At 60.7% G+C, this 57378-nt stretch carries 52 protein-coding genes and 1 tRNA gene (1 of these 53 only partly in view); 31 read left to right on the top strand and 22 right to left on the bottom strand.

Annotated features, from left to right (window positions below; genetic code table 11):
- Positions 1 to 4188, top strand: the 3' portion of a protein-coding gene (locus JMN22_RS23405; RefSeq protein WP_198797909.1) for an Ig-like domain-containing protein. Its footprint begins 258 nt before the window's first position; 4188 of the gene's 4446 nt are visible here — the last part of the coding sequence; its start codon lies off the left edge, out of view; the stop codon is at positions 4186 to 4188.
- Between the two features lie 9 nt (positions 4189 to 4197).
- On the opposite strand, the gene JMN22_RS23400 is transcribed toward JMN22_RS23405, so the two are convergent.
- The 6 genes from JMN22_RS23400 to JMN22_RS23375 form a co-directional block, all read right to left on the bottom strand.
- Positions 4198 to 5529 (bottom strand): DUF58 domain-containing protein, encoded by a 1332-nt coding sequence (locus JMN22_RS23400; protein WP_198797908.1) that lies wholly within the window; start codon positions 5527 to 5529, stop codon positions 4198 to 4200.
- 184 nt (positions 5530 to 5713) lie between these two features.
- A complete protein-coding gene (locus JMN22_RS23395) occupies positions 5714 to 6718 on the bottom strand; it encodes an AAA family ATPase (RefSeq protein ID WP_198797907.1) in 1005 nt (334 codons plus the stop codon).
- A complete protein-coding gene (locus JMN22_RS23390) occupies positions 6715 to 7878 on the bottom strand; it encodes a DUF4350 domain-containing protein (RefSeq protein ID WP_198797906.1) in 1164 nt (387 codons plus the stop codon). The genes JMN22_RS23395 and JMN22_RS23390 overlap by 4 nt, the downstream gene beginning before the upstream one ends.
- Positions 7875 to 9407 carry a DUF4129 domain-containing protein gene (locus JMN22_RS23385; RefSeq protein WP_198797905.1) on the bottom strand — a complete coding sequence of 511 codons (1533 nt, stop codon included), beginning with the start codon at positions 9405 to 9407 and terminating at the stop codon, positions 7875 to 7877. Before JMN22_RS23385 ends, JMN22_RS23390 begins: the two co-directional genes overlap by 4 nt.
- Positions 9394 to 10368, bottom strand: coding sequence for a stage II sporulation protein M (locus JMN22_RS23380; protein ID WP_198797904.1), 975 nt, complete (start codon positions 10366 to 10368; stop codon positions 9394 to 9396). Before JMN22_RS23380 ends, JMN22_RS23385 begins: the two co-directional genes overlap by 14 nt.
- Positions 10365 to 11090 carry an RDD family protein gene (locus JMN22_RS23375; RefSeq protein ID WP_030140828.1) on the bottom strand — a complete coding sequence of 242 codons (726 nt, stop codon included), beginning with the start codon at positions 11088 to 11090 and terminating at the stop codon, positions 10365 to 10367. The genes JMN22_RS23380 and JMN22_RS23375 overlap by 4 nt, the downstream gene beginning before the upstream one ends.
- A 184-nt stretch (positions 11091 to 11274) precedes the next feature.
- Here JMN22_RS23375 and sbcB point away from each other — a divergent pair, with 184 nt between their 5' ends.
- Complete coding sequence (gene sbcB, locus JMN22_RS23370) at positions 11275 to 12702, top strand: exodeoxyribonuclease I (RefSeq protein ID WP_198797903.1); 1428 nt, start codon at positions 11275 to 11277, stop codon at positions 12700 to 12702.
- A gap of 119 nt (positions 12703 to 12821) precedes the next feature.
- On the opposite strand, the gene mvaT is transcribed toward sbcB, so the two are convergent.
- Positions 12822 to 13199 (bottom strand): histone-like nucleoid-structuring protein MvaT, encoded by a 378-nt coding sequence (mvaT, locus tag JMN22_RS23365; RefSeq protein WP_030140826.1) that lies wholly within the window; start codon positions 13197 to 13199, stop codon positions 12822 to 12824.
- A gap of 305 nt (positions 13200 to 13504) precedes the next feature.
- On the opposite strand from mvaT, the gene purU reads away from it, so the two are divergent.
- Positions 13505 to 14353, top strand: coding sequence for a formyltetrahydrofolate deformylase (gene purU / locus JMN22_RS23360; protein ID WP_030140825.1), 849 nt, complete (start codon positions 13505 to 13507; stop codon positions 14351 to 14353).
- A gap of 71 nt (positions 14354 to 14424) precedes the next feature.
- Positions 14425 to 14604 carry a hypothetical protein gene (locus JMN22_RS23355; protein WP_198797902.1) on the top strand — a complete coding sequence of 60 codons (180 nt, stop codon included), beginning with the start codon at positions 14425 to 14427 and terminating at the stop codon, positions 14602 to 14604.
- Positions 14605 to 14608: 4 nt separating this feature from the next.
- Here JMN22_RS23355 and JMN22_RS23350 read toward each other — a convergent pair whose 3' ends face one another.
- Genes JMN22_RS23350 through JMN22_RS23340 form a run of 3 tightly spaced genes read right to left on the bottom strand, consistent with a single transcriptional unit; the run spans position 14609 to position 17506 of the window.
- Positions 14609 to 15604, bottom strand: coding sequence for a lysylphosphatidylglycerol synthase transmembrane domain-containing protein (locus JMN22_RS23350; RefSeq protein ID WP_030140823.1), 996 nt, complete (start codon positions 15602 to 15604; stop codon positions 14609 to 14611).
- On the bottom strand, positions 15601 to 16374 hold the full coding sequence (locus JMN22_RS23345) for a DUF2334 domain-containing protein (protein ID WP_437127702.1): 774 nt from the start codon (positions 16372 to 16374) through the stop codon (positions 15601 to 15603). Before JMN22_RS23345 ends, JMN22_RS23350 begins: the two co-directional genes overlap by 4 nt.
- Before the next feature lie 10 nt (positions 16375 to 16384).
- A complete protein-coding gene (locus JMN22_RS23340) occupies positions 16385 to 17506 on the bottom strand; it encodes a glycosyltransferase family 4 protein (protein WP_030140821.1) in 1122 nt (373 codons plus the stop codon).
- Positions 17507 to 17816: 310 nt separating this feature from the next.
- Here JMN22_RS23340 and JMN22_RS23335 point away from each other — a divergent pair, with 310 nt between their 5' ends.
- A complete protein-coding gene (locus tag JMN22_RS23335; protein ID WP_198797901.1) occupies positions 17817 to 19304 on the top strand; it encodes a helicase HerA-like domain-containing protein in 1488 nt (495 codons plus the stop codon).
- A 139-nt stretch (positions 19305 to 19443) separates the two neighbouring features.
- Here the strand turns inward: JMN22_RS23335 and JMN22_RS23330 are convergent, their stop codons facing one another.
- A complete protein-coding gene (locus tag JMN22_RS23330; RefSeq protein WP_198797900.1) occupies positions 19444 to 19899 on the bottom strand; it encodes a DUF721 domain-containing protein in 456 nt (151 codons plus the stop codon).
- A 308-nt stretch (positions 19900 to 20207) separates the two neighbouring features.
- Here JMN22_RS23330 and secA point away from each other — a divergent pair, with 308 nt between their 5' ends.
- From secA to JMN22_RS23315, 3 genes are all read left to right on the top strand, one after another.
- Complete coding sequence (gene secA, locus JMN22_RS23325; protein WP_030140818.1) at positions 20208 to 22949, top strand: preprotein translocase subunit SecA; 2742 nt, start codon at positions 20208 to 20210, stop codon at positions 22947 to 22949.
- 121 nt (positions 22950 to 23070) lie between these two features.
- On the top strand, positions 23071 to 24288 hold the full coding sequence (argJ, locus tag JMN22_RS23320) for a bifunctional glutamate N-acetyltransferase/amino-acid acetyltransferase ArgJ (RefSeq protein ID WP_030140817.1): 1218 nt from the start codon (positions 23071 to 23073) through the stop codon (positions 24286 to 24288).
- A gap of 148 nt (positions 24289 to 24436) precedes the next feature.
- Positions 24437 to 25381 carry a Nudix family hydrolase gene (locus JMN22_RS23315; protein WP_198797899.1) on the top strand — a complete coding sequence of 315 codons (945 nt, stop codon included), beginning with the start codon at positions 24437 to 24439 and terminating at the stop codon, positions 25379 to 25381.
- Between the two features lie 117 nt (positions 25382 to 25498).
- Here JMN22_RS23315 and JMN22_RS23310 read toward each other — a convergent pair whose 3' ends face one another.
- The 3 genes from JMN22_RS23310 to JMN22_RS23300 are packed head-to-tail and all read right to left on the bottom strand — an operon-like array spanning position 25499 to position 29083.
- Positions 25499 to 26080, bottom strand: a complete 582-nt coding sequence (locus tag JMN22_RS23310) for a cob(I)yrinic acid a,c-diamide adenosyltransferase (protein ID WP_198797898.1) — start codon at positions 26078 to 26080, stop codon at positions 25499 to 25501.
- A 2-nt stretch (positions 26081 to 26082) separates the two neighbouring features.
- Complete coding sequence (locus tag JMN22_RS23305) at positions 26083 to 28119, bottom strand: sensor histidine kinase (RefSeq protein WP_030140814.1); 2037 nt, start codon at positions 28117 to 28119, stop codon at positions 26083 to 26085.
- Between the two features lie 46 nt (positions 28120 to 28165).
- Positions 28166 to 29083, bottom strand: a complete 918-nt coding sequence (locus JMN22_RS23300; RefSeq protein ID WP_030140813.1) for a putative 2-dehydropantoate 2-reductase — start codon at positions 29081 to 29083, stop codon at positions 28166 to 28168.
- Positions 29084 to 29225: 142 nt separating this feature from the next.
- Here JMN22_RS23300 and JMN22_RS23295 point away from each other — a divergent pair, with 142 nt between their 5' ends.
- Positions 29226 to 29711: a YajQ family cyclic di-GMP-binding protein gene (locus JMN22_RS23295; RefSeq protein WP_030140812.1), complete on the top strand. Its 486-nt coding sequence runs from the start codon at positions 29226 to 29228 to the stop codon at positions 29709 to 29711.
- Between the two features lie 129 nt (positions 29712 to 29840).
- A complete protein-coding gene (locus JMN22_RS23290; RefSeq protein WP_030140811.1) occupies positions 29841 to 30683 on the top strand; it encodes a mechanosensitive ion channel family protein in 843 nt (280 codons plus the stop codon).
- A gap of 165 nt (positions 30684 to 30848) precedes the next feature.
- Here the strand turns inward: JMN22_RS23290 and JMN22_RS23285 are convergent, their stop codons facing one another.
- Positions 30849 to 32102, bottom strand: coding sequence for an OprD family porin (locus JMN22_RS23285; RefSeq protein WP_198797897.1), 1254 nt, complete (start codon positions 32100 to 32102; stop codon positions 30849 to 30851).
- A gap of 819 nt (positions 32103 to 32921) precedes the next feature.
- Between JMN22_RS23285 and JMN22_RS23280 the strand changes: the two genes are divergently transcribed.
- Together JMN22_RS23280 and JMN22_RS23275 are read left to right on the top strand one after the other, a co-directional pair.
- Positions 32922 to 33347: an HIT domain-containing protein gene (locus JMN22_RS23280; RefSeq protein WP_198797896.1), complete on the top strand. Its 426-nt coding sequence runs from the start codon at positions 32922 to 32924 to the stop codon at positions 33345 to 33347.
- A gap of 3 nt (positions 33348 to 33350) precedes the next feature.
- Positions 33351 to 33557, top strand: coding sequence for a SlyX family protein (locus JMN22_RS23275; RefSeq protein WP_030140808.1), 207 nt, complete (start codon positions 33351 to 33353; stop codon positions 33555 to 33557).
- A 70-nt stretch (positions 33558 to 33627) separates the two neighbouring features.
- On the opposite strand, the gene JMN22_RS26685 is transcribed toward JMN22_RS23275, so the two are convergent.
- Complete coding sequence (locus JMN22_RS26685; protein ID WP_030140807.1) at positions 33628 to 34233, bottom strand: cold-shock protein; 606 nt, start codon at positions 34231 to 34233, stop codon at positions 33628 to 33630.
- A 394-nt stretch (positions 34234 to 34627) separates the two neighbouring features.
- Between JMN22_RS26685 and JMN22_RS23265 the strand changes: the two genes are divergently transcribed.
- From JMN22_RS23265 to JMN22_RS23180, 18 genes are all read left to right on the top strand, one after another.
- A complete protein-coding gene (locus JMN22_RS23265; RefSeq protein ID WP_030140806.1) occupies positions 34628 to 35101 on the top strand; it encodes a Dps family protein in 474 nt (157 codons plus the stop codon).
- Between the two features lie 206 nt (positions 35102 to 35307).
- Positions 35308 to 35649 carry a ribbon-helix-helix domain-containing protein gene (locus tag JMN22_RS23260; protein ID WP_030140805.1) on the top strand — a complete coding sequence of 114 codons (342 nt, stop codon included), beginning with the start codon at positions 35308 to 35310 and terminating at the stop codon, positions 35647 to 35649.
- A gap of 208 nt (positions 35650 to 35857) precedes the next feature.
- Positions 35858 to 36079, top strand: a complete 222-nt coding sequence (locus JMN22_RS23255; RefSeq protein ID WP_003178589.1) for an FmdB family zinc ribbon protein — start codon at positions 35858 to 35860, stop codon at positions 36077 to 36079.
- A 75-nt stretch (positions 36080 to 36154) separates the two neighbouring features.
- On the top strand, positions 36155 to 37930 hold the full coding sequence (gene aspS, locus JMN22_RS23250) for an aspartate--tRNA ligase (protein WP_198797895.1): 1776 nt from the start codon (positions 36155 to 36157) through the stop codon (positions 37928 to 37930).
- Positions 37931 to 38049: 119 nt separating this feature from the next.
- Positions 38050 to 38796 (top strand): YebC/PmpR family DNA-binding transcriptional regulator, encoded by a 747-nt coding sequence (locus JMN22_RS23245; RefSeq protein ID WP_030140803.1) that lies wholly within the window; start codon positions 38050 to 38052, stop codon positions 38794 to 38796.
- A gap of 162 nt (positions 38797 to 38958) precedes the next feature.
- On the top strand, positions 38959 to 39483 hold the full coding sequence (gene ruvC / locus JMN22_RS23240; RefSeq protein WP_030140802.1) for a crossover junction endodeoxyribonuclease RuvC: 525 nt from the start codon (positions 38959 to 38961) through the stop codon (positions 39481 to 39483).
- Positions 39484 to 39596: 113 nt separating this feature from the next.
- Positions 39597 to 40205, top strand: coding sequence for a Holliday junction branch migration protein RuvA (ruvA, locus tag JMN22_RS23235; protein ID WP_030140801.1), 609 nt, complete (start codon positions 39597 to 39599; stop codon positions 40203 to 40205).
- Positions 40206 to 41267: a Holliday junction branch migration DNA helicase RuvB gene (gene ruvB / locus JMN22_RS23230; protein ID WP_030140800.1), complete on the top strand. Its 1062-nt coding sequence runs from the start codon at positions 40206 to 40208 to the stop codon at positions 41265 to 41267.
- Positions 41268 to 41394: 127 nt separating this feature from the next.
- The gene (gene ybgC / locus JMN22_RS23225; protein ID WP_030140799.1) at positions 41395 to 41862 is read left to right on the top strand and encodes a tol-pal system-associated acyl-CoA thioesterase; all 468 of its coding nucleotides are present in this window, start codon (positions 41395 to 41397) and stop codon (positions 41860 to 41862) included.
- The gene (gene tolQ / locus JMN22_RS23220) at positions 41852 to 42547 is read left to right on the top strand and encodes a protein TolQ (protein ID WP_030140798.1); all 696 of its coding nucleotides are present in this window, start codon (positions 41852 to 41854) and stop codon (positions 42545 to 42547) included. Before ybgC ends, tolQ begins: the two co-directional genes overlap by 11 nt.
- 23 nt (positions 42548 to 42570) lie before the next feature.
- Entirely contained in the window at positions 42571 to 43023 is a 453-nt protein-coding gene (tolR, locus tag JMN22_RS23215) for a protein TolR (protein WP_161796096.1), read from the top strand.
- Entirely contained in the window at positions 43023 to 44102 is a 1080-nt protein-coding gene (gene tolA / locus JMN22_RS23210; RefSeq protein ID WP_030140797.1) for a cell envelope integrity protein TolA, read from the top strand. Before tolR ends, tolA begins: the two co-directional genes overlap by 1 nt.
- 53 nt (positions 44103 to 44155) lie before the next feature.
- Positions 44156 to 45400, top strand: a complete 1245-nt coding sequence (gene tolB, locus JMN22_RS23205; protein WP_407682692.1) for a Tol-Pal system beta propeller repeat protein TolB — start codon at positions 44156 to 44158, stop codon at positions 45398 to 45400.
- A gap of 52 nt (positions 45401 to 45452) precedes the next feature.
- The gene (pal, locus tag JMN22_RS23200) at positions 45453 to 45950 is read left to right on the top strand and encodes a peptidoglycan-associated lipoprotein Pal (protein ID WP_030140795.1); all 498 of its coding nucleotides are present in this window, start codon (positions 45453 to 45455) and stop codon (positions 45948 to 45950) included.
- 6 nt (positions 45951 to 45956) lie between these two features.
- The gene (ybgF, locus tag JMN22_RS23195) at positions 45957 to 46790 is read left to right on the top strand and encodes a tol-pal system protein YbgF (RefSeq protein ID WP_030140794.1); all 834 of its coding nucleotides are present in this window, start codon (positions 45957 to 45959) and stop codon (positions 46788 to 46790) included.
- 167 nt (positions 46791 to 46957) lie between these two features.
- A complete protein-coding gene (queE, locus tag JMN22_RS23190; RefSeq protein WP_030140793.1) occupies positions 46958 to 47605 on the top strand; it encodes a 7-carboxy-7-deazaguanine synthase QueE in 648 nt (215 codons plus the stop codon).
- 1 nt (position 47606) lies between these two features.
- A complete protein-coding gene (gene queC, locus JMN22_RS23185) occupies positions 47607 to 48299 on the top strand; it encodes a 7-cyano-7-deazaguanine synthase QueC (RefSeq protein WP_030140792.1) in 693 nt (230 codons plus the stop codon).
- A gap of 63 nt (positions 48300 to 48362) precedes the next feature.
- Positions 48363 to 48438 (top strand) — tRNA-Lys (locus tag JMN22_RS23180).
- Positions 48439 to 48626: 188 nt separating this feature from the next.
- Here the strand turns inward: JMN22_RS23180 and JMN22_RS23175 are convergent.
- The 6 genes from JMN22_RS23175 to JMN22_RS23150 all read right to left on the bottom strand — a co-directional run bounded on the left by JMN22_RS23175 (position 48627) and on the right by JMN22_RS23150 (position 55687).
- Complete coding sequence (locus tag JMN22_RS23175) at positions 48627 to 50060, bottom strand: hypothetical protein (protein ID WP_198797893.1); 1434 nt, start codon at positions 50058 to 50060, stop codon at positions 48627 to 48629.
- Between the two features lie 91 nt (positions 50061 to 50151).
- Positions 50152 to 51339: a cyanate transporter gene (locus JMN22_RS23170; RefSeq protein WP_198797892.1), complete on the bottom strand. Its 1188-nt coding sequence runs from the start codon at positions 51337 to 51339 to the stop codon at positions 50152 to 50154.
- 280 nt (positions 51340 to 51619) lie between these two features.
- Positions 51620 to 52531 carry a copper homeostasis membrane protein CopD gene (gene copD / locus JMN22_RS23165; protein WP_198797891.1) on the bottom strand — a complete coding sequence of 304 codons (912 nt, stop codon included), beginning with the start codon at positions 52529 to 52531 and terminating at the stop codon, positions 51620 to 51622.
- 3 nt (positions 52532 to 52534) lie between these two features.
- A complete protein-coding gene (gene copC / locus JMN22_RS23160) occupies positions 52535 to 52921 on the bottom strand; it encodes a copper homeostasis periplasmic binding protein CopC (RefSeq protein WP_198797890.1) in 387 nt (128 codons plus the stop codon).
- A 59-nt stretch (positions 52922 to 52980) separates the two neighbouring features.
- Complete coding sequence (locus JMN22_RS23155; protein ID WP_198797889.1) at positions 52981 to 53883, bottom strand: copper resistance protein B; 903 nt, start codon at positions 53881 to 53883, stop codon at positions 52981 to 52983.
- A gap of 10 nt (positions 53884 to 53893) precedes the next feature.
- Positions 53894 to 55687 carry a copper resistance system multicopper oxidase gene (locus tag JMN22_RS23150; protein WP_198797888.1) on the bottom strand — a complete coding sequence of 598 codons (1794 nt, stop codon included), beginning with the start codon at positions 55685 to 55687 and terminating at the stop codon, positions 53894 to 53896.
- 494 nt (positions 55688 to 56181) lie between these two features.
- Between JMN22_RS23150 and nadA the strand changes: the two genes are divergently transcribed.
- Positions 56182 to 57240, top strand: a complete 1059-nt coding sequence (gene nadA / locus JMN22_RS23145; RefSeq protein ID WP_030140785.1) for a quinolinate synthase NadA — start codon at positions 56182 to 56184, stop codon at positions 57238 to 57240.
- The last annotated feature ends 138 nt before the right edge of the window (positions 57241 to 57378 follow it).

The following is a 57378-nucleotide window of genomic DNA, read 5'->3' as shown; positions in this document are numbered from 1 at the left end:
TTGCTGGAAGTCGAAGGACAAGCAGGAAAACAGCCGATTGAGTTGTTGCCAACCAAATTGCGCGGTACGCCGGAAGAACAGGCAAGGCTGAAGAAAGAGGGGCCATTGGAGTTCAACCCGACGGAGTGTGAAATCCCGCTGGAGCTACTCTTTACTGATAGGGACACGCTGAAGGTCACCGTACTCAGCCCTCAAAACGACCCTGGAGACGAGTTTTCCAAGCTTCGTATCACGCGCATCAGGCTTCAGTTGCACTTGGAGCCTGCCGCGATGGAAGGGCTCCTGCTCGACGAACAATCCATCGGGCCAACGGACCCTTTATATGTATGCCTTGGGACAGAGGGTGCCTTGGCGCATCGACTCGAGTTCGTGGCTGAGCCCGACAGTGTCTGGCTGGGCACAAAGGCGGCGTTGACCATTGTCGATAATCCGACGGAGGCGATTGTCACGACGCCGGATTGGGGCGTGGATCAACCAGTGGAATCACCTTGGTTACTCGAATGCCCGTGGATCGGCGATGAGGATTATGTGTTCTCGATGAAGTTGGTTAACCAGTACACCGCAGAACCCTATCCCATGCAGGTTTCGCTCGGGCATCATCGGCTCAACTTTCTCCAGGTGCATGAAGCGGCCTATTACCCGGTGCTGGAGTACGAACAGAGTGTGCGCGTGGGGGTTCAGGTCGCCTCGTATTACACCAACCAGCCTATGAGCGGGCGTACGGTTACGTGGACGGTCACGGATGGGCGGGTAAAAAAGGTGGCCACTACCGACGTCCAGGGTTGGGCTTATCTCGACTATGAGCCGTCCCTGGCCGGTCAGTTCCAGATAGAGGCGTCAGTCGAAAGCCTCTATTACGCGGCAGGTGTCGTGTCGCAAATCCTGGAGGTCCGGGTTCTTGAAACAGACCCCTGGAAAGACGTGATGGCGGTCGTCGAGGGGGCGCAGGCACGGTGGGAGGAGAAAACCGGATATCCCAATCGAGGTTCGGATTACGCCGTGGAGCTGGGGCTGCCATCGGACAGTCCGCTGCTGGAGACGGAACTGTCATTGCATTGGAGCGGTGATTCTCCGGAACAACTGGGGGTGACGGTTGCCCCGGCGCTTGACTTCGGGGTCCCGGTGACCGGCACCGGGCTCACCTGGACCCTGACAAGTGCGGACGATCTGGACGGCCGGTTCGACCTGGACCTGGTCTGCTCGAAGCTGTTGCGCCCTTCGCCGAAAAAAGCCATGTCACTGGCTCGCAACCTGGTCAGGATCGGCGACGTGCGAGGGGCCAACAAGTTTCCGATCGTGGACGAAAACGAAAGCGTGTTGCTAAGGGTGCAGGTGGTGCACGTCGTCACCGCCGGTGATGGGGACCCGGTCGTCAATGCGTTGGTGGAATGGCGGTCTGAGGAAGGACTGATCTTTGCCGGTCCCACGGGGAATGATGGGTGGGCGAGCGTGCTTTATCAGCCGAGCAGTGACGGGGACAAAACCATTACTGTCAGCGTCAAGGCCCATGCCGATGCCATCGCGGTGGAACACGTATTCAACGTGAAGGCCATTGCGACCAGCCCCTGGAAGAACGAAGTCAAGATCTTCCTGAATGGGGTGGAAGTCCAACGCAATACCCTAGGTTTGCTTTGCCGGCGTGGTCAAACCCATCCGCTGAAAGTCGTGCCGAATGACGGCAGCAGTTGGATTGGTAAAAATATCAGCTTGCATTGGCGCGGGGCCGCGCCGGATATCGGGTTGGTGCCGAGTGATCTTGGCATTGCCAAGCCGCTGCTGGGAGGTGGTGCGGAGTGGAGCTTGGCGTCCGCTTCAAGCAGTATCAGCAGCCTGTTCGAGCTGGAGCTACGTCTTGAAAGTCTCTCCATCGCCAGGGAATTGTCTGGACGATTGGTGTCGGAGGACCTGGCGGAAGAAGTCAATCTGAGGCTTGATCAGGTCGTCGCGGAGCTGGATGAGCAGTCGCTGTTTCCCTGCTTGGGCGCACGGCACCGTTTCAGTGTCTTGCCCAACGCATTGAGTCCGTTGGTGGGGCTGGAGTCGAGGCTGGTTTGGTCCGGAGCGCCTGCCGCAGACTTGGATGCAACCGTTGAACCCGCCTTGGCCGTTGCGCAACCCGTCACTGACGGCGGTGTGATCTGGATGCTCGACTTTACCGCCAGCGAGCAATCGGGACAGTTTGCCTTGGCGTGGACGATGCCACAGTTGGACTTCGTCTCGACCGCCAAACCGATGAAACTGGCGCACAACAAAGTCCGGATTGAAGACTGGCGTGATACACCAATCGATCCTGTGGTTGGCCAGGATTCTGCGTGGCTATGGGTGCAGGTTTTTTCTCATTTCACCGACCTCGCTGTCGATCAGGTGCCTGTGAATTGGACGGCAGGGGGAGGTGCGGAAGAGGAAATCACCGATGCCACGGGCTGGTGTGGATTTGCGCTGGCACCGTCCAACAGTGATGCGCTTGAAGTGACGGCATCGGTCCTCAGCCCTTATGACGGCTTCGAGGATAAGCGTGCCCTGCAGGTCACCCCACTGGCTGATGATCCCTGGTCGGGACTGACCGTTCAATTTGACGAGCAGCCGCCGCAGCGTTGGGGCGAAAAGACGTATTTTCCCCGTCGCAATGGCACCCACCACTTGAAGTTGCAAGCCCCGGAAACAAGCCCCTTGCTCGATCATGAGGTGACACTGGGGCTGACCGGTACCGGGCCCGTTGCGTTGGGCCTGGGCTTTTCGCCGCCCGCGCTTGGCGTGCCGAAAAAACTGACTCGGGAGGGTTTGAGTTACACCTTTAAGGTGAACGACATCAAAGACGGCAGTTTTGCCTTGCGTTTATCGGCAACGAGACTGGCGAACCTCTCCCCGGCCAATGCGATGTCCGTTGGAGAGGGCGCACAGGTGCTGAACCTTGTCTTGAGCAGCAGTACCCACCGGATCCTGGATTGGGGAAGTGAGCTTTACACCGAGGTCAAATTGCTTTCGGCAATCACTGGTAAGCCAATGCAAGGGTGGACCGTGACTTGGCGCAGCCCTGATCTTGGCGAAGTGACCTCGGTGACCAACTATTACGGGGTGGCGAGCGTGCGCTTTGTTCCTGCCACGCCGGGCGAGGCTCGACTGACAGCGACGGTGGGCGAAAAGGAATATTCAAAAACAGTGGAGTTGTCGTACGCCTTGAACGAGCCGCGGGAAATCGCGTCACTCACCAGCCCCAAGCCAAGTGGTCATCTGGGGGAGCAGGTTTCAGCGGTCGTTACCGTTGTGTCGGCGTTGACTGGCGAGCCTTTGCAGGGCGTCGAGGTGATGTGGGATTACCCCACCCTCACGCTTGCTCCGACGAGTACGGATGGTGAAGGGCTGGCACGTGTGGAGTTCAGGTTGCCTGGGGTGAGACGAGGGCTTTTGGGGGCTACCGTGCGGGGTGGGTATGCTGGATGGGAGGTCAAACTTCTGGAGTTTGAACTGCTGCCTAATGAGTTGACTTGGCAACAGGACTTCAAACCTAACTTCACAGGTAGTCCCGCAGGGTGGTCCGACGTTAGGTTGAGGGTCTTCGCAGGAAAGGTTTACACGTTGAAGCTGGATTACAGAGACAGCTGGTTGATCGGTGACCCAGATGCCCAGCTTCTTCTTGAATATAAGCCGGGCGAAGAGGCGCAGGGGGTGGTCGTCGACCCGCCGCTGGGCCAGCTTGTTGCGATGGAGGAAGGGACTACTTCCTTGAGTTGGACGCTGACGACCGACCCCGACTACACGCCAGACCATGCTTTTGCGTTGCAGTTCGACATGCCTTTGATCAGCGAAATGCCAAAGTCGCCACCTTTGCCTGGGATTATCCGGGATGAAAATAGCTGGCTGGAGGAATTCACGTTCTACTTGAATGGCGAGGAGTTTGAGCTGGCTTATAGGGACCTGCACCTGGTGGATGGAACCGATTATACCTGGGAGTTGAGAGTCAAGGAGGGCAGCAGCCTGATCGGCACGACCACTGTTGCTTTGGGGGCGTCGTTAGGAAATCCTAATGTGGAATTCGCTCCGCCATTGTTCCAACCACAACCGGTGACGATGACGACCCCCTTGATTTGGTCCATATCGACCAAGGAATCGAATTACGGAACATTCATGGTGGAGTTACGCTGCCCAGATCTGCCCGTGCGGGAGATTTCTACAGAGGTGAAACCCTAGGCCTCACCCCTACAAATCCCCCGCCTTCTTCCACCCCAGATACAACGTCACCAGCTCGGCCCCCAACTCCCCGGGTCGAGCTTGCAGCAGCGTTATCCCATGGGCGCTCAGTCGCTCATGCAACGCGGCCCGTGCATTCAAGTATTCCACCGTCCCGCAATAGGCCAATGCTTCGGGCAGGGCTTGCACTGGCGTCTGGCGCAAGCGGTCGAGGGCTTCTTCGCGCAGGCTCGCCACCAGCACCCGATGCCGCTGGCCCAGGCGTTTGACGGCGACCAGCAGTTCTTCATCGTCCTCATCCCGCAGGTTGGTCACCAGCACCACCAGGGCGCGGCGTTTTTGCCGGGCCAGCAGTTGCGTGACGGCGGCGGGGTAGTCGGCGGGGTGTTGGCTGCTGTCGAGGTCGTAGACGGTGTTGAGCAATACGTTGAGTTGGCCGGTGCCTTTGACCGGCGCGAGGTAGCGCGGCTGTTCGCTGGCGAAGGTGCTCAGGCCCACGGCATCGCCCTGGCGCAGCGCGGTGTAGCTGAGCAGCAGGCAGGCGTTGAGGGCGTGGTCGAAATGCGCCAGCTCCTCATCCTGGCTGCGCATGCGTCGACCGCAGTCGAGCATGAAGATGATCTGCTGGTCGCGTTCGTCTTCGTACTCGCGGGCGATGGGCATGCGATGGCGGGCGGTGGCTTTCCAGTCGATCTGGCGCAGGCTGTCGCCTTCGCGGAATTCGCGCAGTTGATGAAATTCCTGGCCTTGGCCGCGCCGTTGCCGCTGACGAATGCCGAGCTGGCTGAGCCAGTTGTCCACGGCCAGCAGCTGACCATCGTAGAGCCGGGCGAAGTCCGGGTAGACGCGGGTGTCGTCGGCGGCGGGAAGCAGGCGCTTGGCGGTCCACAGCCCCATTGGGCTCGGGAGGTTGATTTCGCAGTGTTCGAAGCTGAAGTGGCCGCGCTTCAGGGGGCGGACGCGGTAGCCGAGTTGGGTGAGCTGGCCGGGTTGTAGTTCCGCCGCAAGAGGGAGGTGTTCGAAGTCCAGGCCATCGGGTACATGGTCGAAGAGCTGGATCTTCAATGGCTGGGCCAGGTCGTGGCTTATTTCCAGGCGTACTTCGCTCCAGCGACCGAGTGCCAGGCTGCCGGGCAGTTGTCGTTGGACGCGGGGCGAGGGCAGGCGGCGGACGCGCACGGCGTCGAGTATCGACAGGGCCAGCAGCGCCAGCAGCAAGCCCCAGTGGATCGACAGCAGCGTCGAGGGCACGGCGATGCCCAGCGCTCGCAGGGCTCCCAGGGTGATGCCGACGGCCAGCAGGATCGCGAGCCAGATCAACAGCAGGCGAGAAGGCTTCATGGCTGCAACTCAATGGTAGGGTGACAACCCAGTGTGGCGAGGGGATTTATCCCCGCTGGCCGCGCAGCGGCCCCTTGCGGTGTGTCAGGCAAAACCAGGGGGCTGCTGCGCAGCCCAGCGGGGCGGTGCGACGTTTCGCTAAATCCCCTCGCCACGATGAGCACCAGCATCAGGGATTTTTTGCTCACAACCGTGGCGCCGACACTTGATCGAGCAACTGCCCCAGCACCTGATCCACCGAAAGCCCTTCGATATCCAGCTCCGGCGCCAGCCGTACGCGATGGCGCAGCACCGCCAAGGCGCAGCCCTTGATGTCGTCCGGCACCACGAACTCGCCGCCGCGCAACAACGCCCGGGCGCGGGCGCAACGGACCAGCGCGATCGAGGCGCGGGGCCCGGCGCCGATCGTCAGGCCTGGCCAGGTGCGGGTGGCGCGGGCCAGGCGCACGGCATAATCGAGCACCTGGTCGTCCATCGGCAGGTCGCTGGCGATGCGTTGCAGCGCTTGCACGTCCTTGGCCTGCAACACGGTGCGCAACGGTTGCACATCGAGCATGTCGGCGCGGGTCGAGCGGCTGACCTGGCGCACCATATTCAGTTCTTGATCGGCGTCGGGGTAGTCCATGCGCACCTTGAGCATGAAACGGTCGAGCTCGGCCTCCGGCAGCGGGTAGGTGCCTTCCTGTTCGATCGGGTTCTGGGTGGCGAGCACCATGAACGGCTGGGAGATCGGCAACGCGCGACCCTCGAGGGTGACCTGGCGCTCCTGCATGGCTTCGAGCAGCGCCGCCTGGGTCTTGGCCGGCGCGCGGTTGATCTCATCGGCCAGCAACAGGTTGGTGAACACCGGGCCCTTGCGCAGCTTGAACTGCTCGGTCTGCAAGTCGTACACCGCGTGGCCGGTGACGTCGCTGGGCATCAGGTCGGGCGTGAACTGGATGCGCGCAAACTCCCCGCCAAAACAGCGGGCCAGGGCGCGCACCAGCAGCGTCTTGCCCAGCCCCGGCACGCCTTCGAGCAGGACATGACCGCCGGCGATCAGCGCCGTGAGCACATCGTCGATCACCGCGACCTGGCCGACCACGGCCTTGTGCAGTTCGGTGCGAATCGCCTGGGCCAGTTGACTGGCGCGCTGGCGTTGCTGGGCGGCGTGGGCCTGGCTGTCTGAGGGTTCGTTCTGTTCAGTCATAAGGCATTCCTGAGGGTTTGCAAAAGGGCGACCTGGCGGCAGAACTCGGCGCTGGACAGGCGTTGTTTCGGTCGAGGGCTGAGGGCCTGGCTGATGGCGCGTGTAGGCTGCCGGGTCAGGCGGGCAAGCACTTGCCATTGTTCGGCGACGACCAGTTGTTCGAAACCGGGATGAAGCTGACGGGCCCGGCGCAGTACGTCTTGCTGCAGGCTGTGTAGCAGGTGTTGCTGGCCGTTGTGGCGCAGTTGAAAAGCGGCGCTGGCTTGCAGGTGCTCCTGCAGTTGGCGCCGGGCCTTGGGCGCGGGTTGTTGCAGCGGACCATGGCGTACCGCCGAGCGCCAGAGCCAAAGGGCGATCAAGGCCAGCAGGGCCACCAATGCCTGGGGGAAGTAGCGCAGCAGCAGGGTCAGCAGGTTGTCATGGTCGGTGTTGAACAGCAGCGTCACGTCCGTGTCGGCGCTCAGGTACCAGAGCAGCCAGGCATTGTCATACTGGTCGATGTGATCGTTTTTCCACAGCTCGGCATCGGTGAGCACGGTGATCGTGCCCTGGCCGTAGTTCAGTTGCATCAGGTGGGTCGCTGCCTCGCTGTTGGCCCACGCCTGGGCGAGGTTCAGCGGGTCTTCGAGGTGGAAATCCGTGTCGAAGCCGAGGTAGGCCGGCGCGTCTTCATCTTCGAGGTACAGTTTGGTCAACTCGGGGTAAGGATCCTTGATCAGCTCCGGCTCCGGTGCCTTGAGGTCCTTGCTCAGCAGTTGGCGCAGCCGCACGCGGTCCAGCAGCAGGTCACCGCTGCTGTTTGTGCTGTCGTCCCACAAGGCTTCGGCGACAAACAGCAGTCGGCCGCCGGCGCGGGTCCAGTTCATCACTTGGTCGACGCTCCGTGGCGTCATGTTGCTTCGCTCACCCAACAGCAACAGGGTACGTTGGCGCGGCTCCAGCGTCGGCAGGACGTCCAGGCTGTTGGCGTGCTCGACCTTGATACCTTGCTGGCGCAAATAATGTTCGGCGGCCAGGTAAGGATTGGCCTGTGCTTCAGGGGCCGGGCCGTGCTCGATGACCTCTTGATACGGCACGGCTTTCATGTACAGGAAGATCGCCAACACGCCACCCAGTGCAGCAACCACGGCGCCGACCAGCCATCCCGCGCGCCGGTTCATTGGGAAGCTCCCGGACCGAACAAGCCGCGCCAGCCGTCGCACAGTTCCTGTTGCAGATGGGCCGGTGGTGGACGGTGTCCGTAGGCAATGTTCTGCCAGTGCAGGGTCAGGTTTTTGCTGAAGGCCAACAGCTGTTCCTGCTGGAGTTGCTCTACACGGTGCAGCACCTGGCCTTCGGTGTCGGACGGTTTCAATGGGATGCCGAACCCATGGTGCAAGCGGCTGAGCAGGGCCCGATAGAGCAGGCCCAACGCCTCGCGGGGAGCGCTGGACCACAATTGTTCGGCGCTGGACGCGACATCGTCCGGCAGGCTTTCTTCGCGGATATCCAGGCCGAACATCCGTGCTGGCGTCGGCCGCTCCATCACCTGGCCCTTCGCCGGCCGGCGGTTCACCAGGGCGTTGAGCCTTTCCCGATAACGCCAGGCCAGCCAGGCGACCGCACCCACCAGGGCGGCCCAGAGCAATACCTGGATCAGCGCAGCGATGGTTTCGAAGCGTTTGGCACCCCAGTTGAACATCGATTTGAGCCAACCCGGGGCTTCGTCGGTCTCGGCCGGCTCCGGGGCTTCTTCGCCAAAGCGATAGCGCGTCACGGTTTCCGGGTTCTTGAAGGGCGGGGCGTCGAGGATGGCCTTGATGCTTTCGCGAGAGGCTTGGCTGGTGACGGGTTGGTTGAGCAGGCGAGGGCTGTCCGGTGCAGTGCCATCTTCGGCGGCCCAGGCGGGTGGCACCAGCGGCAGCAGCATCACCGCCGCCAGCAGCAGGGGGGCGACCGCACTCAGGCGCTGGCGCAGGCGGCGGAACACCAGTTCGATGTCCCAGGCTTCGAGAATCGTGCGTCGATTCAAGTAGAGGCTGAAGCCGCAGGCGACGTAGATCGGCTCCCAGATAATCAACAACAGCGGATAGAGGAAATTGAGCAGGTGTTCGAGCCACAGCCAGTCGTGCTCGGCGACGGCGACCAGGGTTTGCCAATCCCATTCCAGTTCGACTTGTTGCGGCACGAATAGATAGAACAGGGCCATCAGGCCAAACCACAAGGCCGTTTCCAGATGCACGCCAATGATGGTCAACCACTGCGCCGCGCCGCCGTTGCGTTGCAGCAATACGCGCAAGCGTTGTTCCCGTGCTTCCCCGGCGAGCCCTTCGAGTTGCACGACGGGCATCAGGAAGCTTCGGCTCAGGCTCAGCCGGCGCCAGGTCAGGCTCGCCAGCAGCTGCGGCTTGAGCAGCGCCGGCCATTGGCGCAAGGCCTGTTTCAAGGTGGGGGTCTCGCCAAACAACGCCTTGGACACGATGTACAGGGGCAGGCGGTCAAACGCTGGTTTCAGCCACCAGAACAGAAACACTACCAGGGACGGTGAATCCCACAGCAGCAGGCTCAGCAACGCATACACCGGCAGTGTGACGATGGCCCAACTGGTCATCATCAGCCGTCGATGCTGCTGTGCCATCAGGACACCGAGGTCCATGGCTTCCCACGTGGTGCGCGGTCGGATGGTTACGGTGACGTCACTCAGGCGCATGCTGGCCTCGCCCGGCAAACAGCAGGTAGCCCAGCACCAACAGCCACAACAGCGTACCGACGGTGTACTTGGTGGCGGTGGTCACTGCGCTGGAGGACCAATAGGCTTCGATGAACGCGGCGATGAGCAGGAAGAGGATCACGCCGCCGATCATCAGCACGCTTTTGCCGGCGGCGAGTCGCAAGGCTTCGCCCCGGGTGAGGCGTCCCGGCGCGATGAGTGACCAGCCCAGTTGCAGGCCTGCGGCGCCGGCCAGGGTAATGGCGGTGAGTTCGAAGGCGCCGTGGCCGATCACGAATGACCAGAACGTCCCGCCCGAGCCGATCTGGGTCAGGTGCCCGGCCACCGCGCCAATGGTCAGGCCGTTGAAGAACAGGAAGAACGCGCTGCCCAGGCCAAACAGCAAGCCGCTGGCGAAGGTCTGAAAAGCGATGCCGATGTTGTGCATGATGTAATAGCCGAACATGACCCAGTCTTCGCTGGCGGCCCGCTCGATCGAACGCCCCAGATGCCCGGCCGCCGGGTCGTACATGCTACGGATCTGGCTGATCTCCTCGACGCCCAGCAGGCTGTAGACCAGCTCCGGAAACAGGTAGACCAACAGTCCGATGGCGGCCAGGCTGCCCAGGAACATCAGGCCGGCCGCGAGTACGAATCGCCATTGTTCGCGGACCAGGCGCGGGAAGCCTGCAAGGATGAACGCCGACAAGCTCGCCGTTGGCCGACTGCGGTCGCGGTAGAGCTGTTGGTGGCTGCGCAGCGCCAGTTGTTGCAAGGTGTCCACCAGCAAGCTGCTGTAGCCTCGCGCCTGGGCCAGCGCCAGATGATGGCAAAGCCGTCGATAGACGTGGGGGAAATCGCTGCTCTGGGCAACGTTGCTGTTGCGCTCCAACTGGTCGAGCAGGCGGGACAGGTGTTCCCATTCCCCATGGTGGCGACTTTCGAAAAGGCTTTGCTTCATGTCGGCCCCAGCAGGCCGCGGGCGATGCCATTCAGTTCAGCCACGGCGCCGGTGGGGTGCACCTTCAGCGGGACGGCCAGGATCGTTGCCAGTTCAGTGACCCGTGCTTCGGAAAGTTCGCCCTGGCGTTCGGCAAAACCCAGCACGGCGCGCTGTTCGGCCAGGCCCAGGGCAAAAGGCGAACGCAACGCCCGGGCCGATGGCAATTCGGGGCGCTTGACCGGTTGCTCGCGATAGACCACCAACGTGCCGGCCGCCAGGTCGCCGAGGCGTTTGAAGGTTGGATGTTGCAGGCAACTGATCGCGCCAAAGGCGTAGCCAAAGGGCAGCATGTCGACGAAACGCAGCAGGTTGCGGATCAACGAGGCGGACCAGCCGATCGGCCTGCCGTCGTCCTGCACCACGCGCAATCCCATCATTTGCTTGCCCGGCGAGCGGCCCTGGTTGAACAGTTCGAACAGCACCATGTACCACCAGCTGATGACGAACAGCAGGATCGATCCCAGGCCGATGCCCAGTTCGCCGAAAAACGCCAGGACGAAAAACAGCAACCCCAGCACCAGCCCGCGTATGCCCAGGTCGATGGCGAAGGCCAGCGCACGGGGCATCAGCCCCGCCGGGCGCAGTGGCAGGTCGATGCCTTCGGGCGTTTCGACCTGGTAGCGCGTGTCCAGTGGTGGCGGCAGCGGCGCGTTCCTTTGCAGTGCTGGTGTCTCGAGCATGGGCAACCTGTGATGGGCCGTTCGAACGTTCGATCTCGGCCCAGATGCTAGCAGTCTTCGTGCGGGCGCACGATACAACTGTTTGTGTCATTTCATGCGCTGCAACAGGATCGCTGGCGGAAACGGTGGCGGCTGTCGGGTTCGAACGCCTAGACTTCGCCAGTCTTCAGCTCAGGAACCTACCGTGACTTCCATCTTCTGGTACGACTACGAGACCACCGGCATCAATCCGCGGTGCGACCGCCCCTTGCAAGTGGCGGGGATCCGTACCGATTTCGAGCTCAACGAAATCGACGCGCCGGTGAACCTCTACTGCCGGCCGAGCGATGACATCCTGCCGCATCCGGCCGCCTGTGCGATCACCGGTATCACGCCGGCGCAACTGGCGGAAAAAGGCTTGAGCGAAGCCGATTTCATGACCCGAGTCCACGCGCAGTTGGCAGCGCCCGGGACCTGTGGCGCGGGCTACAACACCTTGCGCTTCGATGATGAAATGACCCGCTACAGCCTGTATCGGAATTTTTTCGACCCCTATGCCCGGGAATGGCAAGGCGGCAACAGCCGCTGGGACTTGATCGACCTGGTGCGCGCCGCCTATGCCTTGCGCCCCGAGGGCATTGTCTGGCCACAAGAGGATGGCCGCGTCACCCTCAAGCTCGAACGCCTGACCGCGGCCAACGGCATCGACCATGGCCAGGCCCATGATGCGTTGTCGGATGTACGCGCGACGATTGCCCTGGCCCGGTTGATCCGCGAGAAACAACCCCGGCTCTATGACTGGTTGTTCCAGTTGCGCAGCAAACAGAAGGTGCTGGACCAGATACGCCTGTTGCAGCCGATGGTGCACATCTCCGGGCGTTTCTCGGCGGCGCGAAACTACATCGGCGTGGTGCTGCCGCTGGCCTGGCATCCGAAGAACCGCAACGCCCTGATCGTCTGCGACTTGCACTTGGATCCCCAGGGTTTGCTGGATCATGATGCGCAGATCCTGCGTCAACGGTTGTACACCCGCCGCGAAGAGCTGCTCGACGGTGAGCTGCCGGTGCCCCTCAAACTTATTCACATCAACAAGTGCCCGGTGGTTGCACCGCTGGCTGTCTTGCGCGCCGAGGACCAACTACGGCTGCAGCTGGACATGGCGGGCGTTCAGGAGCGGGCGCTGCGGCTAACTGACGCACAACACGTCTGGCAGGGCAAACTCCAGGCTATTTATGGGCCGGAAGATTTCACCGCCAGCGAAGATCCCGAGCAGCAGTTATATTCGGGATTTCTGGGGGATCGAGATCGTCGTTTATGTGAGCAAGTTCGCATGGCGGATCCGGCTCAATTGGCGCAGGGGCATTGGCCTTTTGACGATGAACGACTGTCGGAATTATTGTTTCGATATCGTGCGCGCAACTTCCCGGACACCTTGGATCCAGAAGAACAGGCGCGCTGGAAACTATTTTGCCAGCAACGCCTGTCTTCCCCGGAGTGGGGCGCACCCAATACGTTGAACAGTTTCGATGAGGCAATGGCAGAGTGGATGGGGCTTTCTACATCATTGCAGCAAGAGGTGCTGATCCAGTGGCAAGGCTACAGCCAACAATTACGTAAGCGTTTCAGTCTTTGAATTGCCACGCTGCGATTCACGCCCTAGGGGGTTAAACGAAGGCATAAAAAAACGCCAGCAAATGGCTGGCGTTTTTTGCTTTGCAGCTCCGCGTAAAGCGCGGCGCCGGCTGGCGAGGCTTAGCCCAGCAGGGTTGCCCAGCCTTCTACCACGTCACCGCCCCACTTGGCTTTCCACTCTTTCAGAGTCTTGTGGTTGCCACCTTTGGTTTCGATGACTTCGCCGTTGTGCGGGTTTTTGTACTGCTTAACTTTGCGAGCGCGTTTGGTGCCAGTAGTTTTTGCAGCGCCACGAGGGGCTTTGGCCGATTTGGCTTCTGGGTCCAGGAGGGCAATGATATCGCGCAGGGACTTGGAGTATTCGCCCATCAGAGTGCGCAGTTTGCCTTCGAATTCCAGTTCTTTTTGCAGTTTGTCGTCTTCGGACAGGTTTTTCAGGCGAGCTTGCAGTTCTTTGATGGCTTCTTCTGTAGCGCGGTATTCGTTGATCAGGGACATGGGGACTACCTTATGTAGGACGCGGGTGACAAGGACACAGTGGAGCAATAGTAATCAGACAGTTTCATCAAGTAAACATTTAACCCGTGTTTATTTAGTTAAATAGTGCAGTGTCACAAAATGGTCGGTGCAATAAGTAACGTGATGTGCGCTCACATCTGTTCACACATATAGCGATGCCACCGCAGGCCAGGCCATTCCCAGCCTCGGCTGACCGCGGAGAGGGCGCTGGTGTCATCAGTACTGCAGTTTTGCCGCACAGTGGCTAGAATGGCCGCCTTTGCGAAAGTTCTGGAGTTTCCCTAATGCGCACTTTTCGGCTGGTGATCGCTTGCCCGGACCGCGTCGGTATCGTTGCTAAAGTCAGTAACTTTCTGGCGTCCCATAACGGTTGGATCACTGAAGCAAGCCATCATTCGGACAATCAGAGTGGCTGGTTCTTCATGCGCCACGAGATCCGCGCCGACTCGCTGCCCTTCGGCATCGAAGCCTTTCGCGAGGCGTTCGCCCCCATTGCCGAAGAGTTCTCGATGGACTGGCGCATCACCGATACCGAACAGAAGAAACGCGTGGTGCTGATGGCCAGTCGTGAGTCTCACTGCCTGGCTGACTTGCTGCACCGCTGGCACAGCGATGAGCTCGATTGCGACATCGCCTGCGTGATTTCCAACCATGACGACTTGCGCAGCATGGTGGAGTGGCATGGCATCCCGTACTACCACGTGCCGGTCAATCCGCAGGACAAGCAACCGGCGTTCGCCGAAGTCTCGCGCCTGGTCAAGCAGCATGATGCAGAAGTGGTGGTGCTGGCCCGCTACATGCAAATCCTGCCGCCGTCCCTGTGCAGCGAATACGCGCACAAAGTCATCAACATCCACCACAGTTTCCTGCCATCGTTCGTGGGTGCGAAGCCGTATCACCAGGCTTCGATGCGCGGCGTGAAGCTGATCGGCGCGACATGCCACTACGTGACCGAGGAGCTGGACGCCGGCCCGATCATCGAGCAGGACGTGGTACGCGTCAGCCACAGCGACAGCATCGAAGACATGGTGCGATTCGGTCGCGATGTGGAGAAGATGGTGCTGGCACGCGGCTTGCGTTATCACCTTGAAGACCGCGTGTTGGTGCACGGCAACAAGACCGTCGTGTTCTGATTCAACGCCAAACCCCGTGGCGAGGGAGCAAGCTCCCTCGCCACGATTAGCCTTGAGGAGCAAGTTAAGTCATGACCGATCTCTTGGACAAAGCCACCGCCAAAGCTCCGCCCACCGTGGGCGAGGGCTGCCTGAGCCGGTACGATCCCGAAGCGTTGAGCCCTGAAGATGGCACCGAGTTTCCGGATGCCGCAAAGCTCTGGGAAGACTTGCACCCGCAACCCCAGGACGACTCCGAACCCAAGCGGTGAACGGTCACGCCTGCCGCAGCCTGATCAGCTTCTTGATCAACGGTCGCCCGACCATCATGAAGAACACCGGCCCTCCGGCCAGTAGATAGAAGTAATACGTCACCGCCCGCCAGATCAGAATCGCCGCCGCCGCAGTGGATTTACCCACCATGGGCGCGAGCAACGCCGCTGAGGTCAACTCCGCCGCACCGGCGCCGCCCGGTAGCAGGCTGAACTGTCCTGCGCTCAGGGACAGCATCTGGATCAGGAAACTCCAGGCCCATTGCAAATCCGCCCCCAGCCCTTTCAACGCCAGATAGAGCACGCTGTAGCGCAGCGCCCAATGCAGGCAGGTCAGGCCGAACACCTGGAACAACGTCTGCCGAGGCAGCTTCAGCGTGTCGGTGAAAGCCGCCAGGAAATGCAGGATCTTGCGTCCCCAGCGCCGGCGCGTGCTGGAGCCTACGCGCAGGTGGCGCAGCAACCGCGCGCCCAACAGAATCAGCCGACGATGGTAGCGCGCCACGAGCCCGCAGCAGAGCAGGCCACCGAACAATGACACGGCGCTCAGCGCCAGCATCCATTCCAGGCGTTGGCTGAGATTCTGGAACAGCGCGTAGAACAGGATGCCCAACAGGGCGCAAAGGAAAAACAGCAAGTCGCTCAACTGATCCATGGCAAACACGGCGCTGCCATGGGCCGGGCGCACACCGTTGCGCGCCAGCAAGGCCATCAGGGTCAACGGTCCACCGCTGCCGCCGGGCGTGGCGCACATGGCGAACTCGGTGGACATCACCACGCCCATGCTTTTCAGCCCTCCGATGCGTTCGCGATGTTCCCCCAGCAGCAAGCGCAGGCGCACTGAATTCAAGCCCCAGCAGAGTACGATCATGCCGAGCATGACCAGCAGCAGGGACAAGGGAAAACGCTGCACCCGCGCCCACATCTCCCCGCCGCCCACCAGCATCGGCACCAGCAATGCGATGAGCAGGGCGGCGACCAGCCAGACCAGGCGCTTCATGCGGCGTGACTGACCCGCAGGCCCTGGGTTGCCAGCCAGCCGGCCTTGGTCATGGGCATGCGGCCATCCTCGAGCAGGCGTGCCAAAGTGCGTAGCCAATAATCCCGGGAGAAGTCGTGGCGCATGTCCACCGGGTGCAGGCCCAGGCGGATCACCGGTGCCTGGCGCCAGCGCTGTTCCCGTTGGTCGCAGATGATTTTCGACAGTCCCCGACGCCAGGGGCTGCGAGCGCTCCACACCAGCCCCGGGGCATCGATAGGAGTGAAGTCCGGCAAGCGATAGAGGTGCTGGGTATCGCTGGTGTAACGCAAGGGCAACTGGCGCAAAGCCCGGCGAGTGCCTTCGCTCATCAACCAGGCTGGGGCGACGAAACCCTCCAGCGGCCATTGGTAACGCTGGAAAAGCTCGATGCCCGCATGCAGGCGGGCGAGGGCGGCCTCCTCGGACAGATCATAGAATTCGCCTTCGTGGGTGTAGACCCGGCGCATGAACCAATCCTTGGGGTGAAGGGTGGGCGGCCCATCATCGCAATGGTAATAACCGTGCAGGACCAGTTCGTCACCGCGCTCGACCCGGCCGTCGAGCAGGCGCCGGAAACCGGGGTGATCGTCCAGCGCATTGGTGTGGTGAAAGTCCGGCACCACCAGCCAGGTCATCGGGACCTGGCCAAGGGCGTCGACGGCCTCGACGAACGGCTGGTAATCGGGCCAGGTCTGCGGCGCGACGTCGTGAAGCACCAGCAACACGCTGGGGGAGGGATTCATCGTCATCGGTTGCGCCTCAGCCATTGGCCAGCATGGGCATCTCTGCGCCAAGCACGCTGTAGTAATGGCCCAACAGGCTGTTGACCACCGAATCCCAAGCGTAATGCCGTTCCACGTGCCGGCGCGCCCGGGTGCCGCGCTGCTGGCAGCCTTCGGCGAACAGTTGCCGCACCGCGTTCGCCATCGCCTGGGGATTGTTCGGCGCGCACAAAAGGCCACAGTCTTCGTGGACGAGCTCGCTGAACGCGCCCGCGGCGACCGCCACCACCGGGATGCCGCTGGCCATGGCTTCAAGGATCACCAGGCCGAACGTCTCCTGGTCGCCGGCATGCAAGAGGGCGTCGGCGCTTGCCATCAGCCGGGCGACTTGCGGCGCGGGGCAGAACTCATCGATCACGGTGACGTTGTCCGGCACCACGGCTGGCATGGAGGAACCCACCAGCAGCAGGTGGTAGCGCTCGCCCAGGCGCTTCATGCACTTGAGCAGCACCGGCAGGTTTTTTTCCTTGGAGCCGCGCCCGGCGAAAATTAGCAGGCGGGCATCTTCGGCGATGCCCAGCTCGGCGCGCAGCTCGGGGTCGCGAGCGGCGGGGTTGAAGGTCTGCAGGTCTACGCCCAAGGGCTGCACGTAGACATTTTTGACCCCCAGCCCGGTCAGCTTGTCGGCCATGACCTGGCTCGGCGCCAGGACTCGGTCGAAGTTGCCGTACAACTTGCTGACGTAGGCTTCGATGTTGGGCGTGAACCAGTTGCCCATGCGGTTGCTCACCAGCAATGGCAGGTCGGAGTGATAAAAACCGATGACGGGCACATCAAGCTGGCGACGGGCATCGAGGGCCGCCCAGGCGGTGAGATAAGGGTCGCCGACTTCAATCAGGTCCGGCTGCAGATCGCGCAGGACATTGCGCCAGGGCGCCAGGCGAAGCGGGAAGCGATAGCCCTTGCCAAAGGGGAGCGGAGGGGCCGGAACCTTGTAGATCCCGTCCTGCTCACTCAGGTGAGCGCCGGGAATCAAGAGGCTGTGGCGGATACCGGGCCGATTGCCCAGGCGCCGGTGCTTGGCATCCAGATAAGTGCGCACGCCTCCACTGGCGGGGGCGTAGAACATGGTTATGTCCGCTATATGCACGATGAACATCCCTCCGGTCTGTGTTCTCCTGTGTTGACCTTTAGTAAGAATAGATGTTCGGTTGGGGTTGCGGTGGCGTAGTCGTGATGCAGATTCCTGTGGCGAGGGAGCTTGCTCCCGCTGGGCTGCGCAGCGGCCCCAAAATCTTGGGAGCGCTTCGCTCTGGAGCGCCAGCCCGGTCCAGCGGGAGCAAGCTCCCTCGCCACATGAGAGCGGTCAAGTGCGGTTTTTATTTCCAGCGCCAGGGTCTTAATACGCTGGGCATGCTTTTATATAAGCGCGCAAAATGGCGTCATATCGCAAACCCACAGGTGACCAAATGCCTGATTCATCGCAACTCATTATCGGGGCCGACCTGGCCGGCCAACCTGTCGCCCAGGCCATGCGCCTGGCGAACCGTCATGGTCTGGTGGCGGGCGCCACCGGCACAGGCAAGACCGTTACCCTGCAACGCCTGGCCGAAATGTTCAGCGATGCCGGCGTGGCGGTGTTCGCGGCGGACATCAAGGGCGACCTGTGCGGTCTCGGCGCAGCCGGTGCCCCCCAGGGCAAGATCGCCGAGCGCATCGCCGGCATGCCCTGGCTCGGCCACAAGCCCCAGGCTTATCCAGTGACCTTGTGGGACATCCACGGTAAATCCGGTCATCCGTTGCGCACGACCTTGAGCGAAATGGGCCCGTTGTTGCTCGGCAGCCTGCTGGAACTCACCGACAGCCAGCAATCGGCGTTATACGCCGCGTTCAAGGTCGCTGATCGCGAGGGCCTGTTGTTGCTGGATCTCAAGGATCTGAAAGCACTGCTCAATCACCTCAAGGACAATCCCGAGTTGCTCGGCGACGACGCGGCCTTGATGACCACCGGTTCCAGCCAGGCGCTGATGCGGCGCTTGTCGACGCTGGAGCAGCAGGGCGCCGACGCCTTGTTTGGTGAGCCGGCGTTGCAGCTCGAAGACATTCTTCACCCGGCCAGCGATGGTCGTGGTCGCATCCATTTGCTGGACGCCAGCCGCCTGGTCCATGAGGCGCCGAAGGTCTACGCGACGTTCCTGCTCTGGCTGCTGGCCGAGCTGTTCGAGCAACTTCCCGAGCGCGGCGATGCGGACAAGCCTTTGCTCGCGCTGTTCTTCGACGAGGCTCATCTGTTGTTTGCCGGTACGCCAAAGGCATTGCAGGATCGCCTGGAGCAAGTGGTGCGGTTGATCCGCTCCAAGGGCGTCGGGGTGTATTTCGTCACCCAGTCGCCAGGCGACCTGCCGGACGATGTGCTGGCGCAGTTGGGGTTGCGCATCCAGCACGGTTTGCGGGCCTTTACGGCCAAGGAGCAGAAATCCTTGCGGGCGGTGGCGGAGGGGTTCCGACCGAACCCGCAATTCGATGCTTTGGCGGTGCTGACCGAGCTGGGCATCGGTGAAGCCCTGGTTGGCACCTTGCAGGAAAAAGGCACGCCGGAAATGGTCCAGCGCGTGCTGGTGGCGCCGCCGCAGTCGCGTATCGGGCCGCTGAGCGAGGCTGAGCGGGCCGGGTTGATTGCCAGCTCCCCGTTGCAGGGGCGCTATGACAAGCCTATCGATCGCGAGTCGGCTTATGAAGTGTTGATGGGCCGCAAGGGACTGGAACCCCAGGCCGAAGCGGCGCCGGGCAAGCCGGCGGCGGACGAGCCGAGCTTCACCGAACAGGCTGGGGAATTCCTCGGCACCGCGGCGGGCCAGGCCTTGAAATCAGCGATGCGCCAGGCGGCCAATCAATTGGGCCGGCAGTTGGTGCGTGGGTTGATGGGATCGTTGCTGGGGGGTAGCAAGCGGCGGTAGGTCAAAGACCGAGTCGCCCCCTTCGCGAGCAAGCTCGCTCCCACAGGAGATCTTCAGCGGACACAGATTTTGTATCCACCACGAATCCACTGTGGGAGCGAGCTTGCTCGCGATAGCCAGTTAACAGGCGACGAGAATTTCAGCCCTTGGGCCGCGCATGCGACGCCAATCGTTCCAGCGCCGCCTTGAGGTTGGGGTCGCTGATGCCTTCGGCGGTGGCCTGGATGGTCGCGGCCGCGTCGGTCGACAGGTCGAGGGTATGTCCCTTGGCGCCGGCCTGTACGGTCGGCGGCTGGACCTTGAACAGGATGCGCGTCAGGTTGGCGAATTCTTCGAAAGCCTGCAGTTGACGCAGCAAGCGTTTTTGCTGGTAGCGCAAGCGCGTGGCCCAATGGCCGTCGGTGACGATCAGCAGCAAGCTGCCTTCGCGCCAGGACGCCACATGGCAATGCTCGCGCGCGGCGGGTTGCAACTGGCTGTCCAGCAGGCGTTGCAGATGACCCAGGCGCCTGGCGTGGCCGAAGATGGCTTTCAGCGGCTTGGCTTCGCGCAGCAGAACGGCGGGTGCCTTGGCTGGAAGAGGGCGGAAGGCCATGAACTGATACCGCAAATGACAGGAGCGCCATGGTAGCAGAAAGCGCCGGATGCGCCTCGATCCGCTCGTCCTGCGACCTTTTATCCATACAATCAATAGGTAACTTCTGCACCTTGTGGCTTGAAGTTCGCGCAAAAGCCCTTATTTTAGGGAGGCCCCGTCACAGCGCTGTGCCAGCATCGTGGAATAACGCCACTTTCCTCACCATCGTTTCCGGGTAGAATGCTCGTTCGCATGCGGCCATGAGGGCTGCACGGGCGACTCACGGGGCCGCCCTCCATCCCTTTAGTGTGGAAGATCCTGCCGATATGTTTGCGCCTTTGTTAAAGAAACTTTTTGGAAGCAAGAACGAGCGTGAAGTCAAGCGCATGCTCAAGACGGTACAGATCGTCAATGCCTTCGAAGAGCAAATGGTGGCCCTTTCGGACGATCAGTTACGCGCCAAGACCGCCGAATTCAAGGACCGCATCGCCAAGGGTGAAACCCTTGACCAGATCCTGCCCGAAGCCTTTGCGGTCTGCCGCGAAGCCGGCAAGCGGGTGATGGGCATGCGCCACTTCGACGTCCAGTTGATCGGCGGCATGACCCTGCACGAAGGCAAGATCGCCGAAATGCGTACCGGTGAGGGCAAGACCCTCGTGGCCACCCTGGCGGTGTATCTCAACGCATTGTCCGGCAAGGGCGTGCACGTGGTGACGGTCAACGACTACCTGGCCCGCCGCGACGCCAACTGGATGCGCCCGCTCTACGAATTCCTCGGCCTGACGGTCGGCGTGGTCACGCCGTTCCAGCCGCCGGAAGAGAAGCGCTTCGCCTACGCTTCCGACATCACCTACGGCACCAACAACGAATTCGGTTTCGACTACCTGCGCGACAACATGGCGTTCAGCATGGAAGAAAAATTCCAGCGTGAACTCAACTTTGCCGTGATCGACGAAGTCGACTCCATCCTCATCGACGAAGCCCGTACCCCGCTGATCATTTCCGGTCAGGCCGAGGACAGCTCCAAGCTGTACATCGAGATCAACAAGTTGATCCCGCAGCTCAAGCTGCACGTCGAGGAAGTCGAAGGCGAAGTGACCCAGGCCGGCCACTACACCGTCGACGAGAAGACCCGCCAGGTCGAGCTCAATGAATCCGGTCACCAGTTCATCGAAGAGATGCTGACCCGCGTCGGCCTGCTGGCTGAAGGCGAAAGCTTGTACTCGGCCCATAACCTGGGCTTGCTGACCCACGTCTATGCCGGCCTGCGTGCCCACAAGCTGTTCCATCGCAACGTCGAATACATCGTGCAGGACGGCCAGGTCGTGCTGGTGGACGAGCACACCGGCCGTACCATGCCGGGCCGCCGCCTGTCCGAAGGCCTGCACCAGGCCATCGAAGCCAAGGAAGGCCTAAACATCCAGGCCGAGAGCCAGACCCTGGCCTCGACCACCTTCCAGAACTACTTCCGCCTGTACAACAAGCTGTCCGGCATGACCGGTACCGCTGACACCGAAGCGTTCGAATTCCACCAGATCTATGGCCTGCAAGTGGTGGTAATTCCGCCGAACAAGCCGCTGGCGCGCAAAGACTACAACGACCTGGTGTTCCTGACCGCCGAAGAGAAATACGCGGCGATCATCAACGACATCAAGGAAGGCATGGCCCAGGGCCGTCCGATCCTGGTGGGTACCGCCACCATCGAGACCTCCGAGCACATGTCCAACCTGCTCACCCAGGAAGGCATCGAGCACAAGGTCCTGAACGCCAAGTTCCACGAGAAGGAAGCCGAGATCATCGCCCAGGCCGGTCGCCCGGGTGCGTTGACCATCGCCACCAACATGGCCGGCCGTGGTACCGACATCCTGCTGGGCGGCAACTGGGAAGTGGAAGTCGCCTCCCTGGAAAACCCGACCCCCGAGCAGATCGCGCAGATCAAGGCCGACTGGCAGAAACGTCACCAGCAAGTGCTTGAGTCCGGCGGTTTGCAGGTGATCGCTTCCGAGCGTCACGAATCCCGTCGTATCGACAACCAGCTGCGTGGCCGTGCCGGCCGCCAGGGTGACGCCGGCTCCAGCCGCTTCTACCTGTCGCTGGAAGACAGCCTGATGCGCATCTTCGCCTCTGACCGGGTGAAGAACTTCATGAAGGCCCTGGGCATGCAGCCGGGCGAGGCGATCGAGCACCGCATGGTGACCAACGCCATCGAAAAGGCCCAGCGCAAGGTCGAAGGCCGCAACTTCGATATCCGCAAGCAGTTGCTGGAGTTCGACGACGTCAACAACGAGCAGCGTAAAGTGATTTATCACATGCGCAACAGCCTGTTGGCCGCCGACGACATTGGCGAAACCATCGCCGATTTCCGCCGCGAAGTGCTCGACGCCACCGTCAGCGCCCACATTCCGCCGCAGTCGTTGCCGGAACAGTGGGATATCGCGGGCCTGGAAGCTTCCCTGCGCAGCGATTTCGGCGTGTCCTTGCCGATCCAGCAGTGGCTCGACGAAGACGACCACCTGTACGAAGAAACCCTGCGGGAAAAACTGCTGGCCGAGCTGATCGCCGCGTACAACGAGAAAGAAGACCAGGCCGGTGCCGAAGCGCTGCGCTCCTTCGAGAAGCAGATCGTATTGCGTGTGCTGGACGACCTGTGGAAAGACCATCTGTCGACCATGGATCACCTGCGCCACGGCATCCACCTGCGCGGCTACGCCCAGAAGAACCCGAAGCAGGAGTACAAGCGCGAGTCCTTCACGCTGTTCTCCGAGCTGCTGGATTCGATCAAGCGCGACTCGATCCGTGTCCTGTCCCACGTCCAGGTGCGCCGCGAAGACCCGGCCGAGGAAGAAGCTCGCCTGCGTCAGGAAGCCGAGGCGCTGGCCGCGCGCATGCAATTCGAACACGCCGAAGCGCCAGGGCTGGAAGTGGCCCAGGCGATGGAAGAGGGCGTCGATGTGGATGTCGCCCTGGCCACCGCGCCGGTGCGCAACGAGCAGAAGCTGGGCCGTAACGAACTGTGCTACTGCGGTTCGGGCAAGAAATACAAGCATTGCCACGGGCAGATCCAATAAACCCGTTTCAACGCTGAGCGACCCGCGCCGCGACAAGAGTCTCTTGTCGCGGCGTTTTGCCATTTGATCCGTCGTCTTGATAAGGGCGATGACGAACACATTTTATTTAAGGAGCGCATTCATGGCTGTTGGTCTTGGTCCGTTGCCAACGTTGCACCCGGTTGCCGGTTTTGAACTCGGTATTGCCTCGGCCGGCATCAAGCGCCCCGGGCGCAAGGATGTCGTGGTCATGCGTTGCGCCGAAGGCTCGACGGTGGCGGGCGTGTTTACGCTCAACGCGTTTTGCGCCGCGCCGGTGATCCTGGCCAAGCAACGCGTGCAGGGGCCGGTGCGTTACCTGCTGACCAACACCGGTAACGCCAACGCCGGCACCGGCGCGCCAGGCCTGGCCGCCGCCGAGCGTACCTGCGCCAAGCTGGCCGAACTGACGGGCGTCGATGCCAACCAGGTGCTGCCTTACTCCACCGGTGTGATCGGCGAGCCGCTGCCGGTCGAGAAGATCGAAGGCGCGTTGCAAGCCGCCCTTGATGACCTGTCGGAAAACAACTGGGCCGCCGCCGCCACCGGCATCATGACCACCGACACCTTGCCCAAGGGCGCGAGCCGCCAGTTCCAGCATGACGGCGTGACCATCACCGTCACGGGCATCAGCAAAGGTGCCGGGATGATCCGGCCGAACATGGCGACCATGCTTGGCTACATCGCCACCGACGCCAAGGTATCGCGCCAAGTGCTGCAGGACCTGATGCTCGACGGCGCCAACAAGTCGTTCAACCGCATCACCATCGACGGCGACACCTCTACCAACGACTGCTGCATGCTGATCGCCACCGGCAAGGCCAACCTGCCGGAAATCACCGAAGCCAGCGGCCCGCTGTTTGCGGCCCTGAAGCAGGCCGTATTCGAAGTGTGCATGGAAGTGGCCCAGGCCATCGTCCGTGACGGTGAAGGCGCGACCAAGTTCGTGACCGTGCAGGTCAACGGCGGTGGCAATCACCAGGAATGCCTGGACGTCGGCTACACCGTGGCGCACTCGCCGCTGATCAAGACCGCGTTGTTCGCTTCCGACCCGAACTGGGGCCGGATCCTCGCCGCTGTCGGCCGTGCCGGCGTGCCGGACCTGGACGTGAGCAAGATCGACGTGTTCCTCGGCGAAGTCTGCATCGCCAGCCAGGGCGCCCGCGCCGCGACCTACACCGAAGCCCAGGGTGCGGCAGTGATGCAGCAGGAAGAGATCACCATCCGCATCGAGCTGGGCCGGGGTGATTGCAGCGAAACCATCTGGACGACCGACCTGTCCCACGAGTACGTCAAGATCAACGCTGAATATCGGACTTGAGACCGAGTCGCTCCTATCGCGAGCAAGCTCGCTCCCCCAGTGGAACTGCGTTGTGAACACGTTTGATGTCGCTCAACAAATCCCTGGGGGAGCGAGCCTGCTCGCGATGGTGCCGGTACCGACTCCATGAACGCTGAGGAATAGCGCGGTGAAACGAATTCATGTGGCGGCGGCGGTCATTCGTGACGCCGCTGGTAAAATCCTGATTGCCCGTCGGGCCGACACCCAGCATCAAGGTGGCCTGTGGGAGTTTCCCGGCGGCAAGGTCGAGGCCGATGAGTCCGTCGAAACCGCCTTGGCCCGGGAGCTGAACGAGGAACTGGGTATCGTCGTCGAAGCCGCCCGGCCCTTGATCAAGGTGCGCCACGATTACCCGGACAAACAGGTCTTGCTGGATGTTTGGGAGGTGTCCGCCTTCAGTGGCGAGCCCCATGGCGCCGAAGGTCAACCGCTGGCGTGGGTGACGGCCCGTGAGTTGACGAGTTACGAATTTCCGGCGGCCAACCAGCCGATCGTCGCGGCGGCCCGTTTGCCGGGCGAATATTTGATTACGCCCGAAGGCCTCGAGACGCCGGCCTTGCTGCGCGGCATGCAGAAGGCAATTGCCGGCGGGATAAAGTTGGTCCAGCTCCGAGCGCCCAACGGCTACGACCCGCAATACCGCGACCTGGCGGTGGACGCGGTAGGGTTGTGTGCCGGCAAGGCGCAGTTGATGCTCAAGGGACCGTTCGAATGGCTGGGGGATTTTCCCTCCGCCGGCTGGCACATCACTGCCGCGCAACTGCGCAAGCATGCGGCGGCCGGTCGCCCGTTCGGCAAGGACCGCTGGCTCGCGGCCTCGTGCCATAACGCCGAGGAACTGTCCCTGGCGCAGCAGATGGACGTGGATTTCGTCACGCTTTCGCCTGTGCAACCGACCCAGACCCATCCCGATGCCAAGCCGTTGGGGTGGGATGAGGCGGCGCGGTTGATCGAAGGTTTCGACAGACCGGTTTATCTGTTGGGTGGGGTGGGTCCCGGAGAGCGGCAAAAAGCCTGGGAAGCTGGTGCGCAGGGTGTGGCGGGGATTCGGGCGTTCTGGCCTGAGGTTTGATTTTGTGGTGCAACCGCTGACGCCATCGCGAGCAAGCTCGCTCCCACAGGGGTTTTGTGAACGCCGAAAATCCCGTGTGGGAGCGAGCTTGCTCGCGATGGCGGCCTCAAGAACGATTCAGCCCTCAGGCTTTGCCGCCGCCTCCCACAGCACCTCCGCCACCCCCTGCCGCCGGGCGATGATCCGTGCGGCCACGAACAACAGGTCCGACAACCGATTGATATAGGCCAGCCCCGGCCCGGCCAACGGCTCCACCGCGTTCAATTGCTGGCAACGGCGCTCGGCACCACGGGCCAGCGCTCGGCAGACGTGCGCTTGCGCGATCAAGGAAGAGCCACCGGGCAGGATGAAGTTCTCCAGCGGTCCCAGCTCCTCGTTCCACAGGTCGATCGCCGCTTCCAACCGCTCGATTTCCGCCACGTTCAAGGCTTGGTAAGCCGGCATCGCCAGTTCACCACCCAAGTCGAACAGCCGGTGCTGACAAGGCGCCAACACCGCGATGACCTCCTGCAGCGCGGGATGCCGGGTTGTTTCTTCGGCTAGACCAGCCAGCAATAACCCTAGCTGGCTGTTCAGCGTATCCACTTCGCCAATCGCCTCGACCCGCGGGTGATCCTTTGCCACGCGGCGGCCATCGCCCAGGCCCGTTTCACCTTTGTCACCGGTGCGGGTGTAAATCTTCGACAGGCGAAAACCCATGTTCAGCGCTCCACTGGCTTGTTTTCCTGGGCCACCATCGAAGTGCCCGCCAGGGGCAGGCGCAGGGTGAAGCATGTGCCCTGGCCTGGCGCGGATTGCACTTCCATCTGACCCTTGTGATTGTTGGTAATGATGAAATACGAGACCGACAGCCCGAGGCCCGTGCCCTGGCCGATTTCCTTGGTGGTGAAGAACGGCTCGAAGGTGCGTTTGCGCACGTTCTCGCTCATGCCGATGCCGTTGTCCTCGACCTGGATTTCCGCCCATGGCGGATTCAGGCGAGTACGCAGGATGATTCGGCCGGGCTCGCTATCGTCCTGGCGTTGATGAATGGCCTGGGCAGCATTTTTCAGCAGGTTGAGCAGCACCTGTTCCAACTCGTTGGCCGTACCGGGCACCGGCCCCAGGTTCGGGTCGAACTGGCGGGTGATCGCCTGGCCCTTGAAGTCGAAGCCGATCGCCAGGTCGAAGTCGTTACCGGCAATTTCGACGGCCTGGTCGATCAGCGCCGGCAGGTCGCAAGGCGCCATTTGCCGCGTGCTGCGCCGGCTGAAACTGAGCATGTGAGTGACGATTTTCGCCGCCCGGGCGCCGGCCTGCTGGATGCCGTCGAGCAATTGCGGGATCTCGCGGCTTGCCAGGTAACGGTTGACCACTGGCAAGTCGATACCCAATAGCTCGGCCTGTTCCAGATTCTTCGGCAGTTCCGCCGACAGGCGTCGGCGGATGTTCTGCACGTTGTGCAGGATCGCGCCGAGCGGATTATTGATCTCATGGGCCATGCCTGCCGCGAGGCCACCGACCGAGAGCATTTTCTCCGACTGCACCATCATTTCCTCCAGCGACAGGCGCTGGGTGATGTCGTCGATGCGGATCACCACGCCCCGCCCGGCGCCGCCCATCAGTGGATAGAAAGTCAGGGCGTAGTGCCGGGCTTCGTCGTCCTTGGTCCAGGTGACACGCTCGATTTTCGCCACCGTATGCTGTTCGACCGTTTGCTTGAGTTGGGGCAGGTACGGCTTCAGGGGTTCGAAAGCGAGGAATATCGGCTGGTTCAGCGCTTCGTCCAGTCGTGTGCCGGAGAGCGCGCTGGCTTCCTGGTTCCATTGGGTGACGTAGAGCTGCTCATCGAGGGCAATCAGCGCCGATGGCATGGAGTCGATGATGCTGTTGAGGTAGTTCTGGAAGCCGGTGAGTTTTTTCTCGATCTTGCTGCGCACCTGGACTTCCAGCTCCAGCTTGCGGTTGGTGTGGCGGGTTTCTTCCGCCAGGCCCTGGGCTTGGTCATAGGCCGCCTGGGAGTCGTCCCGCGCACGCTTGAGTTGCTGCTCGCGCGCTTCGATCCGCGACAGCATGGTATTGAACGCCTCGGCCAGGCTGCCGATCTCATCATGATTGCCACGGGCGGCGCGCAAGGCGTAATTCTCCTCGCGGGTGACCTGGCGCGACAGCTCTTCGAGTTGGTGGATCGGTTGCGTGATCAGGCGTTTGATCTGCTGGGCAATGACCAGCCACAGCAGCACGCTGAAAATCAGGATGCCGAGGCTGGCGGTCAGGGTGCCGGTGTAGAACGCCGTGGGCAATTCACTGCTGGCCACCAGCAACAGATGGCCGGGCGCAGTGCCGGGACGGGGCAGGGTGATGATCTGGTTGCTGCGAAACTCACCGGCCTGCCAGGCATGTATGTTGCGGTAATGGTCCGGCAGCTTGAGCTTTTCGCCCTGTTGCAACTGTGCCAGGCGTTCGCCTTGGCCGTCGTACAGCGCTGCCGCCCTTAGCGGTGCGTAGCTGTTGAGTTCGTCGAGCAGGCGCTGGGCGCTTTGGGGTGATTGCAGCGCGTCGGCGATCAGGCTCGGGTTGGCCACCAGTCGGCCGATGGTCTGCAACGCCTGGGGCGCCATGCTTTCCTGGGAAATGTAATAGGCCGCGCTGATGAAGGTCAGGTTGGCCACCAGCAGGACGGTGGTCAACAGCACCAACAGGGCCGCCAGCAGTTTCTGGCCGACCGGGAGATTTTCAAGACGCTGGCGCAATGGCATCGGACTCGTCGCTAACAAGGAACACGAGGGCCAGCGTAGCCGCTGCTCAGTCGCTGGGCAATCCGAGGTTGTCCAGGTGGGTAATCAGTCGTTGGCGCATTTGTTCAAGGTGCGGCACCGCCACGCCATGCCGCTCGGCGACTGCGCAGGCGTGGCCGAGCAGGTAGCTGATTTCGGTGCGCCGCTGGTTGGCGACGTCTTGGTACATCGAGGAGTAATTGGCGGCGGTGGCCTGGATCACCCGCTCGACTTCTGTCTGCAAATCTTCGGCGGCGGCGGGCTGGCCGCAGCGTTCGAGCAGCTCGATGAGTTCGGCGCAGAGAGTCGCGACTTCGCAGCGATGCGCTTGCAACTCACCGTTCTTGCAATGATGAAGTACGGTCAGTGGGTTGATCGCACAATTGAGGGCCAGTTTGCGCCACAGGCGGGTGAGGATATCGGCGCTCCATTCGTGGGGGATACCCGCCGCCGCCAGGTCGTCCAGCCAGATCGGCGCGACGGGGTGGGCGGGATCCCCCAGCCAGGTGTAGCCATGGCCGGCGAAGACCACGCGCCAGTCACCGTCGCGGAACGCGCCCTCGGTGCTGGAGGCGCTGATACAGCGCGCCCGAGGCACGCAGTTGGCCACGGCGTCCTGGCTGCCGAGGCCGTTCTGCAACAGGATCAGTTCCGAGTCGCTGTCCAGGCGATGGGCGACCGAGGCAACGGCGGCTTGCGCATCGTAAGCCTTGCAGGCCAGGAGCAAGCGCTTGATCGGCTCGGGGTTGTGCACGGTTTCGCCTGGCACCGGGTAGCACTGCGCCTGGCCCTGTTCCACCAGCGTCAGGCCGCCGGCGGCGAGGTAATCCTGCAGCCGCTGTTCATTGCGCAGCACCAGCCGCACCGGCAGGCCTGCGCGGGCCAGGCGCGCGGCCCATAGCGTGCCGAGGCTGCCGGCGCCCAGGACATGCCAGGTGGTGGACATCAGTTTTTTACTCGGTTTGGTGCTGGCATCTGCGGGGCTCGCGGTAACGGCGGGGAAAGACCCGTTATAATGAGCCCGATTTTAACCACAAGCCAAGTGCGCGCCGTTTCATGAGCGCGCCTTTTTATTTGGAGAACACTACATGCCGTCATTCGACGTGGTATCCGAACTGGACAAGCACGAAGTCACCAACGCCGTTGAAAACGCCGTCAAGGAACTCGACCGTCGGTATGACCTCAAGGGCAAGGGCAGTTTCGAGTTCAAGGAAAAGGACCTGACCGTCAACCTGACCGCCGAGGCCGATTTCCAGCTCGAGGCAATGATCGAAATCCTCAAGCTCGCGCTGGTCAAGCGCAAGATCGACGTACAGTGCCTTGAAGTGAAGGACGCCTACGCCTCGGGCAAGGTGATGAAGCAGGAAGCCGTGCTCAAGGAAGGCATCGACAAGGAATTGGCCAAGAAGATCGTTGCCCACATCAAGGACGCGAAGCTCAAGGTCCAGGCCGCCATCCAGGGCGAGCAGGTGCGGGTCACCGGCAAGAAGCGTGACGACTTGCAGGAAGCCATTGCGGCACTGCGGGGCAAGGAGTTCGGCATGCCGCTACAGTTCAATAACTTCCGCGACTGACCCCTCGGTTATAGGGAACACTGTGGCGACCGCTGGGCTGCGTAGCGGCCCCTTTGGTGGGTGCTGCGCCCCCAAGCGGGAGCAAGCTCCCTCGCCACAATTGCGTGCAACGGAAACAAGGAGAACACGATGGATTTGAACGCTGAAGTGGACCATCTGGTCAAGGCTTCCCAGGCCTGGATCCCGATGATCATGGAATACGGCAGCCGGGTGCTGCTGGCGCTCGTCACCCTGGTCATTGGCTGGTGGCTGATCAACAAGGTGACGCAGAAACTCGGGGCGCTGCTGGCCCTGCGTAACGCCGACCTCGCGCTGCAAGGGTTCATCAGTACCCTGGCAAACATCATCCTGAAGATTCTATTGATCGTCAGTGTCGCTTCGATGATCGGTATTGAAACCACCTCGTTCGTCGCGGCCATCGGTGCGGCAGGCTTGGCGATCGGCCTGGCCTTGCAGGGCAGCCTGGCGAATTTCGCCGGTGGCGTGCTGATCCTGCTGTTCCGTCCGTTTCGCATCGGTGACTGGATCGAAGCCCAAGGCGTGGCCGGTACGGTCGATAGCATCCAGATCTTCCACACCGTGATTCGTACCGGTGACAACAAGACCGTCATCGTGCCCAACGGCAATCTGTCGAACGGCATCATCACCAACACCAACCGCCAGCCGACCCGCAAGGTCGTGTTCGACGTCGGTGTGGATTACCAGGCCGACCTGCAAAAGGCCCGGGAAGTGTTGCTTGAGTTGGCCAAGGATGAACGCGTGCTGGCGGATCCAGCGCCTGAAGCAGTGATTTCCACCTTGGGCGACAGTGCGATCACGGTGTCGTTGCGTATTTGGGTCAAGACCGCAGACTACTGGAACGTCATGTTCATGCTCAATGAGCTGGCGCGGGATCGCTTGAAGGACGCGGGCATTGATATTCCGTTTCCACAACGAGTGATTCGGGTGGTTCAGGAAGGGCCGGCGCAATAACGACTTGAATATAACTTGGCACTGGAGTCAGGTTATATTTAGCTAGCTTGCTATTTAATAAGTTGTGTTAAAGCTGACATTGCAACGGACATAAAAAAACCGCTCACCTGGATCAGGTGAGCGGTTTTTGTTTGTTGCGGGTGCAGCTATCGAACTAGCACTGAATTACAAGATGCTCAGTGGGTATTCGACGATTACGCGGAAGTCATTGTTGTCGTTGCCGTTGATACCGTTATAGGCAGTGTTGGCACGGTAGAACGCGCTACGTACACGGAAAGACAGGTCCTTGGCTGGACCGCTTTGCAGAACATACTTGGTTTCGATGTCCCATTCGTGCTCTTTGCCTTCTTCGCCGCCAGTTTCGATGTTGTCACCGGTAACGTAACGAGTCATGAAGCTCAGGCCAGGAATGCCGTAGGTTTTCATGTTCAGGTCGTAGCGAGCCTGCCAGGAGCGCTCGTCCTGACCGTTGAAGTCGGAGTACTGGATGGAGTTGGCGAGGAAAATGGTACCGCCGCCGTCAACGCCGTACACGTAGCCGGTATCACCGGTGGAGCGCTGGTGAGCCAGGGTGAACTTGTGGGCACCGATGGCATAGGCTGCTGCGAGGGACCAGATGCGGTTGTCAACGTCGCCGCTGAGCTTCTGGCCTTGGTCCTGGCTGTCATAACCGTTGAAGTCGAAGTTCAGGGACTGATCTTCGTTGATCGGCAAGGTGTAGTTCAGGTTCAGGTATTTCTTTTTGTAGTGGTCTTCAACATCGGAAGCCGCTACGCCACCGACGAAGTTGTCGGTGAACTGGTAGGTTGCGCCAACGATGTCAGCGGATTTCAGGCCAAGGCCGTCATCACCCATGCCAGTTTGCGAGCTGATGGCGTTGAAACGACCTGCGGTCAGCTCCAGGCCTTTGATTTCTTTGCTGGTGATCAGGGTACCGGTGGCGACTTCTGGCAGCAGACGGCTGTCGTCAGTCGAGAAAACCGGGCTGGTAGTGAACTGGTTACCGTATTTCAGGACGGTGTCGGACAGACGGAATTTAACCGCGCCACCCACCTTTGATTGTGTGTCTTCCAGGTTGCCGTCGCTGTCACGAGCGAACAGACCGTTACCGGCACGACCGCTGCCGCCATCGATGCGAACGGTGCCAAATGCGAAGCCGTCAACGCCTACACCAACGGTACCTTGAGTGAAGCCCGACTCGTAAATGGCACGAGCGGCAACACCAGACTCTTCACGATAACTTTGTGCGGTGCTTGGGTTGTTCTTGAAATCACGGTTCATGTACAGCGCACGGGTCAGAACGGTCAAGCTCTGATCTTCGATAAAACCCTTGGATTCCTCTTGGGAGGATGCCATTGCGAACTGCGAGGTACTGGCCGATACAGCCAGTGCGATCATGCTCCACTTCATCACGCGCATCGTGATTTGCTCCTTTGGTTTTTAGAAGAGTACTGCCGTCCCACCTGTTTTTTTATCTGGGCGGCTCTTTCTTTTTGTGTCGGCGCAAACTTATATCACGTCGACATTCTTTGGCGATACTTGCCCATTCAACCTTCCAGCTTCTTTACGACCCTGTCGCCAATGGCTCGATCCATGTCGCATTTCAGCTGAGCCGAGGTGTGCGGAATGACAACTTCAAGTTGTTCTTTGATTCCACGCTTCGGTGTAAAGAGTCCGTGAGTCAAATCTTGAAGCTCCTGAGGGCAGCCTTGCCACTTTAATTCTCAGGCCTGCAGGTTCCGCTTCCGGCGGCTCCTGTAGACGATATGGGCATGAATGCAACAAGCATGCACAAACCCGGATTTCGTTGACATTTTTTTCACAATTTAGCTGCGGTTGCGGTGAAACCTCATGAAACCGGGCTCCAAAGGCCTTGTTTTAAATGGGGTTGACTGCCAGGCAGCTGTCATGTTTGAAACCGTTGGAACTCACGCGACAACCAAAAACGTTACCGGTTCACCCCTACAGTGGGTAAAACGCGGATGTCACGTGGACTGAGCGTAGACGCATTGTGCTGTTTTGGTGCAAAAAATCTTCAAGCTGTGCGAAAAGCGGACAGTCCTTATATCTGCTCGACGCAAAATGCGCCGTTACGGCACTCGGTGCACGGCATTGGTGCGCAGGGGCGGTGCGCAGTGAACGTTCCGCCGTTCACGGGTATGCTGGGCGCATGTGTCCAAGGTCGGCCGGTAGCGCCGCCAAATCGACACAATCATCAATGAGCGAGGAGTACGCGCGGTGTTTGCCTTAGATCCACGATTGCAACAAGACACATTGCCCATCGGCGATTTCCCGCTTTGCCGGTTGCTCTTGTCCAACGACTCGAACTACCCGTGGTTCATCCTCGTGCCGCGGCGGGACGATATCAGTGAATTGTTTCAATTGGATGACGCTGATCAACAGCAGCTGTGGAAAGAAACCACGACGCTGGCCGAGACGCTCAAGGACTCGTTCGACGCCGATAAACTGAACGTTGCAACCTTGGGTAACGTTGTCAGTCAATTGCACATGCATGTAATCGTGCGCAAGCGGGACGATGCCGCCTGGCCGGCGCCGGTGTGGGGCAAGCATCCGGCACAGCCTTATGATGCAGGGCAGGTCGCGGCCATTCGCGAACGCTTGCGAGCGGTCCTGACCGATGATTTCAAGTTCCTGGAGGGCTGAACCATGAACCTTGAAGAGCGTGTAACCGACCTTGAAAGCCGCCTGGCATTCCAGGACGACACCATCCAGGCGTTGAACGACGTGCTGGTGGAGCAACAGCGAATCGTCGAGCGTCTGCAACTGCAGATGGCGGCGCTGCTCAAGCGCCAGGAGGAGATGGCTGGGCAGTTCGAGTCTTTCGAAGAAGAAGCGCCGCCTCCCCATTACTGACGAACCCGAACCACGGGCACAAAAAAAACCGCGAGCAGCCAGGCTGCATCGCGGTTTTTTTACGCCTGGATCAGCGGCGCGGCAGCGCGGCGATCACGTCTTCGGCTTGCAGGCCCTTGTCGCGATGCATGACCGAGAACTCCACGCGCTGGCCCTCGACCAGGACGCGGTGGCCTTCGCCACGAATGGCCCGGAAATGGACAAAAATGTCATCGCCGGAATCACGGGAGATGAAACCGAACCCCTTGGACGTGTTGAACCACTTCACCGTGCCGGTATCGCGGTTGGACATGTCGTAGTTTTGCGGTGCGGCGGACGGCGACGACTTCTTGTAGAAGCTGACGGCCAAGTGCAGCAGTACGGCGAGCAATGCCGCCGCCAGGCTGGACAGGATGGCGGGTTGGCCGCCGATTTCCGGCATGGGCGCCAGCAGGGTCAGGGTTTGCAAGGCAACGGCCAGTACCAGCAGGGCACTGACAAGGTTTTGCAGTTGATGACGTGGACCTTTGTTCCAGTAAGGGATAACGGGTGCCAGTGTCAGGTTGAGCAGGCCGAAAAAGGCCAGGTAAAGCGCGTCGGGATGTTGCAGGTAAGGTGTGGCTTCGGAACCCAGGCTAGGGATGAAGGACAGCAGCAGGGCAGCTGCGCCCATTAGCAAGTGGACGATTTTCAACATTTTGATTGGCTCACGGTTAAGACAGATCACAAGGAAGAGCTGATCGGGGGCGGTTCGCTCCAGAACAATGAGAGGCGTAGTAATACGTACCCGAATCAGCCTATGCGCGACGCCCGGAAAAATAGGCGTAGCGACACACTGCCTATTTAACAGCAAAGCCCGAGCCTTCTCAAACGTGTTGCTGGCGTGCCGGACGCTGTTCGTCGGCGGAGCGGCTGCGGGCTCCAGAAGATGCCACGTGAATAAGGATTCGATTTCAGGTTTTTCCGGAACCGCCCGCCATCCCGGCTTGTCGGTTCAGGACGGCTGGCGATTTGTCGCAGGCCTCAGGCGGCGACACCCGCTAGAGTGAAATGACCGCTGTCGAATTCATCACGTCAGGAGATCAAACCACATGGCCATTGATATCGGTATCAGCGAAGAAGACCGCAAGTCCATTGTCGACGGGCTTTCACGCTTGTTGTCTGACACCTATGTGCTGTACCTCAAGACCCACAATTTCCACTGGAACGTTACCGGTCCGATGTTCCGGACGCTGCACCTGATGTTCGAGGAGCAATACAACGAGTTGGCGCTGGCGGTTGACCTGATCGCCGAGCGAATCCGTGCGCTCGGCTTCCCAGCACCCGGTGCTTACTCGGTATATGCGCGCTTGTCGTCCATAAAGGAAGAAGAGGGTGTGCCTGGCGCCGAGGACATGATCCGGCAATTGGTCGAAGGGCAGGAAGCAGTGACTCGCACGGCCCGTGGCATCTTTCCTTTATTGGACAAGGTCAGCGACGAACCCACCGCCGACCTGCTGACCCAGCGCATGCAGGTCCATGAAAAAACCGCCTGGATGCTGCGTTCGTTGCTGGAGGATAAGTAAGCCACGCCCAGGCGATGGTGTTGCCGTTGGCATCATCGCCTGGGCGTCAGGTTCCAGGGCTGCGTAATTTGTCGCCAGTCTTCTGTCGGCTTGTCCTACGTTGATGGTCAAAAAGTCATCTGGAACTGGCGAGCCCGTTGAGCTTCCATAGAGCCACAGATCGGTTGTTCCGACTGAGGCTCGTATGGCAAAGGAGTGTCAACGGTATGATTCAAGGAAAAGAACCCCGGGAAGATGGGTGTGGACGCTTGCAGTCTATCCGCGTCGACCCGTTCGTCAGGGGTTTCAATATGCAACTGGCCCGTCCCCTGGCCCGCTCTATCCGGCTCAATGGGTTCGCCACCTGCCTGCGGCTGGAGCAGGTCTATTGGGATATTCTCGGCGACATGGCGCACCTCAACAGTTGCTCCATCAGCACCTTGCTGTCCCATGTGGACAGGGAGGTACACCTGCGCCATGGCGGCGTGCGCAATTTCAGCGGGCTGGTGCGTGTTGTCTGCGTTGTTCACAGTTTGAAGGACGCCGGGATGGAGCATGGTGGGGCGTAGGAGCTGCCGAAGGCTGCGATCTTTTGATCTTGATCTTGACTCTTCGCTTGTGACTCAAGTGTCTGGGGCAAGATCGCAGCCTCGTTGCACTCGTCAGCTCCTACACGCGGTCTTACGGCTGCACAGGCCGCATTTAATGGATATAATCCCGCTCTTTGCCGCAAAGCCCCGCTTTTGCGCGAGTAACCTGATCGCCGAGACAACCCCCATGCCGATGTACGACTATCAATGTGCTTCCTGTGGTCATCAGATGGAAGCCATTCAAAAGATCAGCGCGGCACCGCTGGTCGACTGCCCTGCCTGCCAGGCACCAGAACTGAAAAAGATGCTATCCATGCCTGGTTTCCGCCTCGGTGGCACCGGCTGGTATGAAACCGACTTCAAGACCGGCGCCAAGAAGAACCTGGCCGGTGGCGACAAGGCTGATTGAGTTGAATACGCGCGAGTTCTTGCACGGGCAGGGCCTCCAACCGAATGTCGAATTACGAGAAGTGAAACCACTACCATGATGCGCAGCCATTATTGCGGCCAACTGAACGAAAGCCTGGAAGGCCAGGAAGTTACTCTTTGCGGATGGGTTCATCGTCGCCGTGACCATGGCGGGGTGATTTTCCTCGATATCCGTGATCGTGAAGGCCTGGCCCAGGTGGTGTTCGATCCGGACCGCGCTGAAACCTTCGCCACCGCCGACCGCGTGCGCAGCGAATACGTCGTCAAGATCACCGGCAAGGTGCGCCTGCGCCCGGCCGGCGCCGGCAATGCCAACATGGCGTCCGGCATGATCGAAGTGCTGGGTTATGAGCTGGAAGTGCTCAACGAAGCGGAAACCCCGCCGTTCCCGCTCAATGAATACTCCGACGTCGGTGAAGAAACGCGCCTGCGCTACCGCTTCATCGATCTGCGTCGCCCGGAAATGGCCGAGAAGCTGCGCCTGCGTTCGCGCATGACCACCAGCATCCGTCGCTACCTGGATGAAAACGGCTTCCTCGATGTCGAGACGCCGATCCTGACCCGCGCCACGCCGGAAGGCGCCCGCGACTACCTGGTGCCGAGCCGTACCCACCCCGGCAGTTTCTTTGCCTTGCCGCAGTCGCCGCAGCTGTTCAAGCAACTGCTGATGGTGGCCGGGTTCGATCGCTACTACCAGATCGCCAAGTGCTTCCGCGACGAAGACCTGCGTGCCGACCGTCAGCCTGAGTTCACCCAGATCGACATCGAGACCAGCTTCCTCGATGAAAAAGACATCATGGGCCTGACCGAAGGCATGATCCGCAACCTGTTCAAGGAAGTGCTGGACCTGGAATTCGGTGAGTTCCCGCACATGACCCTCGAAGAGGCCATGCGCCGCTACGGTTCCGACAAGCCTGACCTGCGTAACCCGCTGGAACTGGTGGACGTGGCCGACCAGCTCAAGGATGTCGAGTTCAAGGTGTTCAGCGGTCCTGCAAACGACCCGAAATGCCGTGTTGCCGCCCTGCGCGTACCAGGCGGTGCGAGCATGCCACGCAGCAAGATCGACGATTACACCAAGTTCGTGGGTATCTACGGTGCCCGCGGCCTGGCGTACATCAAGGTCAACGAGCGCGCCAAGGGCGTTGAAGGCCTGCAGTCGCCAATCGTGAAGAACATCCCCGAAGCCAACCTCAACGTGATCCTCGATCGTGTTGGCGCGGTCGATGGCGACATCGTGTTCTTCGGCGCCGACAAGGCCAAGATCGTCAGCGAAGCCTTGGGTGCGCTGCGGATCAAGGTCGGTCACGACCTGGAGCTGCTCACTTGCGAGTGGGCGCCGATGTGGGTCGTGGACTTCCCGATGTTCGAAGAAAACGATGACGGCAGCTTCTCCGCGTTGCACCACCCGTTCACCGCGCCGAAGTGCTCGCCTGAAGAGCTGGAGGCCAACCCGGCCGGCGCACTTTCCCGGGCCTACGACATGGTCCTGAACGGCACCGAGCTGGGTGGCGGTTCGATCCGTATCCACCGCAAGGAAATGCAACAGGCGGTGTTCCGTCTGCTGGGCATCAGCGAAGCCGAGCAGGAAGAGAAGTTCGGCTTCCTGCTGGACGCCCTGAAATACGGCGCCCCGCCCCACGGTGGCCTGGCCTTCGGCCTGGATCGCCTGGTGATGTTGATGACCGGCGCCCAGTCGATCCGCGAAGTGATCGCGTTCCCGAAAACCCAGAGCGCGGCCGATGTCATGACCCAGGCGCCTGGCGTCGTGGACGCCAAGGCGTTGCGCGAGTTGCACATCCGCCTGCGTGAACAGCCAAAGGCTGAGTAAGGCTGGCACCTGAGAGGGCGCATCTTCGGATGCGCCTTTTCGTTGGGGTCGATATTTCTGATTGCCGCCACTGCGCAAGCGCAGGGCGGGCAATGTTCCAGAGCGAAACGGAGCGAGTTATGGCAGGTCATTCCAAGTGGGCGAACATCAAGCACCGCAAAGAACGTCAGGATGCCAAGAGAGGCAAGATTTTCACCAAGTGGATCCGTGAGCTGACGGTCGCGGCCCGCCAGGGTGGCGGTGATCCGGGTTCCAACCCGCGCTTGCGCCTGGCGCTGGATAAGGCGCTGGGCGCGAACATGAGTCGCGACATCATCGACCGGGCCATCGCCCGTGGCGCTGGCGCCACCGAGGCCGACAACGTTGAAGAGCTGACCTATGAAGGCTACGGCCCAGGCGGCGTGGCGGTGATGGTCGAGTGCATGACCGACAACCGCAACCGCACCGCCGCGGCCGTGCGTCACGCCTTCAGCAAATGCGGCGGCAACCTGGGCACCGATGGCTCGGTAGCCTACCTGTTCGAGCGCAAAGGGCAGATCAGCTTTGCGCCGGGCGTCGACGAGGATGCGCTGACCGAAGCGGCCCTCGAAGCCGATGCCGACGACGTGGTCAGCCATGAAGACGGTTCGTTCGACGTGTTCACCTCGTTCGCCAGCTTCTACGCCGTGCGCAACGCCCTGGAGGCGGCCGGTTTTGCGCCTGCGGACGCGGAAATCGTCATGCAGCCGACCACCAGCGCCGAACTCGACCTGGAAGGCGCCGAGAAGGTACTCAAGCTGATCGACATGCTGGAAGACCTGGATGACGTGCAGAACGTTTATTCCAATGCCGATATTCCGGAGTCGGTGGCTGAACAGCTGGGTTGAGAAGGCCTGTTCAACTAATGACGATTGCCAATGACCAACCTGTGGAGCGAGCTTGCTCGCGATAGCGATACATCAGTCAACACAGTGCTTGCTGACCCGACGCCATCGCGAGCAAGCTCGCTCCCGCAGGTCTGGATAACTCCCCTTCAAACCGCAGGCGCTATGACTTTAATCCTTGGTATCGACCCCGGTTCGCGCATCACCGGCTACGGTGTGGTTCGCGATACCGGGCGCGGCTGCGTGTATGTCGCCTCCGGATGCATCCGCACCGGTGCGGGTGAGCTGCATGAACGCTTGCAGATCGTTTATCGCGGCGTGCGCGAAGTCATCCAGACCTACGGCCCCGTGACCATGGGCATCGAAAAGGTCTTCATGGCCCGTAACGCCGATTCAGCCTTGAAACTTGGGCAGGCCCGAGGCGCGGCGATTGTGGCTGGGGCCGAGGAAAACCTGGAGATCGCCGAGTACACCGCGACCCAGGTCAAGCAGGCGGTCGTCGGAACCGGTGCGGCGAACAAGGAGCAGGTGCAAATGATGGTGATGCACTTGTTGAAATTGGTCAGCAAGCCGCAGATCGACGCCTCCGACGCCCTGGCCATCGCCATTTGCCATGCCCATACCCGCTCCAGTCTGTTGCCCCATGGCTTGGGAGCCGCACGCAGTCGTGGCGGGCGCCTGCGTCTCTGATAGCATCAGCGCTTCATTCATGAGCCCGAGCCTGTTGCGCCTGTATCGTCGGCCTTTATGCTCGGGTTGTTATTCGCCAGCCGGTGGCTGGACAACGCCCAAGGATCTGAAACGTGATTGGACGCTTGCGCGGCACCCTGGCTGAAAAACAGCCGCCGCACCTGATTCTGGATGTAAACGGCCTGGGCTATGAGCTCGAAGTGCCCATGACCACGCTGTATCGCCTGCCGTCGGTCGGCGAGCCGCTGACCCTGCACACCCATTTGGTCGTGCGCGAGGATGCGCAGTTACTCTATGGGTTCGTTGGCAAGCGCGAGCGGGATTTCTTCCGCGAGTTGATCCGTCTCAATGGCGTCGGTCCTAAACTGGCCCTGGCCTTGATGTCGAGCCTGGAAGTCGATGAACTGATTCGTTGCGTGCAGTCCCAGGACACCTCGGCCCTGACCAAGGTGCCGGGCGTGGGCAAGAAAACCGCCGAGCGCCTGCTGGTAGAACTCAAGGATCGCTTCAAGGCCTGGGAGGCGGTGCCGGCGATGTTCGCGTTGGTACCAAACCAGCCGGATGCGCCTGCGCCTGCGGTTAGCGCTGAAAACGATGCGGTCACCGCGCTGATTTCCTTGGGCTACAAGCCGCAGGAAGCCAGCAAGGCGATTTCCGCGATCAAGGAAAAAGGCCTGAGCACCGAAGACATGATTCGCCGTGCCCTGAAGGGAATGATTTAAGTGATTGAAGCTGACCGCCTGATCGCCGCCACGGGCGCCCCCCGTGACCGCGAGGAAATCCAGGACCGCGCCATTCGTCCTGTCAGCCTGGCCGATTACATCGGTCAACCGACCGTGCGCGAGCAGATGGAGCTGTTCATCCAGGCTGCCCGTGGGCGCAGCGAGTCGCTCGACCACACCTTGATCTTCGGCCCGCCGGGCTTGGGCAAGACCACCCTGGCCAATATCATCGCCCAGGAAATGGGGGTGTCGATCAAGAGCACGTCCGGGCCGGTGCTCGAGCGACCGGGCGACCTGGCGGCGCTTTTGACCAACCTTGAACCTCATGACGTACTCTTCATCGACGAAATCCATCGGCTGTCGCCAATCGTCGAAGAAGTGCTGTACCCGGCCATGGAAGATTTCCAGCTCGACATCATGATCGGCGAAGGGCCGGCGGCGCGTTCCATCAAGCTCGACCTGCCACCCTTCACCCTGGTGGGGGCCACCACCCGCGCCGGCATGCTGACCAACCCGCTGCGTGACCGATTCGGTATCGTCCAGCGCCTGGAGTTCTACAACAACGCCGACCTGGCGACGATTGTCAGCCGCTCGGCCGGCATCCTCGGCTTGCCGCTGGACCCGGACGGCGCCTACGAAGTCGCCCGTCGGGCCCGCGGTACGCCGCGGATCGCCAACCGCCTGCTGCGCCGGGTCCGGGACTTTGCCGAAGTCCGGGCCAAGGGCCATATCACCAAGCCGATCGCCGACCTGGCGCTGAACCTGCTGGACATTGACGAGCGGGGCTTCGATCACCAGGACCGGCGCCTGCTGTTGACCATGATCGAGAAATTCGACGGTGGCCCGGTGGGTGTGGACAGCCTGGCCGCCGCCATCAGCGAAGAGCGTCATACGATTGAAGATGTGCTGGAGCCGTACCTGATCCAACAGGGCTATATCATGCGCACCCCGCGCGGGCGCGTGGTGACGCGGCATGCTTATCTGCACTTCGGCTTAAACATCCCGACACGAATGGGCGAGATGCCGGTGGTAGACGAGTTCCTCGATGCGGTAGACGATTGAACGCGCTTTGTACGACGACTTTTTTCCGGTTGGTGCTGTCCCAGACCACGCCTGGAGCGTCAATGCGTTCGAGAATGAAAAAACAGTTGCCTGGCCGATTGGCAACCTGAGGAGTAAGCACTAGAGTATGCGCGCGCAAAACGGGCTGGAGTCGTTCGCACATCGCTGTCGCGTTTATTACGAGGACACCGATGCCGGCGGCATCGTTTACTACGTCAATTACCTCAAGTTTATGGAACGGGCTCGAACCGAACGGCTGCGGGAACTGGGTTTCGCCCAATCCGCGCTGGCAGGGGAGGACCTGTTATTCGTCGTGCATTCCAGCGAAGCGCGTTATCACGCGCCGGCGCGACTGGACGATGAGCTTGTGGTGACTGCCGATGTCATCGAGTTGAACCGCGTCAGCCTGCGCTTCAAGCAGCAGGTCAGGCGCGCTGCGGATAATGTGCTGCTCTGCGAAGGGCAGTTTTTGGTGGCCTGTGTGCGCACCCATAGTTTGAAACCCCGGGCCATTCCCGAAGCTCTACGTGCGGCCTTTGCCGGCGTGAGCGGCGCGGGTACACACTCAGAGCAGGAGATAAAGCGTGGAAGCTAACGTCGTCGACCATTCCTCCATGTGGAGCCTGGTCAGCAATGCCAGCGTCGTGGTGCAACTGGTAATGCTGACCCTGGTAGCCGCATCGGTGACCTCGTGGATCATGATCTTTCAGCGCAGCAACATGCTGCGCGCCGGTCGCCGTGCCCTGGAGAGCTTCGAAGAGCGCTTCTGGTCCGGCATCGACCTGTCCAAGCTGTACCGCCAGGCCGGCAGCAATCCGGACCCGGATTCGGGCGTCGAGCAGATCTTCCGCGCCGGTTTCAAGGAATTCTCCCGTCTGCGCCAGCAGCCCGGTGTGGATCCTGAAGCGGTCATGGAAGGCGTGGCCCGTGCCATGCGCGTCGCCATTTCCCGCGAGGAAGAAAAACTTGAACAGGGCCTGCCGTTCCTGGCGACCGTCGGTTCGGTCAGCCCGTACATCGGCCTGTTCGGTACCGTGTGGGGGATCATGAACTCCTTCCGTGGCCTGGCATCCGCCCAGCAAGCGACCCTGGCTACCGTGGCCCCGGGTATCGCCGAGGCGCTGATCGCCACCGCCATCGGCCTGTTCGCGGCGATCCCGGCCGTTATCGCCTACAACCGCTTCGCTGCCCGCAGCGAAACGCTGACCAGCCGCTACTACACGTTCGCCGATGAATTCCAGGCGATCCTGCACCGCAAAGTGCACACCAGCGAAGAATAAGCAGGTATTTCCCGATGGCTTTAATCGCTCGAGCCCGAAACAAGCGCAAGCCGGTTGCCGAGATGAACGTGGTGCCCTACATCGACGTGATGCTGGTACTGCTGGTCATCTTCATGGTGACCGCGCCGATGCTCAATCAGGGCGTGAAGGTCGATCTGCCCAAGGTTTCCAGCGAAGCCTTGCCGCAGGACAACAACACCCAGGTCCTGACCATTTCGATCAAGGCTGACAAGACCTATTACTGGAACCTTGGCAGCGAAGTCGACACCGAGAAACAGCAGGACCGGGCCATGACCCTGCCGCAGATGACCGACGCGGTGACCAAGATCATTCGTGTTGGCAACGATGCCGGCAAGCGCACCCAGGTGTTCATTCGCGGCGACAAGACCGTCGACTACGGTGCCGTGATGGGCGCCATGGGCGGCCTGCAGAAAGCCGGGGTTGGTAACGTTGGCTTGATCACTGAGGCGCCCTGATGCAGCAACAGCGAGAGCCGTCCGCCTCGGAAAGCTACTTCTGGCCTAGTGTCCTTGCCATCGGCCTGCATGTGCTGGTGTTCGGCATGCTGTTCGTCAGCTTTGCCATGACCCCGGAATTGCCGCCGGCCAAGCCGATCGTGCAGGCGACCCTTTACCAGCTCAAGTCGAAGAGCCAGGCCACGACGCAGACCAACCAGAAGCTTGCCGGCGAAGCGAAGAAATCCGCCGCGCGCCAGACTGAAGTCGAGCAGATGGAGCAGAAGAAGGTCGAGCAGGAAGCCGTGAGGGCCGCGGAACAAAAGAAAGAAGAAGCTGCTCAAAAGGCCGAAGAAGCGAAGAAGGCCGACGAGGCGAAGAAAGCGGACGAGGCTAAAAAGGCAGACGAAGCCAAGAAAGCCGACGACGCGAAGAAAGCCGCCGAAGCCAAGAAGGCAGAAGAGAAACAATTGGCTGATATAGCCAAGAAGAAAGCCGAAGAAGAAGCCAAGAAAGCCGCTGAAGAAGAGGCCAAGAAAGCCGCCGCTGAAGAAGCGAAGAAAAAGATTGTCGAGGACGCGAAGAAAAAAGCGGCCGAAGACGCCAAGAAGAAAGCTGAAGCTGAAGAGGCGAAAAAGAAAGTCGCCGAAGACGCGAAGAAGAAAGCCGCCGCCGACGCCGCCAAGAAAAAGGCCCAGGACGCAGCGCGTAAGTCCGCCGAAGAGAAAAAGGCCCAGGCCTTGGCAGATTTGCTTTCCGACACGCCGGAGCGCCAGCAGGCATTGGCCGACGAGCAGGGCGATGAAGTCGCCGGCAGTTTCGACGATCTGATTCGTGCCCGTGCGGCGGAAGGCTGGGCTCGTCCACCTTCGGCGCGCAAAGGCATGACAGTTGTATTGCAAATCGGCATGTTGCCCGACGGTACGGTTACCTCGGTCAGCGTGGCCAAGTCCAGTGGCGATGGTCCGTTCGACGCTTCGGCGGTCGCGGCGGTCAAGAACATTGGGCGGTTGACGGAAATGCAAGGAATGAAGCCGAGCGATTTTGCTCCCTATCGTTCGTTCAAGATGACATTCACACCTGAGGATCTAGCCTTGTGAGAAACCTTCTTCGATCAATGCTTGTCGTTATCTGCTGCCTGGCAGGGATAGCGATGGCAGAGGAAAAGAACATCCTGGTCACCAGCGGCAGCGACCGGGCCACCCCGATCGCCGTCGTACCGTTCGGTTGGCAGGGCGGCAGCGTCCTGCCCGACGACATGGCGGAAATCATCGGCAACGACCTGCGCAACTCCGGTTACTATGCGCCGATTCCGAAGCAGAACATGATCGGCCTGCCAACCCAGGCCAGCGAAGTCATCTACCGTGACTGGAAGGCCCTGGGCGCCCAGTACATCATGGTCGGCAGCATCGTTCCGGCGGGCGGTCGCCTGCAGGTGCAATACGCCCTGTTCAATGTCGCCACCGAACAGCAAGTGCTGACCGGTAGCGTATCGGGCAGCGTTGACCAACTGCGTGACATGGCGCATTACATCGCCGACCAGTCGTTCGAAAAGCTCACCGGCATCAAGGGTGCGTTCTCTACGCGTATGCTTTACGTGACGGCTGAGCGCTTCTCCGAGAACAACACCCGCTACACCCTGCAGCGTTCCGACTATGACGGCGCCCGAGCGGTGACGTTGCTGCAATCGCGCGAGCCGATCCTGTCGCCGCGTTTTGCGCCTGACGGCAAGCGTATCGCCTATGTCTCGTTCGAGCAGAAGCGTCCACGTATTTTCGTGCAGCACATCGACACCGGTCGTCGTGAGCAGATCACCAATTTCGAAGGCCTGAACGGCGCGCCAGCCTGGTCGCCGGACGGTTCGCGCCTGGCGTTCGTACTGTCCAAGGACGGTAACCCGGACGTCTACGTGATGAACCTGGCGTCTCGTTCGATCTCGCGCGTGACCAACGGCCCGGGCATCAACACCGAACCGTTCTGGGGCAAGGATGGCTCGACCATCTACTTCACCTCCGACCGTGGCGGCAAGCCGCAGATCTACAAGACCAGCGCTGGTGGCGGTGGTGCCGAACGCGTGACTTTCGTCGGTAACTACAACGCCAACCCTAAACTGTCGGCGGACGAAAAGACCCTGGTCATGATCCATCGCCAGGATGGTTTCACCAATTTCAAGGTGGCGGCCCAGGATTTGCAGCGCGGAAGCGTAAAAATCCTCACTGATAGCACTCTGGACGAGTCACCTACTGTTGCGCCCAACGGCACCATGGTAATCTACGCCACCCGCCAGCAGGGCCGGGGAGTCTTGATGCTCGTGTCCATTAATGGACGCGTGAGGCTCCCGCTTCCTACCGCTCAAGGCGAAGTCAGAGAACCGTCCTGGTCCCCTTACCTGAACTGACGCGGCGCAATACGTTTTACTTAACACACTGGGGTTCATTAGGAGTTTCACGATGGAAATGCTGAAGTTTGGTAAATTTGCTGCGCTGGCTCTGGCCATGGCTGTAGCTGTAGGTTGCTCGTCCAAAGGCGGCGACAACGCCGGTGAAGGCGCTGTTGATCCAAACGCTGGTTACGGCGCTAACACCGGTGCAGTTGACGGCTCCATGAGCGAAGAAGCTGCTCTGCGCGCAATCACCACCTTCTACTTCGAATACGACAGCTCGGACCTGAAGCCAGAAGCCATGCGCGCTCTGGACGTTCACGCCAAAGACCTGAAAGCAAACGGCGCTCGCGTTGTTCTGGAAGGCAACACCGACGAACGTGGTACTCGTGAGTACAACATGGCACTGGGCGAGCGTCGTGCGAAAGCCGTTCAACGCTACCTGGTACTGCAAGGTGTTTCCCCAGCTCAGCTGGAACTGGTTTCCTACGGCGAAGAGCGTCCAGTTGCTACCGGCAACGACGAGCAGTCCTGGGCTCAAAACCGTCGCGTCGAACTGCGTAAGTAATTCGTCATGCGAACGTGCCGTCGTGCTGTAACTGTTCTGGCTCTCAGCCTCGCGCCGCTTGCGGCGTGGGCTGCGGTTCCTGTGGTCGATAACGATGCCGGCTATAACAATAGCGGGAGCAGTTATCCGCCTGCAGGTTACGGTACGAACGGCGCCTATGCCGGGGGAGGGGTTTCGGCCCCTGTCTCGGCACAGGGCCAGCTGTTCAACCAACTGCAGCAAATGCAGGATCAGATCTCGCGCCAACAAGGTGTGATTGAAGAACTGCAAAATGATATTTCGCGCATGAAGCAGGAAAACCTGGAGCGATACCAGGATCTTGATCGGCGCATAGGAACCGGCGTTGCACCTGCCGCGACTCCTGAGAATTCTCCAGCCGGTGGCGATCTGAACGCCCCCGGTGCAGCCGCAGGCGCTGGGGCGAGTGCTCCAGCAGCACCTGCTGCCGGTGGCGAGCCGGCTGATCCAGCGAAGGAAAAGCTCTACTACGATGCTGCCTTCGACTTGATCAAGGCCAAGGATTTCGACAAGGCCAGCCAGGCCTTTGCCGCTTTCCTGCGCAAATACCCAAACAGCCAGTACGCGGGCAACGCCCAATACTGGCTGGGTGAGGTGAACCTGGCCAAGGGTGACCTGCAAGGTGCCGGCCAGGCATTCGCCAAGGTTTCGCAACTGTATCCCAAGCACGCCAAGGTGCCGGATTCGCTGTACAAGCTGGCTGACGTAGAGCGCCGCCTCGGTCACACCGACAAGGTAAAGGGCATTCTGCAGCAGGTGGTGGCCCAGTATCCGGGGACATCCGCCGCTCAGTTGGCCCAGCGCGATCTGCAGCGCATGTAAGGCTGTTTGAACCCGCTTGGAAGAAACCCGCGCCTGTCGCGGGTTTTTTCGTTAGAATTCACGCCCTTTTTATGAAACACGCTTCTTGGGATCTACGCGTTGGCGGGGTTCCTTGAGGTGCCTGACGGAGGCGGACAGCCTGTTTAGCTGTTACGCCCGTGGCGACTATGCAAGACACATTGAGAATTACCGAAGTTTTTTACTCGTTGCAGGGTGAAACGCGAACGGCCGGGCTGCCCACTGTTTTTGTGCGTCTTACCGGTTGCCCATTGCGTTGCCAATACTGCGACAGTGCCTACGCCTTCAATGGCGGCACCTTGCGCACCCTCGACGATCTCCTCGAACAAGTGGCCGGCTTCCGTCCGCGTTATGTTTGCGTCACGGGGGGTGAGCCATTGGCGCAGCCCAATGCCATCCCCTTGCTCAAGCAATTGTGCGATGCAGGCTATGAGGTTTCCCTGGAAACCAGTGGCGCGCTGGATATATCGGCGGTCGATCCGCGGGTCAGCCGCGTCGTGGACCTCAAGACTCCTGGTTCGAAAGAAGCCCACCGCAACCGCTATGAGAACATCGAGCTGCTGACGCCCAACGATCAGGTCAAGTTCGTCATCTGTTCGCGGGAAGACTACGACTGGGCGGTGTCCAAGCTGATCCAGTACGGTCTGGACCAACGGGCTGGCGAGGTGCTGTTTTCCCCTAGTCACCACGACCTGAATGCTCGGGAGCTGGCGGACTGGGTGGTGGCGGATAACTTGCCGGTGCGCCTGCAACTGCAACTGCACAAATATCTTTGGAACGACGAGCCGGGGCGCTGACATGACTGAACAATTAACCACTCCAGAAAAGCGCGCGGTCATCCTGCTGTCGGGCGGCCTGGATTCGGCCACGGTCGTAGCCATGGCCCGCGCCGAAGGCTATCGCTGCTACACCATGAGTTTCGACTATGGCCAGCGCCACCGTGCCGAGTTGCACGCCGCCGAGCGGGTCGCCCGAGACCTGGGCGTTGTCGAGCACAAGGTGATCGGCCTGAACCTCAACGGCATCGGCGGTTCCGCCCTGACTGACAGTTCCATTGATGTTCCCGAGGCGCCGAGTGAAGGCATTCCGGTGACTTATGTGCCGGCGCGCAACACGGTGTTCCTGTCCCTGGCGCTGGGTTGGGCCGAAGTGCTGGGTGCCCGTGACATTTTCATCGGTGTCAACGCGGTGGATTATTCCGGCTATCCGGATTGCCGTCCGGAGTTTGTCGAGGCCTTCGAACGCATGGCGAATCTGGCGACCAAGGCCGGCGTAGAGGGGCAGGGTTTCCGGATCCAGGCGCCTCTGCAGAACCTCAGCAAGGCTGACATCGTCAGGGCAGGGGTGAAGCTTGGGGTGGATTATGGCCTTACTGTTTCGTGTTATCAGGCCGACGATCAGGGCCGCGCTTGCGGCAAATGCGACAGCTGCCGCCTGCGTGCCGAAGGCTTCGCGGCGGCGGGTGTGAGCGATCCAACCCCTTATTTTTGATTTATTTCAAATTAAGTGTTGAATAGTCCTTAGAAATCAGTATTATACGCGCCACCACACAGCGGGTCGTTAGCTCAGTTGGTAGAGCAGTTGGCTTTTAACCAATTGGTCGTAGGTTCGAATCCCACACGACCCACCATTTTCTGTAGTTTTAAAAATCTGGAAGGCCCACGAAAGTGAGGATTTCCGGATTTTTTTTTGCCTGAAATAAAGTGCGCCCGCCCGTGCACGAAAAGCCAGCAGCCTGTCGGGGGCAGTTGCAGAGCGACCGTACGCCAACTCTGCTACCTGTCGAAGGAAGCCGCGCTCTCGATTTGATCGAGTCTTTTAGCCCCTTTTCTCGCCCGACGCAGAGCGGTGAACGCTCGGGATCAATGCTTCCCATGCGAGCCAGCGCCCTGCGTGGATCTGCCATGAGGGTACCCGGCAGCTCCACTCCTCTTGTGGTTTCCTGGCGAATATGGGTAACCGGGGTTTCCGTGCAACTTTGCTATTGAGCGTGCTGACGCAGAACTTCGAGTAACTCTTCAGCTCCTTGAGTTCGAGTGAGAGCATGTCTTTTGGGCATAACAACAGCACGTCTCCAAAGGAATACAACTGGAACGCCTCGATTTCTATTTTTTGCGAATCACGCTGACGCGTTTTCCACATCGTGGCATCCAAGTCTTGCAGCTTGATATCGTCTGGCAAGGCGTAGCGCTCCACCGTTTGTTGGCGAACCGATAATCCTCCTGCCGCGATGTAGGTTATCTGGCTCAAACTGCCTGGCGAGAGCAATGTGAAGGCGCAAAAAGCGAAGACCATCGCCACCAGGCCATTAAAGGTCCGCCGGTAGATATCCCCCTTGAAACAATAAAATACGATGACCGGTAACAGAGTGAAGATGAGTGTCATCCAGGACAGACCCGCTACGTAGGGAACTGTGTCGGGCGTTTCCCTCTCCATGTGCGAACGTATCGTCAAAAGGATTGGAAAGGCTGCGAAGATCACCGTCAGGAATATGGAAAGCGAGAGCACGGTGACGAGTCCGAATTCTTTGCGAGCCTGTACCCACGACAGTAGTCGTTGCCATTTTTCTTTTACGCAGCGCCGTGCGGACGCGGTCTTTTTTCCGCATTCGTGCACTAAGGCGTGCCATTTTTTCATCCAGGCTTTCGGCGGGCGGGTTGCCTTATGCGTTGAAAGCCTCTTCTTTTTTGCCTGTTTGCTGGCTTCCAGACGTTTCAAGCGGGCACGATCCAGCCTGGCTTGGACAAGTGTGCTTTTTCTGACAATTCGCTTGAATGGTGTGACGGCGTACATGAGCCAGCACACCACGAAGACGATCAGGAGCAACGCGATGAAAGTCTCCCAGGCGCCCAATGGTATGGGCGGGAAAAAGGTGGCCCAGATGAAGGCGCTAAACCCCACCACGGTCAGGACCGTCAGATAAAACAGAACCCTCGGTTGGTTGTCCTTCAAGTTAGAAAAAAGCAGAACGGAGCAGCCGAACATCCACGTGGTTCCCCCGAGGATGAATAGATATGAAAGCATCAGTAGCAGGACCAGCACGACCCAGACCAATAAAGCAGACTTCACATCGATCGACGGCATGAAGAGATCGATACGTCCAATCGTGCGGGTGTAAAGATACAGCGTGACGAACCCTAAACCTGTCGCGAGCAGGCCGAAAGTGACTGTAATTTGAGTCCAGTAGTCAAGAATGCGTTTGACGGTTTGCTTGAGCACTTCAGCGAAGGTTCTGTCAGGTGTAACGGACAAGGCGTAGCTCCCTTACGAGGTAAAAATTCCTGGCAGGTATAGTAGCGCCAAGACTCGCCAGTTAACGCTCCGGGGTTTAACTAGCCTCAATTCAACGGATGTGCTGTGCGTAATGTTTCGGATTCAGGCGCAACACCATTCCCATCATCAACACCATGACCGCCATGAGCGACCACCAGGCCCACTCGAAGCTCCCCAATCGATCGCGGATCATTCCGGCAACCAGTGGCGAAAGCCCGGCAATGAGATAGCCAATTCCCTGCACGAACGCTGTAAGGCCACCGGCCCGGCGTGGGTTGTCCACGTGGTCGAGGGATACGATCAGGCTCATGGGGAACAGGCCGCCGATACCCAGCCCCAGCAGGCAGGGCCAGAGCAGGCTGAAGCGTTCCGGGCTGAGGATCAGGCCGCAGAAGCCGCTGATGATCAAGGCCAGCAGGACGCTCAGGACCAGGCGTTTATCCCGGCTGCGGTTGGCAATCGCGGGGGTTACCAGCCCAGAGAGCACTTCCATTGCCGTGAGGAACCCCAACAGCAGGCCAGCGTGCTGTTCGCTCCAGCCTTTTTCTACGTAGTACGGCGCCAGCCAGGCCAATACGCACGTGTAGGAGGCGGTGCCCAAGCCAAAGAAAATCGCCAGGAGCCAGGCCCGGGCGTTGCTGGCAAACGCTTCGTGATGCCGGGACGCTGCTTCGGGCAAAGGGATGACGCTCGCTCGCTGAGCGTACCAGCAGCCCAGGGCGACCAGTGATAACGATGCCCAAATGGCCAGGCTGACGCGCCAACTGCCGGTCTGCACCAGGACCAAAGGTGAAAACGATGCGGCAATTGCTGCACCGCCCATGATGGAAGTGACGTACAAGCCCATGAGCAGTGATACGTGATCGGCGAAGCGCGACTTGATCAGTGCCGGCATCACAGCCTGGATCAAGGCTATCCCGAGCCCGGCCACGACCGCACTGGCTATCAACCCGGCGGCACTGTCCAGATACAGGCGCGAGGCTGTGGCAATACCAACAATCAACAGCGACAGCACGATGGTGCGGTGCTCGCCGATACGCAGGGCGATGCGCATGCCGAGGAACATTGCCAAGCCCATCGCCATGACAGGCAACATGGTCAGCAGCGACGCCGCGCTGAAACTCAAGGGGACTTCGCCGCGAATCGCTGGTAACAACGGCCCGACGGCTGCCATCGAAGGCCGTAGATTCAGCGCTACCAATACGATGCTGACCATTAGCCAGCCGGCATGGGTGCTTGAGGTTCGAACGTTTTCCATAACAGAGCCTTGGTTGGAACAAAGCGCTATTTAGGCTGGGGCACGCTGCCTTGGGCAAACTGAAAACTGGCGGGGCCTATCGAAAAACTAAATCCAGCGCCAATCGTTGAAGGCTCGCTTTTGTGGCGAGGGGATTTATCCCCGCTGGGCTGCGAAGCAGCCCCAAAAAAAGCACGAATGCCATTTCGCCTCGTGCAGTGTGGACTCATGTTTTGGGGTCGCTTCGCAACCCAGCGGGGATAAATCCCCTCGCCACAATGTAGTTCGCAATCTGTCCTGTTTATCCCATCACCGGACTCAACGTCCCCAACCACGCCACCAGCGCCAGGATGATCACTGCCACGGAGAATTCCAGGACCATGCTGCGCCGCAAGGCAGTCACCGCGACGCCATGTTCGCCGGTCTGTCTGGCCTGTTCCAGCAATGGGCTCAGATGGAAGCGGTTCAGCGCCGCGAACACCAACATGGCGGCGAACAGGATGAGCTTGAGTGCCAGCAATTGACCGTAAGTGCTGTCGAGCAGCCCATCGACATTCGGGCCGACAATGAACAGGTAATTCACCACGCCGGTCACACCGATGATCGCCACGATCAGCGCCCCGGCGGTTTCGAACCCGGTCAGTGTCCGGGCCAATACCGCCAACTGCGGCTCGGCCTGGCGAAGCAACAGGGCAAACGCAGCCAAGGCGCCCACCCAACCACCTGCCGCCCACAGGTGCAGGAAATCGGTGATGAAGTGCCAATTGCGACGCGAGCCTTCGTCCATGGCGCCGTGGCCTGCCCAGGCGAGTGTTGCCAAGGCCACGGCACCGCAGAGCGTGGCCAGGCCGAGGCTGGCGGTCGACCAACGTTGGTTGAACATTACGGCGAAACCGGCCAGCAGCAGCGCAGCCATGCGCAGCATCCAGGCCCAGCCGACATCCGTCTCGAACACCATCATTTCAATGTGCGGCCACAGCTCGGTCCAATCCGCGACGCCGCTCATGGCCCAGGCCATGCACGCCATCGCGGCCAGGGAAAGCAGGCCGCCAAGCACCACTGTGATCGCCAGCAGCGACCCGAAAGGCAATACGGCGCCCGATACTCGCTCCTGCCCTCGCAAGCTATAGAGGCCAAAGGCGGCCAGGCCGAACAGCAACATCAGGTCCACGTACAGGGCAAAGCGCAACGCAATATTGATCGAGTCGCTCACGAGTCACTTCACCTTGAACGTGACGTTGCCGGTAATCGGATGAGTGTCGGATGACACCGCGCGCCACTGGACCTGATAGGTGCCAGCGGAGAGCGGCGCGTTCGGCACGATGACCATGGTTTTCGGATCGTCGCTGCCGGACACTTTGGCCGGCATGGGCATTGGTGAGTGCGCCGACATGCCGGGCATCTCGGTCATCATCAGCTTGGCACCGGAAAACTTGGTCATCAGGTTTTCGGAAAAATGCAGCTCGATCTTTGTCGGCGCTGCCCCCTCGGCGCCTTCTGCCGGGGTTGAGGACAGCAGTTTCGGATGGGCCTGGGCCAGGCCACTGACCAACAGGCCGGTGGACAGCGCGGCGGCGATGACAGCGTTTTTGATGAATGACATGCAAGGACTCCTACAGCACAGGTTTTCTAGGTTTTTTAAAAGGAATAATGGTGACGCCGTCAGAACCACAGGCGCACGCCGAGTACCAGGCGTGCCTCGCTGCGGTCTTCGCCTTCTTCCCGGGCATAATCGGCGGTGTTGCCATAGACGCGGTTCCAGGTGACGCCGATATAGGGCGCAAACTCGCGGCGGATTTCGTAACGCAGCCGCAGGCCGACTTCAGTCTCCGACAGGCCCGCGCCGACGCCGCGGTCGGGGTCGTTCTTGCCGTAGAAGTTGGCTTCGGCGGTCGGTTGCAGGATCAGGCGATTGGTCAGCAGGATGTCGTAGTCGCCCTCCAGGCGCGCCGCACTCTGGCCGCCTTCACCGATATAGGCGGTGGCCTGGGCTTCGAAGTTGTACAGCGCCATGCCTTGAACGCCGAGCGCCGCCCAGGTCTGCGGATCACCGGGCTTGAAGTCCTGGCGCACGCCAGCCACCACGTCCCACCAAGGGCTGACTGCGTGGCCCCACAAGGCTTGGAGTTCGGCTTCTTCGGTCTTGCCGTTGGTGCGTTCGCCTTCGGAGCGCAGCCACAAGCGGTCGATGTCGCCGCCGATCCAGCCAGAGGCGTCCCAGCTCAGGGCGCTGCCGTCATCGGCGTCTTGCCATTCCAGTTGGTTGATGAGGAAAAACGAATTGATGGCGCTGTCATGCACCATATGGCCGTTGTGGTCTTCATAAACGGCGGCGCGGTCGGCAGCGGTCAGTTCAGGAATGGGCGTGCGGCTGCTGGTCGGCGCGGCTTCCATCGAATCCATGCCCTGCATCGAATCCATGCCTTGCATCTGGCTGTGGTCCATCCCCTGCATCTGGCTGTGATCCATGCCTTGCATGTCATTGCTTGCGGCCCAGGCCGACAGGCTGGTGCCCAGGAAAAGAACTGCGAGGGGCACGCAACGGTACTGAAAAACAATGCTCATGGTCGGCTCCTTATTCCTGTACCCGGACTTCACGGAACATGCCCATTTCCATATGGAAGAGCAGGTGGCAGTGATAAGCCCAGCGTCCGAGTGCATCGGCGGTCACCCGGTAGCTGCGTCTGGAACCCGGTGGTACATCAATGGTGTGCTTGCGAACCATGAACTGGCCGTTCTCATCTTCGAGGTCGCTCCACATGCCGTGCAGGTGGATGGGGTGGGTCATCATGGTGTCGTTGATCAGCACGATGCGCAGGCGCTCGCCGTACTTGAGCAGCAACGGCGCGGCGTCGCTGAACTTCACGCCGTTGAACGACCAGGCGAACTTCTCCATGTGCCCGGTCAGGTGCAGCTCGATGGTGCGCCCCGGCTCGCGCCCGTCGGGGTCGGCAAAGGTGCTGCGCAGGTCCGCGTAGGTCAGCACCTTGCGACCGTTGTTGCGCAGGCCCATGCCCGGGTCGTCGAGCTTGGGCTTGACGCTCATGGCCTGCATGTCTACCAGCGGGTTGTCTTTCTCCGTGGCGGGATGGGCCTGCATGGCACCCATGCCTTGCATGGCGCCGTGATCCATACCGGTCATGTTGTCCATGCCCTGCATCTGGCTGTGATCCATGCCCTTCATGCCTTGCATAGAGCCATGGTCCATGCCGCTCATTTCGCCCATGCCAGCCATGCTGCCGTGATCCATGCCACCCATGCCCATGTCGTCCATCGTGACCAAGGGGCGAGGGTCAAGGGGTGGCACTGGCGCCGACAGTCCTGCCCGGCTGGCGAGGGTGCCACGGGCATAGCCGGTGCGGTCCATCGACTGGGCGAACAAGGTGTAGGCCTCTTGCGTCGGCTCGACGATGACGTCGTAGGTTTCAGCCACGGCGATGCGCAATTCGTCGACGCTCACGGGCTTGACGTGTTGGCCATCGGAAGCCACGACGGTCATTTTCAGGCCAGGGATGCGTACGTCGAAATAGCTCATGGACGAGCCATTGATGAAGCGCAGGCGAATCCGCTCGCCAGGCTTGAACAGGCCGGTCCAGTTCATGTCCGGCGCCTGGCCGTTCATGAGGTAGGTGTAGGTGGCGCCGCTGACGTCGGCCAGGTCGGTGGGATTCATCTTCATCTCGGCCCACATCTTGCGATCGGCCACGGTGGCGCCCCAGCCGTTCTTGCCCACGTCATCGATAAAATCGCCGACGGTGCGTTTGTTGTAGTTGTAATAGTCCGATTGCTTCTTGAGCTTGCGGATGATGTCGGTGGGGTCTTCGTCGGTCCAGTCGGTGAGCATCACCACGTAGTCCCGTTCGTACTGGAAGGGTTCGGGCTCCTTGGCGTCGATGACCAGCGGCCCATAGACGCCGGCCTGCTCCTGGAAACCGGAGTGGCTGTGGTACCAGTAAGTACCGTTCTGCCGGACCTTGAATTGATACACGTACAGGCCGCCGGGTTCGATGCCCTTGAAGCTCAGCCCGGGCACGCCGTCCATGTTGGCCGGCAGCAAGATGCCATGCCAGTGGATAGACGTGGTGTCGTGCAGGCGGTTGCGCACCCGCAGGGTCACGGTGTCGCCTTCGCGCCAGCGCAGCAGGGGCCCCGGGATGCCGCCGTTGATGGTCTGGGCGGTGCGTGGGTTGCCGGTGAAGTTGACCGGGCTTTCGCCGATGAACAGGTCGAATTCGGTGCCGCTCAGTACGTTGGGCTGACCGGGGCTGGTGACGGCCCAGACGGGCGGGCGCCACAGGCCGAAGCCCCCCAGAATGCCGCCAGCGGCGAGGCCTTTCACAAAGGTTCGCCGGGAAGTTTTTGTTTGCATGCGGTGAAAGTCCGTCAGTCGATTCGCTGCGTGCAGGAGGTGGGCCTCCTGCGTAGGTCTGAGCAAAAGATGACACAGGCGGAGGCGGCGAGTGATTACATTTCAGTCAGCTTGGTGGGGGTGGGAAGTCAACAATTTCTTGGCGAACACAAGTTTGTGGCGAGGGGATCTATCCCCGCTGGGGCGCGAAGCGGCCCTAAAGCCTGACACCGAAGTGCATCAGGCATAGTTGCATTCATCATTTCGGGGCTGCTGCGCAACCCAGCGGGGATAGATCCCCTCGCCACAGGTTTGTGTTCGGCCTATATGTCGTGATACGCCTGGCCGGGCACAGGTCAGAATGATCTTTTGCAACGGCGGGATATTCTGTAGCCTTGCCGGCTTCACGCTGTCCCGTGCCTGATGGACACTCACTTTCCCGGCGGTACCCGAGTGGTCCGGAGCCGGGTGTATACTCGACTTTCGCGCAAAACGCGCCCATAGGTCTTGCGAACATGACGCAAATTTCCGAACGCCTTCTGGTCCAGGCTCACCTCGACGCCAAGCAGCCCAAGCCGCTGTCGGCCGAGCAAGAGGCCTGGTACCGCGCCGCCATCGCCGCCGAGCTCAAGGCTCAGGACGCGGTGCTGGTCGCGCACTTCTACTGTGACCCGATCATCCAGGCCTTGGCCGAAGAGACCGGAGGCTGCGTCTCCGACTCCCTGGAAATGGCCCGCTTCGGCAATGCCCACCCGGCCAAGACCGTGGTGGTGGCCGGCGTCAAGTTCATGGGCGAGACCGCCAAGATCCTCAACCCCGAAAAGCGCGTGCTGATGCCGACCCTGGAAGCCACCTGCTCCCTCGACCTGGGTTGTCCGGTGGATGAGTTCTCGGCGTTCTGCGACCAACATCCGGAGCGCACCGTGGTGGTGTATGCCAACACCTCGGCGGCGGTCAAGGCTCGGGCCGACTGGGTGGTGACGTCCAGCTGCGCACTGGAAATCGTCGAGAGCTTGATGGACAACGGCGAGACGATCATCTGGGGACCGGACAAGCACCTGGGCACTTATATCCAGCGCAAGACCGGTGCCGACATGCTGCTCTGGGACGGCGCCTGCATCGTCCACGAAGAGTTCAAGTCCAAGCAGTTGGAAGACATGAAGGCACTGTACCCGGACGCCGCGATCCTGGTTCACCCGGAGTCGCCGACCTCGGTGATTGAACTGGCCGACGCCGTGGGCTCCACCAGCCAATTGATCGCCGCCGCCCAGAGCTTGCCGAACAAGACGCTGATCGTCGCCACCGACCGCGGCATCTTCTACAAGATGCAGCAGCTGTGCCCGGACAAGGTCTTCATCGAAGCCCCCACCGCCGGTAACGGCGCGGCGTGCCGCAGTTGCGCGCATTGCCCGTGGATGGCGATGAACACCCTGGAACGTACGCTTCAGGCGTTGAAGGATGGCAGCAACGAGATATTCGTCGACCCGGCGCTGATCCCCCAGGCGATTCGCCCACTCAAGCGCATGCTGGACTTCACCCAGGCGGCGCGGATGAAGTTGGCGGGGAATGCCTGAAGCTGAAGAATATCTTCAGGCTTGCGGGGCTTTCTGTGGCGAGGGGATTTATCCCCGCTGGGCCGCGAAGCGGCCCCATTTGGTCATTCTGACACTCTGTGGTGTCAGGTTCAGGGCCGCTTCGCAGCCCAGCGGGGA

Origin of the sequence: Pseudomonas sp. HB05, from assembly GCF_016756915.1 — a bacterium.
In the GTDB taxonomy this organism is placed as follows: domain Bacteria; phylum Pseudomonadota; class Gammaproteobacteria; order Pseudomonadales; family Pseudomonadaceae; genus Aquipseudomonas; species Aquipseudomonas alvandae.
This window is presented reverse-complemented; position numbering and strand designations above follow the sequence as displayed.

Coding starts and splice junctions, on each gene's coding strand:
- JMN22_RS23400 (WP_198797908.1), bottom strand. CDS start 5,529: ATGAAGCCTTCTCGCCTGCTGTTGATCTGGCTCGCGATCCTGCTGGCC.
- JMN22_RS23395 (WP_198797907.1), bottom strand. CDS start 6,718: ATGACTGAACAGAACGAACCCTCAGACAGCCAGGCCCACGCCGCCCAG.
- JMN22_RS23390 (WP_198797906.1), bottom strand. CDS start 7,878: ATGAACCGGCGCGCGGGATGGCTGGTCGGCGCCGTGGTTGCTGCACTG.
- JMN22_RS23385 (WP_198797905.1), bottom strand. CDS start 9,407: ATGCGCCTGAGTGACGTCACCGTAACCATCCGACCGCGCACCACGTGG.
- JMN22_RS23380 (WP_198797904.1), bottom strand. CDS start 10,368: ATGAAGCAAAGCCTTTTCGAAAGTCGCCACCATGGGGAATGGGAACAC.
- JMN22_RS23375 (WP_030140828.1), bottom strand. CDS start 11,090: ATGCTCGAGACACCAGCACTGCAAAGGAACGCGCCGCTGCCGCCACCA.
- mvaT (WP_030140826.1), bottom strand. CDS start 13,199: ATGTCCCTGATCAACGAATACCGCGCTACAGAAGAAGCCATCAAAGAA.
- purU (WP_030140825.1), top strand. CDS start 13,505: ATGCGCACTTTTCGGCTGGTGATCGCTTGCCCGGACCGCGTCGGTATC.
- JMN22_RS23355 (WP_198797902.1), top strand. CDS start 14,425: ATGACCGATCTCTTGGACAAAGCCACCGCCAAAGCTCCGCCCACCGTG.
- JMN22_RS23350 (WP_030140823.1), bottom strand. CDS start 15,604: ATGAAGCGCCTGGTCTGGCTGGTCGCCGCCCTGCTCATCGCATTGCTG.
- JMN22_RS23345 (WP_437127702.1), bottom strand. CDS start 16,374: ATGACGATGAATCCCTCCCCCAGCGTGTTGCTGGTGCTTCACGACGTC.
- JMN22_RS23340 (WP_030140821.1), bottom strand. CDS start 17,506: ATGTTCATCGTGCATATAGCGGACATAACCATGTTCTACGCCCCCGCC.
- JMN22_RS23335 (WP_198797901.1), top strand. CDS start 17,817: ATGCCTGATTCATCGCAACTCATTATCGGGGCCGACCTGGCCGGCCAA.
- JMN22_RS23330 (WP_198797900.1), bottom strand. CDS start 19,899: ATGGCCTTCCGCCCTCTTCCAGCCAAGGCACCCGCCGTTCTGCTGCGC.
- secA (WP_030140818.1), top strand. CDS start 20,208: ATGTTTGCGCCTTTGTTAAAGAAACTTTTTGGAAGCAAGAACGAGCGT.
- argJ (WP_030140817.1), top strand. CDS start 23,071: ATGGCTGTTGGTCTTGGTCCGTTGCCAACGTTGCACCCGGTTGCCGGT.
- JMN22_RS23310 (WP_198797898.1), bottom strand. CDS start 26,080: ATGGGTTTTCGCCTGTCGAAGATTTACACCCGCACCGGTGACAAAGGT.
- JMN22_RS23305 (WP_030140814.1), bottom strand. CDS start 28,119: ATGCCATTGCGCCAGCGTCTTGAAAATCTCCCGGTCGGCCAGAAACTG.
- JMN22_RS23300 (WP_030140813.1), bottom strand. CDS start 29,083: ATGTCCACCACCTGGCATGTCCTGGGCGCCGGCAGCCTCGGCACGCTA.
- JMN22_RS23295 (WP_030140812.1), top strand. CDS start 29,226: ATGCCGTCATTCGACGTGGTATCCGAACTGGACAAGCACGAAGTCACC.
- JMN22_RS23290 (WP_030140811.1), top strand. CDS start 29,841: ATGGATTTGAACGCTGAAGTGGACCATCTGGTCAAGGCTTCCCAGGCC.
- JMN22_RS23285 (WP_198797897.1), bottom strand. CDS start 32,102: ATGCGCGTGATGAAGTGGAGCATGATCGCACTGGCTGTATCGGCCAGT.
- JMN22_RS23275 (WP_030140808.1), top strand. CDS start 33,351: ATGAACCTTGAAGAGCGTGTAACCGACCTTGAAAGCCGCCTGGCATTC.
- JMN22_RS26685 (WP_030140807.1), bottom strand. CDS start 34,233: ATGTTGAAAATCGTCCACTTGCTAATGGGCGCAGCTGCCCTGCTGCTG.
- JMN22_RS23265 (WP_030140806.1), top strand. CDS start 34,628: ATGGCCATTGATATCGGTATCAGCGAAGAAGACCGCAAGTCCATTGTC.
- JMN22_RS23260 (WP_030140805.1), top strand. CDS start 35,308: ATGATTCAAGGAAAAGAACCCCGGGAAGATGGGTGTGGACGCTTGCAG.
- JMN22_RS23255 (WP_003178589.1), top strand. CDS start 35,858: ATGCCGATGTACGACTATCAATGTGCTTCCTGTGGTCATCAGATGGAA.
- aspS (WP_198797895.1), top strand. CDS start 36,155: ATGATGCGCAGCCATTATTGCGGCCAACTGAACGAAAGCCTGGAAGGC.
- JMN22_RS23245 (WP_030140803.1), top strand. CDS start 38,050: ATGGCAGGTCATTCCAAGTGGGCGAACATCAAGCACCGCAAAGAACGT.
- ruvC (WP_030140802.1), top strand. CDS start 38,959: ATGACTTTAATCCTTGGTATCGACCCCGGTTCGCGCATCACCGGCTAC.
- ybgC (WP_030140799.1), top strand. CDS start 41,395: ATGCGCGCGCAAAACGGGCTGGAGTCGTTCGCACATCGCTGTCGCGTT.
- tolA (WP_030140797.1), top strand. CDS start 43,023: ATGCAGCAACAGCGAGAGCCGTCCGCCTCGGAAAGCTACTTCTGGCCT.
- tolB (WP_407682692.1), top strand. CDS start 44,156: ATGGCAGAGGAAAAGAACATCCTGGTCACCAGCGGCAGCGACCGGGCC.
- pal (WP_030140795.1), top strand. CDS start 45,453: ATGGAAATGCTGAAGTTTGGTAAATTTGCTGCGCTGGCTCTGGCCATG.
- ybgF (WP_030140794.1), top strand. CDS start 45,957: ATGCGAACGTGCCGTCGTGCTGTAACTGTTCTGGCTCTCAGCCTCGCG.
- queE (WP_030140793.1), top strand. CDS start 46,958: ATGCAAGACACATTGAGAATTACCGAAGTTTTTTACTCGTTGCAGGGT.
- queC (WP_030140792.1), top strand. CDS start 47,607: ATGACTGAACAATTAACCACTCCAGAAAAGCGCGCGGTCATCCTGCTG.
- JMN22_RS23170 (WP_198797892.1), bottom strand. CDS start 51,339: ATGGAAAACGTTCGAACCTCAAGCACCCATGCCGGCTGGCTAATGGTC.
- copC (WP_198797890.1), bottom strand. CDS start 52,921: ATGTCATTCATCAAAAACGCTGTCATCGCCGCCGCGCTGTCCACCGGC.
- JMN22_RS23155 (WP_198797889.1), bottom strand. CDS start 53,883: ATGAGCATTGTTTTTCAGTACCGTTGCGTGCCCCTCGCAGTTCTTTTC.
- JMN22_RS23150 (WP_198797888.1), bottom strand. CDS start 55,687: ATGCAAACAAAAACTTCCCGGCGAACCTTTGTGAAAGGCCTCGCCGCT.
- nadA (WP_030140785.1), top strand. CDS start 56,182: ATGACGCAAATTTCCGAACGCCTTCTGGTCCAGGCTCACCTCGACGCC.